This window comes from Photobacterium sp. GB-36 (assembly GCF_003026135.1).
In the GTDB taxonomy this organism is placed as follows: Bacteria; Pseudomonadota; Gammaproteobacteria; order Enterobacterales; family Vibrionaceae; genus Photobacterium.
The window spans coordinates 57,672-115,342 of record NZ_PYNY01000011.1 but is presented as its reverse complement, the minus strand read 5'-3'; the positions used below and the strand labels follow the sequence as shown (position 1 = coordinate 115,342).

Genomic DNA, 57,671 nt, shown 5'->3' with positions numbered 1-57,671 from the left:
CCAATACGATCAGATAACGGCCCATAAACAAACTGCGATAAACCATAAGGAATTAAATACGCGGCCATCACTGCCTGTAAAGAAGCAGCTCTAACACCAAAGAACGTCGCCATTTCTGGAATTGCTGGCACGTACATTGTTTGGGTCATTTGCCCTACAGCAATAAATATAATAAGCAAGAATAGGAACTTGCCCATATTCGAAGACGATTGCTTAACCACAACCATTACCCTCAGACAGAATAATATTTTGCAAAGAACCCGATAAAATAAAAACGAGCCCTTCAAACAGGATAAAACTCTAACCTAACAATAAATATTGAATTCAACATTCAATAAATATTCTTATATTAGAACCTATGACTAAATTTAAGACGAGATGTTAATCTTGATGCTGGATTATGACAAGAAGATATTGCTTGATTTAGCACGAATAAATTTTGAATTTGGATTACATTTTCTAATGTGTAAGTGTGGGGAATCTTGTTCAGAAAAATTGCACAGAAACAAAAAAGCCCTGCGAGCAATACAGGGCTTTTTTTTACAGATAATACAACTTAACTTTCGAAATATAAGCGATGATGACCATGACTTGCTTTGGTTTTAAGATAACTTTCATTACCATCTTTTACATGCGCTTTAGTACCAACAACTTCAACAATATTGATACCATTTTCGCTTAATTCACGAATCTTTTTAGGGTTATTAGTAACAAGTCGAATCTCAGTTAAACCCAGTGCTTTCAACATATATGCCGCTTCACTGAAATCACGTAAATCGTCACCAAAACCTAGATGATTGTTTGCTTCATATGTGTTCATACCTTCACTTTGAAGCTTATAAGCATCAATTTTATTGTACAAACCTATACCACGCCCTTCTTGACGAAGATAAAGAATAATACCGCCTAACTCCCCCATCTTTTCAATAGTTTCATCTAACTGTTCACCACAGTCACATCGAGATGAGTGGAAAACATCACCAGTTAAACATTCAGAATGCATACGCACCAAAGGTGCTGTCGTTTTATCTGCATCTTTAAAAATAACGGCAACGTGTTCTTTACCAGACTCAAGCCCGTTGAACGAAAGCAAATCTGCAGGAATATTGCTTTTTAAACCAACTTTAAAAGGCACTCTCGCCCTAACATTTACCATATTCTTCCTAAGCATTTTCTAATACTCGATCATAAGGAATGCTATTGCTTATGATGACTATCGACTTAATTTCAACTTGTGAATAATAGCGAAAATTACCACATGACAACAGTACTGCGCTTTAAACAAAGATAATACGTGATTAATCGTTTAAAAAGATCACCAACAGGTTAAATTTATCGTACTGTGCAGCAGGAACTCACGTGTACCATAATCAATATGTTATATTATAACACAAATAATACCTAAGCAATTTGCTCAACTATTTTATAGGTTATCGGCTAACGTCATTAATTTAGATAAAATAACTTCTCCAGCAACACCTAACCCATTATGTTCATATTCATTTGTTACCCACACTTTAGCCTGATTTAACCCTGCTAGTGTTTGGCAACTTAAATCATAATCAACATACATATCATCAACATAGACAGCAGCAGCAACGGGAACGGTATTGTTCGCTAATTGCTGAGCATCATATAAGCAAGACCAATCATCTTTCACTGCAAGTAATTCTGCCGCAATCTTTAGTGGTTGTAAGCAATGCAGTTGATCGAACATCCACGGATAGACCATCTCCCCTGTGAAGAAGAAATCCCCTCCCTTTGCGTAATTAAATTGCGGGTATTCACTCCGTACACGTTGCGCTGACCAGCTCGACGCTTCATGTTGGCAATATATAGATTCATGCAAAATAGCGTAGATAGGATTTGTCTGATAGCTTTGCTCTAATAACATTTGGTTTAAAAAGCTGTAGCTCAACTCAGGTTGACCACCAACTTCAACAAAAGCTTCATCAAGCATGTAGTACATCGCTAAATCACCACCACCTCGACCTAAATTAATCCCCCACAGTTGGAATTGTTCAACAGTAAATCGTTGACCATTAGGTAACCGAACATCATTGTCCAATAAGAAATTAGCAATATCGACACATTGCTGTTGTGCATTAGGAAAGCGAGAAAAGAAACTATTATTTTTACCGAGTACACGTTTATAAGTTGCACGGTAAACGTTATCAGCATGCCCTGTTATCGGTGGAATACCACCCGTTAAATAAGCACGTGTTAATGACTCAGGGTAATAAGATAAATAATGCAATGCACAGAACCCACCAAAGCTTTGCCCCAAAATAGCCCATTGTTTAATATTTAATGCTTCACGAATAAATTCAGCATCTTTAACAATATTATTAGCGCGAAAATAACTTAAATAGTTTGTTTGCTGCTCTGGTGTTTTATCAGACAAAGTTTGATGAGAAACCGGAGTACTTTTCCCTGTACCTCGTTGATCAAGCAGTAATACGCGGTATTTTGTTAATGCCTGCTTAAGCCAACCTGAATTGCCCGTCGGGCGTGGCGATGGAAATCCAGGTCCTCCTTGTAAATAAACTAACCACGGTAAATCATCATTTTCATGATCTTGCTTCACCACTTCTCGAGCATAAACAGTAATTTTTTCTTGATATGAATCTCTATAATTCAGCGGAACAGTAAACCAATGTGATTTAAATAGTAAACCATCACTTTTATATATTTTTTGCATTTACTGCAACTCCATTATTGGGTCAATTAATAATACAATATTTAACATAAGGTTATATAACCGTTAAAATATATAACCACAAGTGCTAATTTTCTAGTCATTTATTCAATAATTGTATTTATATTTGAAACAAACAGCTAAAGAATAATAGAATATACCTAGTTAGAATCGATGCTAATTTAAATATCATGAATAACAATTTATTACTTCGTTGGAAGCAACCTTTTATAATTCTTATTATAGGTTTAGGCTCTATCTTTTTAATGCAGTATTTTATAAAAGTTAGTTTATTCCAATATGGACTGTATAATCGTGTCAATTTAAAAAATAAAGCCAATGAGCCGGATACCATGGTATTTGACTCAGGCATAGACGCGTTAGTGCCTACATTTTACCTTTCTGATAATGAGGGGGTTGCTCTATCTACAGGTATAGAAAAGTTAATACCAAAGCTAACTTTTACATGTTCAAAACATGATATTAAAGAAATGCGATTAGCAAATGATTTGTAGAGTAACATTCATTATCTTGGACTGTTCACTCCTCACAGTAGTTGTTCAAATTACGGGATAAATTCACCTATAAGTGATAACTACAATAAAGAAAATGCAATCACGCTTGAAGACTATGTGGTTACTTCATATTTAGGCAGTCGCTTGAAAATAATTCGTAATTTGCCTAATGATACCCATTTAATCACAATTACCGACCCATTAAATCGTCAACTTTATTTTAATAACACAAATGATAATAATGTTGTTATTAATATTATTTATAAGGATAAAAAATTCAAATCCAGTCGAAGATTAAAAAAAATATCTTTTATCATGAATTTAAAAAAAAGCTGACAAAAAACATTTATCTTGAAGTTTTTGTAACTAAAAAAGGATTAACGGATATTGTTCATTCAGAACTTTTAATGGTTAATGTTTTTTTATGCATTCTACTTGTTATTACATGTATATTTTTAAGCCTTCGCCCTCAACAACGAACAGTTAAAATGGCTATTGAACGGGGTATTAAACGCAAAGAGTTTATCCCTTTTTACCAGCCTATTATTAATTCAATGACAGGCTCAATTATCGGTTGTGAGAGCTTAATTAGATGGTGTAAAGCAAATGGTGAAATTATTTCTCCTGCTAACTTTATTGATATTGCCGAACAGAATAAACAAATTTACGAGATAACAGATCTTTTAATATCACAAGTAGCCGAGGATCTTTCAAAACTAAATAACATCCATGACAACTTTTATATCAGTATTAATGTCATACCGCGTCAACTTCAAAATCAAACGTTTGCAACAAAATTACTCAACACATTATCTTCAGCGCAAGTGTCTAATCACCGTGTTGCGATAGAAGTAACCGAGAGAACTCAGTTCACAAACGTAACCTCAGCCAAAGAAGTGATGCAGCGATTAATTGACCATGGTATTTCCATTAAGCTCGATGATGCAGGAACGGGGTTCGGTGGCTTTAGCTACTTTCAAGAGTTACCCATCAGCACCTTAAAAATTGACAAAATGTTTATTGATACAATCGGTACTTGTGACGTTAAAGCCAATATATTAAACGCTATTATCAGCTTTGGAAAAGAAGCAAAATTGACCATGATTGCGGAAGGTGTGGAAACACAAGAACAAGTCAATTATTTAAGAGACCAAGGCGTATTTTTAATTCAAGGTTTTTATTACGCAAAACCAATGCCCTTTTCTGATTTAGAGAAATATATTAATAACAATTTAAAAAAGATAATCATTAGAGACTAACGAGAATATAATGATATTTATTCTCATTCAGTTTTTTCATATATGAAATCTTTATTCTTTTTTTTAAATTACACGGCATTAGAATAAAAGCGTATATTTATCTTATCAGAGAAAGAGATATTTATATCTCTATATCGTATGCCATAAATAATAGGTTTTATGGCGGGAGATGATGTTCCTCCTTTAACCGCCTTTCAATAAAGGATAATGACGTCTAACAACATTCGACTTTAAATCGTCGAGGACCGTGTATTTGTTTAAATGGATATTTATAATTTTAATTAATTATATTAATTTTTGCATTCGTCGCGTTGTTATTTCATTTTTGTCCTCTTCTATTTTCTGCTCGATAAAGAATTATCAATTCAACACGGCTGAGCGTTATACAACTCTTTCCTACTCTGAGTTTTATAATTAGTAACGCGGTGTCTAGTGAGGCAGAGCAATGCAATACTCAACTGAAGTACAAAATATGTGTCCTATCTCTCGTGGTCCACATCACGAGTCTGCACCCATTCCTGTTGAAGGTCGCTGGGTACAACCTAAAGATGTTATTGCAATTTCTGGTGTTAGCCACGGTTGTGGTACTTGTGCACCACAACAAGGTGCTGCAAAACTAACTTTAAACGTGAAAAACGGTATCATTGAAGAAGCATTAATCGAAACTATCGGTTGCTCAGGTATGACTCACTCTGCAGCAATGGCTTCAGAAATCATCACTGGTAAAACTATCCTTGAAGCACTAAATACTGACCTAGTATGTGATGCTATCAACGTTGCAATGCGTGAAATTTTCCTTCAATACGTTTACGGTCGTACACAAACAGCTTTCTCTTTAGACGGTCTACCAATTGGTGCTGGTCTAGAAGACCTTGGTAAAGGTTTACGTAGCCAAGTAGGTACGCATTACGGTACTCGTGAAAAAGGCCCTCGTTACATGGAGATGGCTGAAGGTTACGTTACTAAAATCGCACTTGATGACAACGACGAAATCATCGGCTACCGCTTCGTTAACATCGGTAAGATGATGGAATCTATCGGTAAAGGTGTTCCAGCAGATCAAGCAATGGAACAAGCAACAGGTCAATATGGTCGTTTTGACGAAGCGGTTCGCACAATCGATCCTCGTCACGAATAATCAGCCAAGCTGTTATCCATATATTCAATTACACCTAATTTGCTAAATTTATTGAGGATTTTATCATGGCTGCATTATTTGAAAGCTTTGATCGTCGTATTAACCAAATCACACCCGTTCTAGAACAATATGGTTTTTCTTCACTTGAAGAAGCGCGTCAATACATCGAAGATAAAGGTGTTAACGCTTACGATATCGTAAAAGAAACCCAACCAATTGCGTTTGAAAACGCATCATGGGCATATGTTCTAGGCGCTGCAATCGCACTAAAAGAAGGCGCAAAAACAGCGGCTGAAGCGGCTGAGTTTTTAGGCCAAGGTCTACAAGCATTCTGTATCCCAGGCTCTGTTGCTGACCAACGTAAAGTGGGTTTAGGTCATGGTCGTCTAGGTGCGCGTCTTCTAAGCAATGAAACTCAGTGTTTTGCATTCCTAGCAGGTCACGAATCCTATGCTGCGGCTGAAGGTGCAATCAAAATCGCGCTAAACGCAAACAAGGTACGTACTAACCCATTGCGTGTTATTCTTAACGGTTTGGGTAAAGATGCAGCTTACCTTATTGCGCGTATTAACGGCTTTAACTATGTACAAACTCAGTTCAACTACACGACTGGTGAACTTGAAATCGTTAATGAACGTCGCTTCTCTCAAACACAACGTGGCGAAATTAACTGTTACGGTGCTGATGATGTGCGTGAAGGTGTAGCGATTATGCACCGCGAGAATGTTGATATCTCTATTACAGGTAACTCGACTAACCCTACTCGCTTCCAACACCCAGTGGCTGGTACATACAAAAAAGAACGTCTAGAAGCAGGCCAAGATTACTTCTCAGTTGCATCAGGCGGCGGTACTGGTCGTACTCTTCACCCAGATAACGTAGCGGCAGGTCCTGCATCTTACGGCCTGACTGACACCATGGGTCGTATGCACTCTGACGCTCAATTTGCTGGTTCTTCATCTGTACCTGCTCACGTAGAAATGATGGGCTTAATTGGTATGGGTAATAATCCAATGGTTGGTGCAACAGTGGCTGTTGCAGTAGCAATTGAGCAAGCGCAAACCGCGTAAGCAGAAATTTAAAATCTTTATCTTCAAATAACGATAAAAGGCATGGTTTTAATTAACCATGCCTTTATTTTTTCAGCTAGTTGTTAATTTTGTTGAATATAAGAAAAAAATCTCTAAAATCCTCGGTACTCAATAAACTTGATAACACTTATACCTATAAAAAAGCAGGCTTATAGGTATAATCGGCTGTAATTAAGTTAAATCGTATTACGTCATTCAGTTAAATATTATTGCATGACTTAGTTAAGGAAACATCATGATCCAAGTAGTAGGTCACAAAAACCCTGATAGTGATAGCATTTGCTCAGCACTAGTTTGTACAGCGTTTCTTAAAGCACGTGGTCTTGAAGCGACAGCAATTCGTCAAGGCGAAATGAACCGTGAAACTCAACACATCCTTGAACTTGCTGGCGTTGCAGCTCCTGAGCTACGTACAAGTGTTGCTGGCGAGAAAGTATGGTTAGTTGACTACTCTGATCTTGCTCAAGCACCTGACGACCTAGCAGACGCTGAAGTTGTAGGTATTGTTGACCACCACCGTCTAGGTGATGTAATGACAATCAATCCAATGGAAGCATGGATCTGGCCTGTAGGTTGTACTTGTACTGTTCTATTTAACCTATTTAAGATTGAAGGCCACGAAATCACACGTGAACTTGCTGTTCTTATGATGTCTGCAATCCTATCTGACACTGTTGGCTTCGCATCGCCAACATGTACACAAAAAGATAAAGACGCAGTACACGAGCTTGCTCAAATTGCTGATGTTCAAGATCTTGAAGCATTCATTAAAGCACTACTAATTGCAAAGACTGACATTGAAGGTCTTACTGCTGCGCAATTAGTTGATAAAGATCTTAAAGGCTACCCTTTCAACGACCGTGACGTTGTTGTTGGTCAAATTGAACTTGCAACACTAGAGCAAGTTGACAGCATGATTGAAGAGCTTCAAGCAGATCTACAACGTCGTTGTGACGAAGAAGGTTTAGCGATGGCAGCACTAATGCTAACAGATATTACAACAAGTACGACTCGCCTACTTTACACTGGTGATTGGAACAACATTTTAGACGCGCATGCAAAAGATGGCGTTCTAATGATGGAAAATACGCTAAGCCGTAAGAAACAAGGCTGGCCTTGGCTACAAACAGTACTTGCTTAATTATTAGGTTTTAGTACTAGCCACCAAATATGACGCGATAGGAGCTCTCTCTTATCGCGTTTTTTATTCCAACACATTCTATAGTTATCGATATAAACTATCGTTATTAGCTGTCATTTTTTTCTGAAGCCAATACAGTGACCTTCTTTATTTTTGTCCTTTTTTTAAACAATTTATAATTTACACGACTGACATTAGAGCAAATACTTTAATTTTAAGCTCATTTTATTTGTATAAAAAAACAACGTGAAGAATAAAACACAGCCAAACAAACGCTATTTATGTGACAATTGTCAAATTTACTTAGTATTCTTTTTAGGTATACATATACTTCTCTCTCTAAAAATAATGCCGCCATTTAGCACCCCAATGGAAGAGCAAGAAGCTAATAAAAAGAGAGACAGTTAATGTCCATTAAAAAACGTTATATTACATGTGTTATTGGTCTAGCCATTTCGAGTCAAAGCTATGCTGCTGGCTACCAAGTATCAGAACATTCAGCTGCGGGTTTAGGTCGTGCCTACGCAGGCGATGCTGCCTTTGCTGATTCTGCCGCCGTGTTAGCTCGCAACCCTGCCGCGATGACCTTATTTAAACACGCAGAAGTTTCTACCGTAGCAAGTGTTGTCATACCTTCTGTTGATATTTACGATCATAGCTTTGATCAAGGCGCAAAAAATATCGCCCCCGTTAGCTTTGTTCCTGCGGGCTATTATATTCAACCAATCAATAACAAAGTCGCGGTTGGTCTTGCACTTTTCAGTAATTACGGTGTAACAACAAAGTACCCTAACGATTTCAACGCAGGGTTATTGGCAGGCAAAACGTCCCTTGAAACATTCAACTTTAATCCAAATATTGCCTACCGTTTAAATCCACACTTCAGCATTGGCGGCGGTGTTAGCCTTGTTTATGCTAATGCCGAGTTTGATCGCCGTTTAGGTGTACTTTCATTGGCGGTTCCTAATAGTCAACCAAGTGACAATGCAATCAACTTAAAAGGCACAAGTTGGGGCTGGGGTTGGAATATTGGCGCACTTTATGAATTAGATCAGAATAACCGTTTTGGCCTAAGTTACCGCTCACAAGTTAATCTTAATTTTGATGGTGATTTTACCGATTATTTAGGCTCAATAACCGGTAAACCACATAACACTGTTTCTGCTAACCTTTCGTTACCGCTCCCTGCTATCGCAGAGTTTTCTGGTTTCCATCAACTAAATTCACAATGGGCGATCAGCTATAGCTTACAGTGGACACAATACAACAAGTTTAAAGAAATTCGTGCCACTAGCTCACAATGTAAGCCAGGCTTTAATGGTCAAGTTGGTACCTGTTTACTGAAAAAAGAAAATTACAAAGATACCTATCGTTGGGCTGTCGGTACGACTTACACAATGAATGATGAATGGACACTTCGTTACGGTTTTGCCCTTGACCAAAATGCAGGCCAAGCAACACTAAGTATTCCAGATACTGATCGTTACTGGTATTCAGCAGGTGCGACTTACCACTTCAACCCAGATCTTTCTGTCGATATGGGTCTTTCATACATTCACAGTAAGAAAGCCACCTTCGTTGAAGATAACAGTACGTTTACCTCTCGTGGTAAAGCGTATCTTGTCGCTGCACAGCTTAACTATCGCTTTTAATGCGTTGTAACTAATTAATTATTTGGAATAAATAAAATGAAATTTAATTCAATCGCATTAATCGTCGCGTCTGCATTAAGCATGGTTGGTTGTGGTGGCGGTAGTCAAACGACCGTTAAACCAACCATTGATCCTGATATTGCAGACAGCTTAAAAGCAGAAACAAAAATTGATTTTGATTTACTGTCAGCTAATAAAACCATTGTGATCCCTAGCTATCTAGGTATGGATGCACAAGATGGCACATTAGCGACACGTGAAGGCGCAACTGCACCTGAAATCGCAATGGGACAAACCGATGGTTGGAGTACAACTCAGCCTATTACGATTAATTTTAAAGGTAAGGCACTTGATCCTGCAACAGCAGCGAATAGCTTTTACTTAATTAAATCAGGCGATCCTACCAACCCTGACGATACCACACAGCCTACACAATTATCCCAGCAAAACGGGGACTTTATGGTGACGGTTTCTGGCAATAGCTTAATTGTAATGCTGCTTAAGCCTCTGGATCCATCAAGTAACTATATGTTTGCATTAACAAATGATCTTAAAGATGTAAATGGTAAAGCGGTAGGTATGAGCAACTCTTACGCTTTACTAAAAGCTGATAGCACGCCACCAGCCAAAGCATTAATTCCAGCTCAAAAGATCACCCATGCAACAGAGGAAGCATTCCATAATATCGTTAAAAAACGGGATATCATTTTCTCTTCATGGTTTACCACATTATCTGTTGGCGATGTATTGTATGCTGCAAAAATGGCGACTCTACAGACAATTTCAAAACAAATTGAAACAGATGAGCCTGTGATTGCTAGTGACGACATAGCAAACCAAGATAATCTCTATAAAATAACACGACCGCAACTTGGTGGAGCAGATGGAGCAACAACACCTGCTGGTAATGAGATTTATACTGGAACCATTTTTCTTCCTTATTATTTATCTACAGACAGCCATAAAATATCCTCAGCCCCTAACGCACCAGAGAAATATTTAGTCAGCCCTTGGAAAAGTGATATGCCAAGCCTTGCGAAAATTAAATATATTCTGACTAACGGTAGTGAAGCTGATAAACGCGCGATTGCTTCTCAACTTTCAGATCTACATATCTCTGACATAGATCTTGCAAAAGTAGCAACAGATAAAGCGACACAAATTAAAGTACTAACAGCACTGAAAGGTCAAAAGTTAACGCTAGCTAATGGTAAGCAACTCGATCCAGAAAGATTGATCACTCGTTATAGTCCTGTTCCCCAACTACAATCAGTTGCGGCAGTACAATATAATTTAATCATGCCGAAGTTGGACAAAGAAAACCAAGAAAAATGTAAGCAGTCAGGTTACAGCGTGACGATTTTCCAACACGGTGTAACATCAAATAAAGAGCAATTTGTTTATTCGAATCCAAGCTTACCTGACAAAATTATTGGTAATCAATGTCGAGCTATTTTTGCTATTGATTTACCTCTTCATGGTACTCGAGGTGTCGGTGGTAAGAACGCTTCAGAAGATCCAAAGATGTTTCTAAACTTTATAGATCTTGCTGTAGCTAGAGATAATTTACGTCAAAGTGTTATTGATGTTGTTAACTTGCGTGCAATCATAGGCAAAGTAATAACAGACTCTGATCCTAGTGAATTAGGGGAACAACTGTCAGCATTATCTCTTAATAATGGTGTAAGTTTTGCTGGTCACTCTCTTGGCGCTATTACCGGTGTTGATGTCGCAGACATCGCGAACAGAACTGTATTTAATGACCAGTATAATAAAACGTTATTTAATATTGATACCGTTGCACTCGCAAACCCAGGTGCTGAAATACCATACTTACTACTAAACTCGCCAAGTTTTAGTGATCTCATTAAAGGTGGAATAGTTGACGCGACTAACCCATCATTCTCTAAACAATGTGGTAACACAAATCTTGCATTGTGTTTTAAGAGCTATATTGCACAGCTAAATACAAGTAAAGATTCAGGGAACTCACTGGCCCAAATAACACTCGATACTTTAAATGACAATTTTAATAAGTTTGCCTATGCCGCGCAAACCGTCATGGACCCAGCAGATCCAATAAATCACGCTTCATTTATTCCAAAAACAACCGCTGTTTTATTAGAAGAAATGAAAAATGATATGGTGATTCCAAATAAATCAACACAAGGCACGGATCCAATTTATTCACCATTTACAGGAACTACGCCACTTCTAAAACCACTACAATTGACTCAAACACTCAAGTCTGTAACAGGGTCACCTCTGAAAACAGCGGTGAGATTTGAGGGTGGATATCACAGTTCAGTGCTTACACCTCTGAATCCATCCGAGCTATCACAGCCCGCAACAGAACAAAGTATTGCTGCAACAAATGAAATGCAGAGTGTTATCGCCTCATTTATTAATAGTAAAGGAACATCGCTTACTATTAATAATGGCAGTGTTATTACTTCATTTTATGATTAATAGATAACAAAGAGACAATAGCCGAGTAAGCAATTCTTACTCGGTTTACTCATTTCGCATGTACTGCATTAAACTGCTTTTTTCATTTAAAATATTTGAAAAACAATCTACAAACTTACGTCCAATTATCTTTCCTTCTCGATAATCCATTTCTAAATCATCTTTGCTACTCAATAGGGCTCGGCTCTTCAATGACTTTTCAGGCGCTATTTGGATAACTTGTAACCCATCGGGTGGATTCACTAAAAAATCATTCATATCTTGGTGAGTTTTGTAATATTGAAGTAACATTTCAATTACGTCGGAATTATTACTCTGCCTCGCTAATTTTAATAAACGCTCAATATTCATATGTGATAGCCAACTTTTATTACCAAAAATAGGCAGCTTCAATGCCTCTTTACTTTTACTATCCAAATATGAAAGTTCTTTCTGTATATCATCTTTATCTTTAATATCGATAGTGTCGTTACGGTATTGTTCTCGCCACTGTTCAAAACGGTGACTTAATTCATGATGAACCGTTTTAATTTTATCTACCGATTCATTAAGGCTAAGCTTATTAATATAATAGGGTAAGTAAGTTTCAACACTTTCACGCCAGTCATCAAAGATCCCCTTATCGGCATGATTGTCATGATCAAGAGGCTCAGTTCGAATCACAATAACCAGATCAGCCCCTCGACGCCATGCTTCTTTAGCCGGTATCGCAGCGCTCACACCACCATCAACCCATTCCAGCTCATTCATATTAACAGGTAAATTGTATAAAACAGGAATAGCACAACTCGCACGCAAAACTTCATACCAATCATCTTGGTACATCGGCATATAAATATCTTCAAGGGTATCTTTACGTGTTGCGCAGGCGAATGCCTGTCGATGTTGTAGGGTTCTTTTCGCGGTATGAAAGTCGAGGGCTAATTCGCCAGTAGGAGAAACGACTTGCAGCGCCCAATCAAGGTTCATTGGCTGTTGTTTGCTTAAGTACTTATACAAGCTAAAAAATTTATCTGTTGTCGTATAGTTTTGAATAAACTGATAGCCGAAACGTGGCTGACGGCTAATAAATGAAGATAAATTGAGAGCACCTGCAGATGTGCCTATATACAAAGCAAAAGGATCAAACTCGTGTGCTAAGAAACTGTCTAAAACACCAGCCGAAAAAATACCTCGCTGTCCCCCACCCTGAACAACTAATGCTATTTTCTTATTATGTGCATCAAAAAGCCGTGATGAAAAATGTGATATCGATTCTTCATCAAAAGCACTCAAACTAAACGGCAGATAATTCATTTCTCCCCCAAAGGTTAGAAAACACTCTGACGTAATATACGTATTTAATTTAAGAGTTGGAATCGCTTATAAAAAACAAGTTAAAGAAATTAAAGCTCTATCTTATCTTTTTAACTTGCCATTGTATTACGCTAATAAGGCTACTGCTGCGTAACTAAAGATTGTCGTTAGCGTCATTGTTGCTGTAACTACAGCAAGTTTCAAATTACTATCCATACTTCGCCCCTTAAAATCTTTCAAATGTAACATTTTGTTAATCACAGTATAGTTATGTTACAGCTTTGTTATCAATTAAATTGTACAGAATTTAAGATAATTATCACATTAATATCAATACTGTATATTGCATTAAATTGTCCACTGTCATCACGGACTATCGTTTGATGACATAGTAGAAGTGAGCACATTATTTTCTTGGGTTGGAACGCCATTGAAATCATTACATTTTGCTTTCAACAAATGTTAGCAGGGACATCAAATGAAACTTGCGACAGCACTGCTTATTATGGTTTTAGTGCTAACAGCGGAATTTGCAAAGTGATTAACGCCGCCTATCGATATCAAACAGTCATTAGATAGCTATAATGAAAAAGCAGAAATTAGTTGCAGTAACATGCAAATAGCCCTTTAAAATATTGCTCTTATTTTCACACCTTCCTATAAAATAAGAGCAATTATCAACGTAGTGCGGTGACATTTCATCCCAATTTCCATTGAATAAATAAATCTATTATCAAATAAACAACAAAATACTGTATTTCGATTTAATAACATCCATCGCTATTATAAAATTAATCTATATTTAAACTTTATTTTTATTCCTTACGTTAACCATTATCACAGTAATGAATAATTGAAGAAAAGGATGCTTAAAATGAAACCGATTTATATTGGTTTAGTTACCGTAGTTGCCAGTTTTAATACCGTTGCAAAACCGGTGGATTGGACACCAGGTATCAGTGGTGATATCTCGCTCTTGGCTGCATACACTAAAACAAATTCACAGTTTGATTCTGATAATGCCACCACCTCAAATTTGAATTCATCAGGTGATGATCAAGGTCACACACGTATCGCCCCACTTGGTACACTTTCATATACTTTCAGCAATGCTAAACAGCAATTATTTTTTGGTACTGATCGTTCTGATGTCGCTTTAGGGCGTTTCCATACTGAACTTGGCTTTCGCCAACAACTTCAAGGAAACGGCACTGTTTCGTTAAGTTACATTCCTGGGTTATTAGAATTAAAAACATGGCAAAACCCCTATTTAACAGGGGAGCCACGTGTAAAAACAGGAAGTAATGTGAAAGCGGTACGTGCGCAGTGGGACAATATTGCTGGCTCTATGTACTCATTAGATACTGCATATGGTCGTTATGAAGTAGATCAAGAAAAAAGTGGAGAAGGCTTAGCTATCGATCAAAATCTACTAGATAGAAACGCAAAACTCTTTTTTGTAGAAGGAAGCCACCTACTTCCACTGAGTCGAACACAAATGCTTCGTACCGCATTAAACTACAGTGGTATTGATGCTGACGGTAAAGCAATGTCTGCCGATATTTTTGGGGGTTCAGCCACTTTTATTCAACTCTTCCAGCGTTCAAGCCTAGCTTTTACTTTAAGTTATAAGAAAGCTTTGTTTGATGCAGAAAACCCTATTTTTGATAAGAAACAAGAAGAAGACCGTTTAGGTGCCTTCCTAGCTTATGAATACAAACAACCATTTGGTTGGAAGAATTGGGGCGTTGTTTCATTAGTGGGCTACAACACCACACAATCAAATATCAACTTCTATGATGCAGATACTATGCTTGTTAGCTTAGGTATGAACTACACCTTCTAACAACAATAAATGCCATCCCTTCTTCATTGTAAGCGATGAAAATTATGGCTCTGTTATGATACAGAGCCATAAATTTTACGAGACATAACACTACTTTTCTATTAGATTAACAGCACTTTACCAAAGTTAAAGAAACGTTACTGAGTATTATGGCTGTTAATAATCGCACTGCCGATGCATCACAAGAATCTCTGCATCGAATTTTTACAGTACCGGAAGCCCCAGATTCAACACTGGGTATGATCGAAAAAGAGCTATCAGAAAACTTAAATGAATTTCTGCGTACTCACATTGCTGCAACAGAAAAACCACTACTCGAAATAGAGAAAGACTTCTCCGATCCAGCAATCCCTGAAATACCGAGCTTTGTCTCCGAGCATACCCAATTTCTATTAAATAAGCTGGTTTCGCAATCAGTCCACACCTCAGCGCCAAGCTTTATCGGTCACATGACTTCTGCCCTGCCTTACTTCATGATGCCGCTCTCTAAAATCATGATCGCGCTGAATCAAAATCTCGTAAAAATCGAAACCTCTAAAGCTTTCACTCCACTTGAGCGACAAGTTTTAGGGATGCTTCATAAGCTCATCTTCAATGAAAATGAAAGCTTCTATCAGCAATGGATGCATAGTGCTGACCATTCCTTAGGTGCTTTTTGTTCTGGTGGTACGATTGCTAATATCACAGCCTTATGGGTAGCAAGAAATACAGTCCTAAAACCTGACGGGGATTTTAAAGGTATTGCCCAAGAAGGATTATTTCGTGCTATGAAGCACTACGGCTATGAAGATTTAGCGATCTTAGTGTCTGAACGTGGCCATTACTCGTTAAAGAAATCAGCAGATGTATTAGGCATTGGTCGAGATAGCCTCATTTCAATTAAAACTGATGATGATAACCGTATCAACATCGACCACCTACAGTCGACGTTAGCTGATCTGAAACAGCGTAACATTAAACCCTTCGCCATTATTGGTATTGCAGGCACAACAGAAACAGGCAATGTTGATCCTTTAGATCAATTAGCAGATATTGCCACTGAGCACGATTGTCATTTCCATGTTGATGCAGCTTGGGGTGGCGCGACATTAATGTCTAATAAGTACCGTCATTTATTGAAAGGGATTGAACGCGCCGACTCTATTACAATCGACGCTCATAAGCAGTTGTATATTCCTATGGGTGCGGGCATGGTGATCTTTAAAAACCCAGAGCTCATGACGGCAATTGAACATCATGCTGAATATATTTTGCGTAAAGGATCGAAAGATTTAGGTAGTCACACCTTAGAAGGGTCACGAAGCGGTATGGCTATGTTACTATACGCTAGCATGAATATAATTAGTCGCCCTGGCTATGAATTGTTGATTAACAATAGTATTGAAAATGCACGTTATTTTGCTGATTTAATTAAACAACAAATAGATTTTGAGTTAGTTACTGAGCCTGAGCTTTGCTTGCTGACTTACCGTTATGTTCCGGAAGCGACGCAAGAAGCATTGTTAATCGCTACAGATGAAGAGCGCGAAACATTACTGGAGTTACTTAATGACTTAACCAAGTTCATCCAAAAACGTCAGCGTGAATCCGGTAAATCATTTGTATCTCGTACCCGCATTACACCGGAAAAATGGCAGCATAAGATAACAACTGTGTTCCGTGTCGTATTAGCAAACCCACTCACGACAGAGACCATCTTACAAAACGTGCTAAGCGAACAACGTCAATTAGCAAAAGAAAGTACCATTAGTCTGCCAAAAATAGAAAACTTAACCGCAGAAATAATGAGAAAAAAGACCGCAAATCGATATAAATAAGCTGTTTATCTATATTATTTTTTTTATTATTTAGTGTTAACGCCCAGTTTTACTGGGCTTTTTGCATTTTATAACCATTAACAATCAAAAAATTCTATGTCTATCTTATGAATAATCTGCAAATCAACTATGAACAGCACATTATTGTAGTATGAATAGCTTCAATAATTGGCCAAATATCTACTTTCATCTATCGCATAGTGTTTCTTATTTCTAAGATAAGTATTCATTGCTCTATTTTGAGCACTGTTCAATAAATTGCCTTATTCACATTCTGTCATTATTTTTTTGTGTTGTTAACGATATGATCTCAATGTTGTTCTTTATTCTCATTACTAATGTTAATGAAAAGTTTAAATAAATGTATGCATTTGAGAATGGTTAACAATTACAGTTTTTGGTTAAAAAACAAGCAAAAAGACACCTCTTCATTGATTGATTTATATCAAGAAATTAGCTCATTTTTTTCTAGAAAAAAGGCCATATCACCGAATGATATGGCCTTTTTATTTCAAAATGTTTCACTGCAATATGCAATTTTTGATATCAGTTATATCTAGTATTGAAGGAAATTAATCCCCTGCAAACATATATCCTTCACCGTGAACGGTAACAAAAATCTGTGGGTTCTTTGGATCTAGCTCCATTTTAGAGCGCATACGACGAATTAAAACATCGATGGTTCTGTCGTTTGGCGCTTCTACTCGATGGCTTAACATGTTCAAAATTCGTTCACGGCTTAGCACCACATTTGGGTGTGAAGAGAAAGCAACTAATAGCTCATATTCAGCTTTAGTTAGCTTCACTGGAAGACCATTATGAGTCAGCGCTCGTTTGTTAATATCGAACTGCCATTCGCCAAAACGAATGATGTTATCTTCTTGCATTTCGACCAACGTTTCGTCACGTGCTTTTTCCACTAAGGTTATGCGCCACAACAAGTTTTTTACTCGAACAAGGAGTTCGCGAAGCTCAAAAGGCTTAGTGACATAGTCATCTGCACCCATCTCTAAACCCACAATTCGATCGATACTATCAGTACGTCCTGTGACCAAAATAATACCCACTTCAGAGCGACTACGAAGCTCACGTGTAAGCATCAAACCATCTTCGCCAGGAAGGTTAATATCAAGCATGACGAGGTCGATTTTTTCAGTCGCCATGATCTCTCGCATCTGTGCGCCACTATCCGCTTGGCTAACCTTATATCCTTCATTCTCAAAATACCCGACCAGCTTAGTACGGGTAACAATTTCATCTTCCACAACAAGTACGTGATGAGTCATGTTTGTCTCTTTTAGTTTTTTAGGTGTTCTTACGAAACGTTAGCACAAACCGTAGTTATTCACAATTTGTCATAAACATGAGTTTGCTATTCATTCGTACCGTTAACCTTATTCACATCGTGGACATAAGATTACCCCATAAAATTTATAACGTCACCGTAGCTTACGGTGGGCATTCATTCTTAAATGGAATCATTCAACATGAAAAAACTTTGGCAGATGTTGACAAAACCAAGTAGCAAGTATTCGATTCTTGCTCTTGTATTTGTTGGTATTGTTATCACCCTTGTTGGTATCTTTGCTGCACATAAAGGTTTTGAGCACGCATCAACCAATGAATTCTGTATCGGTTGTCATACCATGCAGCAAAACTTCGATGAGTATAAAGAATCTGTTCACTTTAAAAACGCTTCTGGTGTTCGTGCTGATTGTGTTGACTGTCACCAACCTAAAGATTTAGTTGGTATGGTTCAAACTAAGCTGATGGCATCAAAAGATGTATATAACCAATTTATTACTAAAAAGATTGATACGCCTGAAAAGTTTGAAGAGCACCGTTTAGAATTAGCTCAAATGGTATGGGATCGAATGAAAAAGCAAAATTCGAGTACCTGTAAGAGCTGTCACAATTACTCTGCAATGGATCACGCTAAACAATCACCTGAAGCTGCTGCTGCAATGACAGACGCTGCTGCAAAAGACATGAACTGTATCGAGTGTCACAAAGGTATTGCACACGAACTACCAAACATGGCTGGCGGCTTCCAGAAAGACTTCCAAGGCCTACAAGCAGAAGCAGCTGCACAAGGTGCAACCGCTGACAAGCTTTACTCTCTTGGTGAGAAAGATATGTTCGCCACTGACGATGCTAACGCTAAATCAGAAGGTAAATTACTACCAGCGTCTGAAGTAACGGTACTTGAACGTAAAGGCGACATGCTAAAAGTTGAAGTAAACGGCTGGCTAGAGAAAGCGGGTAAAGGTCGCGTTATGACAGAATACATGGGTAAGCGCGTATTTAAAGCGACTATCCGTGGTGACATTAAAGCTAACGAGAAAATTATTAAGGAAGAAACTGATCCAGCAACTGACATCGTATGGCAGAACGTAACAGTACAAGCATGGATTACTAAAGCTGACATGATCGATAGCATCCAGCCTATCTGGAACTATGCAGAAGAAATGTACGGCTCTACTTGTAACGCTTGTCACGCGGCGCCAGCACCAGGCCATTTTACTGCAAATGGCTGGATCGCAAGTCTGAAAGCCATGAGCTCTTACTACCGTCTGTCTAAGACAGAAGAACGTACGCTACTGAAATATCTTCAGAACCACGGTAGCGATACAGGCGGTGCAGGGGCGCACTAATCCTGCAGCCTAATAACAAATAAATGATAGGCGGGTGATATCACTATCCCCGCCCCATCGATAAAAATTAAAGTTTAAGGATTCTCCAACATATGGCGACTCAAACTCATAAAACTGGCATCTCACGCCGCCGCTTCCTATCTGGCCTTGCAATGGCAAGTGCTGCATCGGTTGTAGGTCCTAGCCTTCTTGCTCCTCGTAAAGCAATGGCTGCAGAAGAAGCAAAAGCAGCGTTTTCTGGCGAAGTGTTATCTGGCTCTCACTGGGGTGCATTCCGCGCTAAAGTTGTTGACGGTGTTTGGACTGAAACAACGCCATTTGAAAAAGACAAGAACCCAACAGATATGATCCAGGCGGTACGTGAAGTGGTTTATAACCCTGCACGTGTTAAATACCCAATGGTACGTATTGATTGGCTAAAGCAAGGCTACAAGTCAGATACAACACAGCGTGGTAATAACCGCTTTGTACGTGTGCCATGGTCTCAAGCGTTAGACTTCTTCTACCATGAGATGGAGCGTGTTCAGAACAACTTCGGTCCAAGTGCACTGTACTCTGGTCACACAGGCTGGCAATCAGTGGGTAAACTGCATAACGCAGGTACCATGATGAAGCGTGGTGTTGGCCTTCACGGTACCAGCCTAGGTAAGATGGGTGACTACTCAACAGGTGCTGCTCAGGTAATTCTTCCTTACGTTGCTGGCGCAATGGAAGTTTACGAGCAACAAACATCATGGCCACTAGTACTTGAGCACACTGACACTATCGTTATTTGGGCATCTGACCCAATTAAAAACCTGCAAGTGGGTTGGTTAGTACCAGACCACAGCCCATACCAGTACTATGATCAACTTGCAGAGAAAGTGAAGAATAAAGAAATCAAAGTGATCTACGTCGATCCTGTGGTTTCTAGCACACAAAAAGTGGTTGGTGGTGAGCAGATCCGTGTTAACCCACAGACTGATGTTCCATTAATGCTTGCTATTGCACATACGCTATACACTGAAAACTTATACAACAAAGACTTCATTGCTGATTACACAACTGGCCTTGATAAGTTCATGCCTTACGTTCTTGGTAAGACTGACGGTGTTGTTAAGAACCCTGAGTGGGCTGAAAAGATCTGTGGTATCAAAGCTGATGATATCCGTGCTCTTGCGCGCACAATGGCAAGTGGCCGTACGCAAATCATCGGTGGCTGGTGTCTACAACGTATGCAGCACGGCGAACAGTACGCGTGGATGCTCGTTGTACTTGCAGCAATGCTAGGTCAAATCGGTTTACCTGGTGGTGGTTTCGGTTTCGGCTGGCACTACAATGATGCAGGTTCAATCACCTCGAATGGTCCACTAATGTCAGGCTTTAGTGGTGTTACAGGTGTTGCTCCAATTCATAACGGTTCATTTAACGGTTACTCTACTTTCATTCCAGTTGCTCGCTTTGTTGATTGTATCGACAACCCAGGCAAGACCATTAACTACAATGGTCAGAAGATTAAGTACCCTATTATGAAGATGGCGATCTTCAGTGGTAACAACCCATTTGGTCACCACCAAGATCGTAATAAGATGATCAAGGCTTGGACTAAGTTAGAAACTGTTGTATCGATTGAGCACCAGTGGACAGCAACTTGTCGTTTTGCAGATATCGTATTACCTGCAACAACAACTTACGAGCGTAACGATATCGAACAGTACGGTAACCACTCTAACGCAGGTATTATTGCCCTTCGTAAGATTGTTGAGCCAATGTACGAATCGAAAGATGACTTTGAGATTTTCCGTGAGCTATGTTCTCGCTTTAACCGCGAAGAAGCATTCACTGGCGGTAAGACGCAAATGGAAATCATTGAAGAGATCTACAACGGTGCGCGTCTACAAGGCCGTGGTCTAGGCGTTCGTATGCCTAACTTCAAGAAGTTCTGGGAAGGTGAAGGTTTCATCGAGTTCCCTGCGGGTAAAGAGTGGGTTCGCCACGAATCATTCCGTAAAGAACCTGACCTTGAGCCACTAGGTACGTCTTCAGGTATGATCGAAATCTACTGTAAGACTATCGCAGATATGGGTTACAAAGACTGTCAAGGTCACCCAATGTGGTTTGAAAAGACTGAACGTAGCCACGGTGGTCCTCGCTCTGATCGCTTCCCGATCAACATGCAGAGTACGCACCCGAAAGATCGTCTACACTCACAGCTATGTTCGTCAACGGATTTCCGTGCGACTTACGCTGTTGCTGAGCGTGAGCCTATCTTCATGAACACTGAAGATGCTGCTGCTCGTGGTATCAAATCTGGCGATATCGTACGTGTATACAACGACCGTGGTCAGGTATTAGCAGGTGCTGTTGTAACAGATGATTACCTACCAGGTGTTTGTCGTCTACAAGAAGGCGCATGGTACAGCCCATTAGAAGGCGGTAAAGTAGGTACTATCTGTACTTACGGTGATCCAAACGTATTAACAGAAGACATCGGTACTTCTAGCCTAGCGCAAGCAACATCTGCAGCTGCTGCCCTAGTTCAGATCGAGAAGTACACAGGTGTTGTTCCTGCAGTAACAGGCTTTAACGGTCCTATCTATGAAGAAGGTATCGACCCACTGTTCCCTGCTATGGATAAGTAATTTTACTTAGCTAGTTGATTAAAATAAGGCGATGAACGAAAATTCATCGCCTTTATTTCACCTTTTTAAAATAGATTCCAATATAATGTCTTAAGTTATATTTGAATGTGTTTTATCTGTCTGGAGTGACAATGCAAGAATTTATTGCTTTCAACGAACAACGTGCAGAGATCTACTGGTGGATGTCATCACTTTTCGCTCGCGAACTCACTGATGCAGATCTACATGAATACCACGGTGGTGAAATGTACACATTCCTTTCAGGCTTAGGCATGACCGAGGAATTAAAAGCCCCCGTTGAAGCTTTTCGCGAAGTAATTAATCAATCAAACACACGTCCTGATGAACAACTTGAGCTAGCGGCAGATTTCTGTGGTTTATTCTTAAGTACACCAAAAACAGGCGCGCTACCTTACGCATCTATGTATGTAGGTACTTCTGGTTTACTTAACGATAAGCCAGCACAAGATATGAATGTACTAATGAATGATTACGCGATTGCACAGCGTAAAGAATTCAATGAGCCAGCCGATCACCTTGCTGTTGAATTGGATTTCATGGGTAACCTTATCATCATGGCAAACCAGCAAGAAACTGAAGAAAAGCGTGAAGAGCTAATGCAAGCACAGCTTTCTTTTATTAACACTATGCTGCTTAACTGGTTACCACTGTTTGTGAAAGAGTGTCAAAGCCGAGATCAATTTGGCTTCTATGCTGCAGCGGCTAATTTATTATTGGCATTCTGTAAACTTGATGCGGCTTTCCTTGCCGGTGAATAATCAAGCAACATGTTAATAATTAAACCTCAGTATCGACTGAGGTTTTTTCTATCTGCATTTCAAATACACAAAAAAAACTAAATACTTCTAATTTTCTATTTTTTCCTCTCTCGGTTAAATATTATTTATTTTTTATCCGAAAATTAAGTTGCATATTCAAGCATATTATTCGCATTTGAAATCAATACCACTTATTACGTTGATATTTTTAATCTTTAAATTTCAAAATCTTAAGCTCACCATTGACACCGCGAATTAATGAAAAGAATTCTCATTAAGAATATCAATGAGTTATTTATGCATCCCGCCATTTTTGATTTTTTATATTGTCATACAAAAATCAAAAATCTGATATAGATCAATCATCTCTCATCATTACAAGCATAAGATCTGTACGCTATTCCCTTAGCGTATAAGTATTCATAATAAACAAGGTTGATAGATGGACTCGCATGCAGCCCTTTTCGAACTAGGCAAGAAGCGTCTTGCAGAGTTACGAGCAATGAAACCTCTTCGTGAGGAATCATTCAAAGATAAATTAGAACAAAATGGCATTACCCGTCGTGACTTCATGATTTGGAGTGCCACTATTACATCCCTACTGGCTTTACCTTTACCGTTTAGCACCATGGTTGCAGAAGCTGCAGAGCTTTCCGATCGCGTGCCTCTTATCTGGTTAAGTCTTGCAGAATGTACTGGCTGTTCTGAATCACTAACACGTACAACCACGCCAGATATTAGTACCCTTTTATTTGAACATGTTTCTCTTGAATACCAAGAAGTATTAATGGCAGCGGCTGGTCAACAAGCTGAAGAAAACCTCGAAAACGCAATGAAAGCGTACAAAGGCAAATACCTATTAGCAGCAGAAGGCGCGGTTCCTACTGCTAATAACGGTATTTATCTTACGCTTGGCAGCAAAGCTGAAACCGGTATGTCACTGATAAAGCGTGTGGCTAACGATGCAGCAGCCGTTATTTGTGTGGGTACTTGTTCTTCTTTCGGTGGTGTACAGGCAGCTCGTCCTAACCCAACGGGTGCGAAAAGCGTAGGTGCCGTGATTGATCGTCCAGTGATTAATGTTGCAGGTTGCCCACCAAACCCAGCCAACATCACGGGTACATTGATGTACTACATTATGTTTGGTCGTCTTCCTGCTCTTGATATGTTTAACCGTCCTAAGTGGGCATATGGCGCACGTGTGCATGATAACTGTGAGCGTCGTGGTCACTTTGATGCCGGTGAATTTGTCACTGAATTTGGTGATGACAACGCAAAGCAAGGGTACTGCTTATTTAAAATGGGTTGTAAAGGTCCATACACGTACAACAACTGCCCTACTGAGCGTTTCAACGCGCACACAAGTTGGCCTGTTCTTGCCGGTCATGGCTGTATTGGATGTTCTGAACCAGATTTTTGGGATGAAATGGCGTATTTCGAAAAACCATTAAGCCGTCAACCTTTACATGGTTTAGATGCCACTGCCGATACCATTGGCGCTGTGACATTAGGCGTTACTGCTATAGGTATTGGTGCTCACGCAGTGAGTAGTATTTTTGCAAAGAAAGTCGAGGAATAATTCATGAGCAAGCGTGTCGTAATCGATCCCATTACTCGTATCGAAGGCCACTTACGCATCGAAGTTGAACTTGATGCTAACAATGTTATTGAAAAAGCTTATGCCTCTTCTACCCTGTTCCGTGGTTTAGAGATCATCATGAAAGGCCGTACACCTTATGATGTAGGCCTATTAATGCAGCGTATTTGTGGTGTATGTACATCATCACACTACCTATGTGGCACATTAGCGGTTGAAAATGCCATTAATGCCCAAGTGCCTATTAACGCGAAATACATTCGTAGCTTGATTTTAACGTCACTTGAAATGCACGACCACATTGTTCATTTCTACCTGCTACACGGCCTTGACTGGGTGGATGTGGTTTCTGCATTAAGTGCCGATCCTGCAAAAGCGGCACAAGAAGCAATGAAGTGGTCAAAAATACCAATGGCCGCGGGTGAAGGTGAACTACGCGCAGTACAAGAAAAAGTACAAGGCTTAGTAAACACAGGTAAGTTAGGCCCATTTGCTAACGCATACTGGGGCAACAAAACATATGCATTTACACCAGAGCAAAACCTAATTGGTTTATCTCACTACCTTAAAGCACTTGAAGTTCAACGTATTGGCGCTGAAATGATGGCAATTTGGGGTGGCAAAAACCCGCACCCACAATCTATTGTTGTTGGTGGTGTAACTTGTGTTCGTGACATGTTAGATCCTGCTCGCCTACAAGAGTTTAAACAAAAGTTTGTTCATGTCGCTGAATTTATTGAACGTGCCTACCAAGCGGACATTTTGATGGCGGCAGCGGCATTTGGCAAAGAGCCAAGTGTATTAGGCGGCTGTAACGTTAGCACTTTCATGTGTAGTGAATCTATTCAACTAAACGAAGAAGATCAGCTATTTACTGGCGGTGTTATTCGTAATAAAGATCTAACCAAAGCAGAAAATGTTGATCTTAGCCTGATTGCTGAAGACGTGACCCACTCATGGTACAACGCTGATAAACCACAGCACCCATTTGATGGTACAACGATTCCTGAGCACACTCCGTTTATTGAACGTGACACCTTAGAAGGTAAACGTCCAACAATTAACGAAGCCGGTAAATATTCTTGGGTTAAATCGCCACGCTATAACGGCGAACCTGTTGAAGTAGGCCCACTAGCGACTATTGCTGTGAACTACGCAAAAGGTAATCCATACGTTGTACCAGTTGTTAACGAGTTCTTAAAAACAACAGGACTTCCAGCAGGTGCCCTATTCACTACATTAGGTCGTACAGCAGCACGTATGCTTCATACCTTGATCATTGCACGTAATGGTTTAACTACCTTTGAATCTATGGTCGCCAACCTAAATTCAGATCAAACTACGTACATTGAACCAACCATTGATCCTAAAAAAGAATACAAAGGTGTAGGTGTGATTGAAGCGCCTCGTGGTTTATTAAGTCACTGGTTACGTATTAAAGACGGTTTAGTTGAAAACTATCAAGCGGTTGTTCCTACCACATGGAACGCAAGCCCAATTGATGGCAACGGCAAAATTGCACCTTATGAAGCTTCTTTAGTCGGCTTAAAGTTAGAAGATCCAACTAAGCCTCTTGAAGTTCTTCGTGTGATCCACTCATTTGACCCATGCATGGCGTGTTCAGTACACGTGATGGATTACAAAGGCCAATCTTTGAGTGAATTCCGTATTCCAGCACAAGCAGTGTAAGGAAGGAATTTATGTCAACAGATACAGTGTTGTACAAACGATCCTATGTTTTCTCTTTTATTATACGTCTATGTCACTGGCTCCGTGCTTTTGCCATATTTGGTTTGGTGATCACAGGCTTTTATATTGCTTGGCCATTTTTGGTTGCGCCAGATAACACCAACGTATTAGAGCAAGGCTGGGTACGTTTTGTCCATGAAGTACTGGGGTTTGTCCTTATCGCTGTCACGTTAATTCGTGCTTATTTGTTCTTCTTTAGCCGCAGTAATGTTGAAAGACGTTCAGTAAAAGATGCTGTAAGTCCGAATAGCTGGGTAAAACAAATCAAAGCCTATTTTTGGGTTGGACAACCACCCCATCATGGTGCTTACGGCCCGTTACAGTTAGTGGTTTATGCGGGTATTTCTATCGCCGCTATTTTCATGTGTGTAACAGGTTTAACCTTGTATGCCAACGTGTATCACCTCGGTATGGGAGGCCTATTCTGGCAGCCAGCTGAGTGGGTAACCTATGCGATGGGCGGATTAGCTAACGTTCGTGAATGGCACCACATTGTAACTTGGGCGTTCATCGTGTTTGTCTTAATTCACGTTTACATGGTGATTTGGACAGGTATTCGATTCCGCAATGGCTCCGCTGACGCCATTATGTCGGGTTTTGATTACCACCCAGTGCACATTAAAGATAAGAACAAGGGTAACGACCCTGTTCAGCATCAAACTCACCAAACAAACACTGACCATAAAGGCCACTAGCACTAATGAAGATATTGCTACTTGGTATTGGCAATGTCTTGTACGCCGACGAAGGAGTCGGCGTACATTTCGTCAATTACCTCACCGAAAACTACCGCTTTTCACACCCAGAACATCAGATTGATCTCGTGGATGGCGGTACCCTTGCGCATAGTTTGATCCCAACCTTAACCCAATACGATCACCTTATTGTGATTGATACTGTTAATGCTGCTGGTGTAGATGCAGGCGAAGTCTACTTTTTCGATTTTGATAAAGCACCACCTGAGATCGACTGGCAAGGCAGTGCCCATGAAGTAGAAATGCTGCAAACATTGATCATGATGGAATTGGTCGGCGATCGCCCTAAAACATTCGTATTAGGTGTTACCCCTACTGTACTCGAGCCGATGCATTTAGGACTAACACCTAAAATTTATGCTGCTATTCCTACCATGGAATCAGCCATTCTGAATCATTTAACGGATCTGGGCATTAGCTGCGAACGTGTGAACAATATTGAGATTAATAGCTTGATCCCAACCGCTTATAAACGAGGAGTAGAGGCATGAAATTAATTCAATTTTCTTTTAAATGCTCACGCCAAGTGCCGTTTTATGCGCAATTATGTAATGACTATTTAGCCAATGAGCCTTATGAAATTACCGTTGGTTTTGTTAAAAATCGTTATCTAATTGAAGCGGTCGGTGAACAAGCACAACTTGAAGCATTAGCTGAAAAAATTGCCAATGATTTCCTGCTTTCCATTTGGTTAGTTGAATCTAAAGTGGAAGAAATCATCCATCGTGAAGGCAGTGTTGTTCCTCTGGTTAATACTCAACACCACTTACCTTTTTGCCAACATTGCGAACCATTGTTAGGCGATAACCAATCGCCACGATTTGGTGAGCTAGCATTACCTTGTGCATGTTGTCATGGTGAGCAGCGTTTACATCAAGCAATTAGCATCAACCAAGTAAAAGTTTGGGCTAATGATATTCTTACCACTGGCAATGTGTTATTTACCTTAACCACAGAGCAAGGTAAACATCAGGTATTCCAACTCAGTACAACACCGGTTTTAACCTCATCGCAGGAACGCCCACAAATTCTGATCTGTAATCCTAATAATGTACCTTCGCATTTCTTTACTCCATCAGAGCACGTACTCGCGTTATCAAGCCTTGAGAAACCGCGCGTGACTGTACAACCCAGAACACAGCATCGACAGTTACAAGCCCCCTTGTATGATTTGTGTTTTAGCTATAATCGCGTGCTCACTGTACTTACTGAAATTTTACGTCAACAAGGCGTTGATTTCGTATTTATTGATACCAACCATTGGCAACCCTTAATTACATGGATTGAAAAAGGTTGGAGCCAAGTCGATAGCGATCCTGAACTTGATCTTCCTGTGTCAATCAAAGCACTTGAACCCTTACACGATCAAGCCTGTATCAATGGCTTAAATGCCTATTGGCATAAACGTCGTATTCATTTCGATTATAAGCCGAATCATCCAAACGATGTCCCCTCTCATGCACTGCCTATTTGTGCGCTGCATGGCGGTAATATTGAATCAGGAAATGGACGAAATACCGCGGTTATTTATTTTGGTCGATACGCCGCAGGTGAGATTGTTTGCCAAGATAAATTTACCCGTACAGATAGCTTTTTAGTTTTACCTAGCTTGCCACAAACAGGTCATGAAATTATTCGCCTAATGGCAGCAGGAGAACAAGCAGCGATTCTTGCCAAATTTAAAGAATCGCTACCTTATAGCTATCAAGCCCTAAGCCAAATTAACCTTGCTGATAGTCATAATCAGCTATCAGGTTTATTTGCTGTTGCTGCCACCATTCTTGGCTTATCAACATCGAGTACTAATAGTATTCAATACTTAAACGATGCACTGATCGCTAAAGCATTACAAAATAGTGGTCAAAAAGGTCATCGTGTTGATTATTCATTAGATATGGTGAATGGCAAACGCACGATTGAATGGGCAAAAACACTGGGCAGCCTAATGAGTTTTTGCTTAGTTGTTGATGATTCAGAGCTTGATAAACTTGCTTTTGGTATCATGGATTCACTGGCTGACTATATTGCTAACTGGCTAGAGCGTATAGATGAAACCACGGGGTTAAATGCTGTTGTTTTAGCTGGCAGTGATTTTGCCAATGAAGTGTTGACTGAACGCCTATCACTCCGTGTGGGTAAAAACTTTGCAATTACTGTTAACCGTCAATTAGAACTCGATGGTAGCAACCTAAGTGCTGGCGCGTTATACCTAAAAATGCGTCGACGTTAATTCAATTAAAGCTCTATTTAGCTTTCGATAAATAGAGCTTTAATGGTCAATTCACATAACAACGTTCTCATTAATACATGAGTTATTAATTCCTGCTTATTCTTGCTATATGAGAACATAACATTGCAAATGATTATCATTAATGCTTGATAGCCAATTTTTTGACACCCTGTAAAGAAAAATGAATATATGCAATAGATATAACATAATATGTTAGGCATATAGCCACTAAGATCTCAATCTGAATATCGTGTTATTCAAATTATCTTCAGAATGTTCTAGATTAACTTCATACCTAGCCGGTAATTAGGCCCCTTGCCTAAAAATAATCTGAATTCATTGATTATTAAGCCTCATTCTCAAATGAGGCTTTTTTTATTCCCTTTCAAACTACACGGTTGTCTTTTATAAAAAATCTTATTCCGCTGCAAACGTGTAACACATAAACAAGCTGTGGGGATCCGGTAAATAATCAGCAAACGGTTCACAATATTCAAAACCAAACTTTTCATATAAACGACAGGCTGACTCAAAAAAATTATGTGAGCCTGTCTCTAAACTAATGGTCTTAAACCCCCTGTTATTGGCTTCAATTAAAACATGTTCTAAGAGCCTTGCTCCCACTCCTTGGTTTCGCGCATCAATCTTCGTCCGCATTGATTTCAGCTCAGCACTTTCAGCATTTAGACGTTTAATTGCAACACAACCAAGCAACATATCTTGCTTCCAACAGGTATAAAACGTCACATCCTCAGCCTGAAGTGCATCTAAATCTAACGCATGAACACTATCAGCAGGCGATGTTGCATACATATCTTCTAAATGCTCCATCAACAACTGAATGACTTGTGGGTGTGTTAAGTCACCAATTTTAATATCCATTTAAAATTCCTTTTACCATAATCTGAGCTGCTAACTACATACCTTGAAAACACGAGTTATAACATGATCGTACTAGGTAAACATTGACTTACCTATTATTTATAAAATGGCACCATAACGAAGTGTAAAATCCTTCCTCAATTTCTCACTCGATTTCTTTTCTAAGAATGTAAGCACTCTCTAGATTTGTAACTATTCTCAATAAAGTATGTATCAAAACTGAAACAATCGGCATTCTAAATGAATTGCACTAGAGATAAAACGTTTCAACATTTTTTTCACCTTTTAGCGTTTATAACTTACGGCGAATAACGACGTGGAGAAAGAAGGGTTATTCCGCTTATTTGCATCAATTTGGTTTGTAATCCTTCGAAATAAACAATGAATATGATTAAGCAAAAACGTGTTGGTGGCGTATCTTATGCTACCTTTACTTTCCTACTCGCACTGTATTTTACAGCCATAGTTAACTTACCTGTATATAAGGCACTGATTGGAATATTTAGTCAACTTGAAACCGTTAAACTTGGTTTTGTACTCACAATCCCACTTTTCTTTCTCGTCTGCTTAAACTTTCTTTTTTCATTATTTAGTTGGCCTAAGATAAGTAAGCCGTTCTTTATTATCTTACTGATTTTATCAAGTATGGTGAGTTATGCTGGGTTCAACTATGGCATCATGTTTGACTACGGCATGATTGCCAACATCATAGAAACAGACAGCAGTGAAGCCAGCTCTTATCTCAGCTTATACTCTGCAATGTGGACACTTCTAATGGGTGTCATACCCGCGCTGCTCATCTATAAACTGCCAATCAAGCCAATAACAAGCCCTATGACTTTTATTACAGCCAAGCTTGTATCAAAGCTAATTTCATTAGTGGTGGTTGGGTTAATTGCAGCAGTGTATTACCAAGACTATGCCTCGGTTGGACGTAATAATAGCTATCTGAAAAAAGTGATTATTCCCACTCAGTTTGTCTACAGCACTATTAAATACGTAAAACACACCTATTTCACCACTCCACAACCTTATAAGCACATAGGTTTGGATGCTAAACAAAGTGACGCAGCCTTAGCGCAGGCAAAAACAAAACCCACACTGATGATCATGGTAGTTGGTGAAACAGCTCGTGCGCAGAATTACGAACTAAATGGCTATCACCGTAACACCAACCGTTATACTCGTGAGCTTAATATGATCTCGTTTCAAGACGTAACAGCATGTGGTACAGCAACAGCAGTCTCGGTGCCTTGCATGTTTGCCAATTTGAACCGAGACAACTTCGAACGCTCGCAAGCGGATAACCAAGATAACCTCCTTGATATTCTGCAACGCGCTAACGTTTCTCAGCTATGGAAAGAAAACGATGGAGGTGATAAATCTGTCGCGAAGAATATTACTAAGATCGAGATAGATCGTTCCCGTAAAGATGAGATGTGTAATGGCTCAACTTGTTACGACATGGCGCTACTTGAAAATATCGAACAAGATATCGAAGATCTAAGTGGTAATCGCATGATCACGCTTCATTTAATTGGTAGTCATGGCCCCACGTACTATCAACGTTACCCATCAAATAAAGCGATATTCCAGCCTGATTGCCCACGAGCTGATATTGAAAACTGCAGCCAAGAGCAAATCATCAACAGCTACGATAATACGATTTTATATACTGACTATGTGATCAGCCAAATGATCGAGAAACTACAACAACTGAATGAGCAATATAATACTGCGCTGGTTTATATCTCAGATCATGGCGAGTCTCTCGGTGAAAACGGCACTTATTTGCACGGTATTCCTTATCGGTTTGCCCCCGAATACCAAACCAAAGTACCGTTAATAGTATGGATGTCGCCAAGTTTTCAACAAACGAAAAATATTGACTATACCTGTTTAAAACAAGCAGCTAGCAAAACGGGCACCTACTCTCACGATAATATCTTTCATTCCATGCTGGGCGTGATGGATGTCAGTACCGAAGAGTATCAAGCAGAATTAGATATTTTCAGTCAATGCCGTGATAAATTTGCAACTGAAGTTGCGAAATATAACAATTAACTATCATCAATCTAACGAATAAAAGAAAAGAGAATAACTAACCTAACAACCTATTCTCTTTTCTCGTTACTTAGCGTGCAGATCAACCATCGAACTTAAATATAATGAAATTATTACTCATTGAAGATCACCAAGATATAGCCAATATCATCTTCGACTTTTTTGAAATTAAAAGTTATACGCTTGATTACGCTAACAATGGCATCCAAGGATACAAACTGGCAAAGCAACATCATTATGATTTGATCATACTTGATGTCATGCTGCCACGTATGGACGGCTACATGGTATGTCAACAATTACGTAAAGATGGCATCGATACTCCTATACTCATGCTTACAGCCCGAGATACTCGTGAAGATACATTAGAAGGTTTTGCAACGGGTGCTGATGATTACTTAATTAAGCCTTTTGATTTAGAGATCCTTGAAGCAAGGATTACCGCTTTAACCCGTCGCCGTAAAGGAAACACAGCGGCACAAATACTGCAATTTGGTGATTTGTTCCTTGATCTCAAAACTCACATTGCCACCCGTGAAAACAGACAGATACCACTTAACCCTACTCTATTTACTATTTTGAAATTAATGCTGTTACGAGCACCAGATACCCTCACAAAACAAGAATTAATTAATACCTTATGGGGCGATGATGAACCTGAAAACAATGTACTACGTAGCCACATCTATCAATTAAGAACTCAAATAGACAAAGGCTTTAATCATAGCTATATCAAAACTATCCCTAAAGTGGGCTACCAGCTCATCAAACAGATTAAAGAAGATAAGCAACAATGAAAAAACTACGCTCTGCACGCGAAATAACGTTTTTCTATTTTGCTGTTGTCGCTATAGCCATGATCACCATCCACTTCGCTTTAGTTGAGTCAACAGTGGATGAGCTCGAATTATTAAATGCACAAAATGCCCTAGAACACAAAACTGAAGATATTATAAATAAGCTACAAAACTCACCTTCAGAATTACAGTACATAACTCGCACCAGCCAAAGTTATGTGGGTTTAGCCAATGTTCCTAAACACTTTGATATTGATAAAGATCTCCCCTATAACGAGGCGATCGAAGTATACCAACCTAATGGATACTCAACAGACTATTTTGTAATGAAAAGTTTAATGACCAATAGTAACGGTCATCATGCTGATCTCTACACTTTTTACTTTGATGAAATCTATGAGCTTAGTGAAGATCAGATCTTTAAAGAGAATATCGAGCAAGCCGTAATTTCAGTCATACTTTTAATTATCACCTTGACGATTATGCTGCTAATTTCACGCCGCCTAAACCATCCTTTATCGGTTCTCACCCATCAGTTGCAACGTCGTTCAGCCAATGATTTAAGCCCAATAGTCATCCCCAAAGGTGTTAAAACACAAGAGTTAACCATGCTTGTTGATAGTTTAAACCAATACCAAGATCGTATTAAGCAATCCATCGAACGGGAGAGAGCATTTAATCGATATGCAAGTCATGAACTTCGTACACCACTCATGGTGATAAAGGGAGCAACCTATTTATTAGCACATTCTTCAGCACCCGAGTTTATTGACAAGCAACGGGATCGTTTATCTAGAGCCTGTGATGAAATGAATGACTTCGTTACAACGTTACTTTCTCTTACTCGTGAGGAAAATCTAGATGAGCTACAAAGCCGTGAGTTAACCAAAGACGAATTAGAAGAAATAGTACAAAGTCACTTACATTTGTTAAAGAATAAGCCCGTCGAATACCGTATTGAATTAAGCCACTCTATTGACATTAAAATTCCTAAAACCAGTTTAAAAATCCTAGTAGGAAATTTACTCAAAAACGCATTTTCTTGCACCGAGAAAGGTTCAGTCGTGATTAGTGTTACCCCATTACGTATATCGATTATTGATACTGGAATCGGATTAGAGAAAAAGCCAAGAGGTGTGGAAGGATATGGCTTAGGATTACTCATATCCCGTGATATATGCCATAAATACGGTTATGAATTCGAGCTTCTGAATAACCCACACGGTGGTTGTCGTGCACAAATAAGCATTCAGCCTACTCAGTAGTTTCACAGTATCAACAATAAAAAAGGCAGCCACTGTATTCGACAGCGCTGCCTTTATCTTATTCATAGGATTGTTGCTTTATTCCAACTCAAGTTGCATCAGTAACAAATCTTCGCCATCAATAACCTGTGTGCGATTACTCTGGCAATGGCTGCAAATAATACTGCGCTCGTTATGCGTGGTTTCTTGCCCACACTCAAAACACGATAATACTAAGGGTTGGATCTGCATTTCAAATATTGCGTCATGACAAACCCCTTCTAACTTAAAGGTTTGAAAGGCTGTTTCTAATAACGCTGGTTCAACACCGCTTAAAATACCGACTTTTATTGCAACACGAGTCACTTTGGTCGCGTCATTATCTTCGGCATGTTGTTCGCATTGTTCAATTAAAGCGCCAACAATGGAATATTCATGCATTAACAAATCCTCGGAAGTAACTCACCTTGTGGTAAATCAAGGTAACGACGGCTACCCCATCCGCTAGTTAAGATTACGCGACCTGCATAATCATCACTGACTTCACCAATAATGGCAGCATCACCACATGCAGCAAATGCGCTTAATACTTCTAATGCTTTTTCTGCTTGTTCTTGTGGTAGTGCGATAATAAATGTTCCTTCGTTTGCAAGATCAAACGGTTCAAAACCGTATAACTCACAAAGCCCACGTACTTCTTCACTTACAGGCACATCATCTTCAACCACATTGATACCAATGTCAGATGCTTGCGCCCATTCGTTAAGTACTGCAGATAAACCACCACGTGTAGCATCACGCATTGCATGAATATCAAGATCTGCGGCAATTAACGCCTCAACTGCTGGCCACAAGGTATTGCAATCACTGATAAGTTCAGATTCTAGCGTTAGCCCTTCACGTGCCATTAAAATAGCGGCGCCATGACGACCAATATCACGAGAAACAATGATTGCATCACCTTGTTTTAGGTTACGTACCGAAATGCCAGATTTAGTAATAGTGCCAACACCTGTGGTATTGATAAACAAACCATCCGCACACCCTTTAGGCACAACTTTAGTATCGCCGCACACGATTTTAGCGCCAGAAATACTGAGCTCATTTGCCATGCTATCAACAATGGTCTTTAGATTAGCAACATCAAAGCCTTCTTCGATGATCACACTGCAACTCAAATACTGAGGTTTTGCGCCCATCATCGCAAGGTCGTTCACCGTACCTGCAATGGCTAATTTACCGATATTGCCACCAGCAAAAAACAATGGCGAAACCGTAAAGGAATCGGTAGTAAAAGCCGTGTTACCTTCCAGTGTTAAAACCGCAGCATCTTCTTCATTACGAAGGATATCGTTATCAAACGCTTTAAAGAATAAGCCTTTGATCAGCTTATTCATTTCCTGACCACCGCCACCATGACTTAATTGAATCGACTTGGTTGTAGATAAGGTTGTTAAATCAATATCAGTCATTATTAAACGCCTCGGTAACGGAAATAAGCATTACATGCACCTTCAGAGCTCACCATACAGCTACCTAATGGTGTTTGCGGTGTACAACCACGTCCAAAGACTTTGCAATCTTGAGGTTTCGCTAAGCCGCGAAGAATATCACCACATTGACATGCTTTATGATCATCAATCGGTGTCATGGGTAAGCAATCCGCAAAACGTATTTCAGCATCACGGTGTTGATAAGCAGCATTTAATTTCAACGCAGAATTAGCAATAGGTCCTAAACCACGCCAGCGAAAACTATCGCGCACATCAAAACAACGTTTTACGGCTTGTTGAGCAACCGTATTACCCTCTTCTGTTACTGCACGCGTATATTGCACGTCGAGTTCAGGTTCACCCGCGATTTTTTGTTTAGTGATACGTAGAATAGATTCCATCACATCAACAGGTTCAAAACCTGCAACGACTACGGGAGTATTGTATTTCTCAACCAACGGACGATAAATCTTCGCCCCTTCAATCACACTCACATGTGACGGGCCAATAAACGCATTCACTTTTACCGCTGGATCAGCCATTACCGCATCAACAGCAGGCGGCACTAAAACATGGTTAATGTGAAAGTAGAGATTATTGATTTGGCGTTGCTCTGCAAGCTCAACTAAAACGGCGGTCATAGGCGTTGAGGTTTCAAAACCAATGGCAAAGAAAACCACCTCTTTATCCGGGTTTTCTGTCGCAATGGTTAAGCAATCAAGCGGATCGTAAATAGGTCGAATATCACAACCCTTAGCACGATATTGCGCCAAACTACCTTTTGAACCCGGAACGCGGATCATATCGCCAAGGGTAACTAAAATAACATTGGGTTGGCATGCCAGTGCAGCGGCATGATCAATACGTTCTTTGGGCATAACGCAAACAGGACAACCAGGGCCATGAATAAAATCAATATTCTCAGGTAGTAACTGCTTTAAACCATACTTCATGATGGTATGTGTATGGCCGCCACACACTTCCATCACTTTTAAAGGCTCAGGTAATTGTGGCGCTATGGCTTTTATCTGCTCGGCTAAACTCAGTACAGTATCAGCATCACGAAAGCCTTGATATAACTGTTTTAAGTCAAAACTCATAATGCTAATGGCCCTGCTTCAGCCAACAGTAAACGGTACATTTCTAAACTTTCTTGGGCATCTTTATCATCAATTTTGCTCATCACAAAACCAATATGGATTAATACATAATCCCCTAACGCCAAGGGCTCAGTTAATAAATGACAGCTTACTGTTCGCTTAACTCCCATGGTATCAACCGTGACACTATTTTCTTCAGGATGTAACTCAACCACCTGTGAAGGAATAGATAAACACATGATAATTATCCTTCAATCAGATTGTTGTTAATCCATGATACAAGTGGTTGGAAGCTTTCAGGATCTTTGGTTGATAATGAAATAACTTCAACATTAGGATTAAGTTTTTGTAGTTGCGCTTTTGCTTCTTCAATACTGAAATCAAAATACGGCAATAAATCACACTTAGTAATAAGAACGACATCAGCGCGGCGGAACATCACTGGGTATTTTTCAATTTTATCATCGCCTTCTGGTACTGAGACCAATACGATATTTTTATGCGTGCCCACATCGTAACTCGCAGGGCAAACAAGATTACCGACGTTTTCAACGAAACAAATATCAAGATCATCTAATTCAATATGATGAAGCGCGGAATGCACCATGAACGCATCAAGATGGCAGGCCGAACCCGTTTGAATTTGGTAGGCATTAATCCCTTGCGCTTTTAATCGATCAGCATCGCGTGATGTTTCTAAGTCACCTTCAACAACGGCATATTTCAGCGGCGTATACTGATGTAGATGTTCTAATAAGGTCGTTTTACCGCTGCCAGGGCTACTCATTAAATTAAATGCAGTCACATTCTTAGCATTAAAATGCGCACGATTATGTGCCGCTTCTACATCATTTTTATCCAGTATTTTGTGAATTACCGATAAGGTTTTTTTATCATTAAGCTGAGGGTTTGCTTGTAATTGGTGATGATGGTGATGATCACCACCAGCGAGTGAACAACCGCAATCTTGACACATAGGAGCTCCAACCGACATCAGTTTACCGACTCAACGAGATAAAGAGGTAAACCTTAAAAGACTAAAAGGTATAAAGTGGTCATTTAATATGCAATAACCAAAAATTTAGCCTCAATTATCTATGCTACAAAAGAATATTGCAATTGTATGACGATTTATTTGCGTAGAACTATGATTTACGATATTAGTAATAAAAGTTAATACGCAGGCAATGCGAACAATTGTCAGACTATATTCAGGCTTACTGACTATCATCTGACAATACAAATTGAAACGCATCGTATATTAGCGATATCAACATAATTAAAGAGAAAGTCATATGCATACTAAAGCATCAAGCTTAAAATCAAAGCTACTAAAAGCAGCTGTTCCTCTAGCACTTGCATGCGTATTTACCGCAGCTCCTGCTATGGCTAAAGAGGCTACCGTTGTTCCAGCTGCTGCTCCTCAGATTACAGCTCAACAGCAAAATATCGCTAACCGTATTGGTGTGATTCAACAAGAGCTTGCGGGTATCCGTCATCAGACTCTTCAATCTCACCCTGAATTGGTGAAAGAGCTAAAAGCTTACGAAACAGCTTTTAATAACAAAGTAAAAGAAAAAGGTTACAACCCAGAGAAGCTAATCAAACGCGCTCAAGAAATTCAACTTGAAGCACGTAAAGACGATTTATCTAATGCGAAGCGTACTGAGCTTATCAAAGAGTTTACTAACATTCGTATGGAATTAGCGAAACAGCAGCAATCTATCCTGTCTGATCCTGCAATTAGCAAGCAAGACAAACAAGTACAAAAAGATGTACTTACAGCTATGAAAAAGCAAGATCCTAAAGCAGAGAAACTGCTTACTGAACTAGATAGCTTAGTGAAACAATTCAAAAAAAGTTAATTCCTTTTATTAACTTTTAAAAAAAAGGATAGCACTATCGCTATCCTTTTTTATAAACAAAATTTGCTATCAGCACTACTCGGCGTCAATCACCTCAAAAAAAGAGCAACCATGTTAGCTACTCTTTCTTCTTAACTTAATGTTTCACCAAATGGCTAAGCTTATAAACACATTGGCTTATTTTCGCTTAGCATTCTCATGCCTTTAATAATTTTAAATAGCCAATAAAGTACAGCAACGATAGCAATGGCAGCGCCAACAAATGGTAGAACATTTAACACACTATTCATTACATCGTGAAGCATTGAACCTTGCACCCAATAATCAGCACCGGCAACCATACCCGTTGTTGTTGCCGCTGTTACACCCAATACCACAAAAAATGTAAAGAATAAAAAGAAACTACGGATAATGGAGTAATAGTGGCTATATGTAAGCTCGTCAGTACCTTTGTTTAATTGGTACCCTGCATAAATTATTGCCACAATACCAGAGGTAAGCAGTGTAAACGGAGTAAGAAAGCTTGCTATATACGCAAACCAAACGCCTTTTTTATTATCCTGTGTCATAACGTTAATCCATATCTGCAATAAAGGTAATGATTTAGCTCTAATTATCACAGGTATTTCAGCGACTTCAAGTTTCGCTGCAAATTAGAATGATCAGGATCAAAACAGGCTGTTTACACTTCGCTAAAGTCTGCTATAACACCCTAAACAAACAAATGCCTGTACATTTCAGCACAGGCATTTATAAGAGAATAGTTTGAAATACTATAGCTTTTCTTCGGCTGACTCGATCTCACTCCCGTCTTTAACACGACGGTGACCTTCTTGTAGATGAACAAAATCTACTAAATCATCGCCACTGACTTGGAATGCCTGGCCAAACCCTTTAACAAATAAACCTTGAGTCGGTGCTAAGCGGAACAATGAAAAATCTTCTAACCCACTTAAGCCTTCTACAATTTCACCAAAACGCGTTTGCAGTGCAGCAATTCCTTGATGCCAACGATCTGATTTTCGTTCAATCACACTCACATCAGCTTCAAACGTTAGACGCTTGCGGGCGTAAAGCACTTTAGATGCAGATTCGTCTTCAATCATCATTAAAGAGACTTGCGGGTTTTCAAGTAGATTTCTGGCATGTTTAGCAATTTGGCTAATTAATACGTAATAACCATCATCAAGCAAAGCGAACGGTGCATAGCTCACATTGGGTTTACCGTTCGCATCTACCGTTGCTAATTGTAGCGTTTGGCATGCTTCGCGGAATTCTTTAATCTCAGGACCAAGGCGATTTTGCAAACGTTCCTGTTTTACTTCACTCATGATATTTCTTCCTCAATTTGACTAGCTTTTCTTTGGCCTAGTTCTTCGACTAGATTTATTTAATTTGTTTTAACAACTTAAATTTCTCAATTTGCTCTGGGAACAAGTTACGATGTTTATCTCTACCTAAATAGACTTTAAATACACACTCGCCTGTTACGGCAAAAAAACCGATGAAGTAACTTTCCTTCCCCATAAAAGGTTTACTGACGAGCGCAACGTCCGAAACATGATCTAAACGTAAGTGACCATGTAACTCGCCCTCTTTACCCATTAGATTATAATATCCACGCGCTTCTTTGCCTTTTGGGAACGCCGCTTTTACTTCAAAGATAGAGCCCATTGAATGCACAATCGTAGTAACAGGTCCCCATTCAGGTAACGACTCTACGATTGTTTTCGCTAAGTGGCCGGGCAATAAACACACCATTTCATCAGGGTAAGACATGACAACCTCACCTTCTGTTACGGCTAATTGCTCTGCGATTGAAACAGCATGAAGTTTTGGGTTATCAGTTAATAAATCAGCGACTTTCAATTTCAATTCTTCACGAGTGTATTGCTCAAACACCTTGGTTTTCCTTCTCTTTAGATATTTTTCTATACAACCAGCTTCCATAGAAAAAAAACTATTTATTGCGTCCATAAATTCTATGCATTTTTACTTTAGCCTTTGTTACTTAAACGTTCTCAATTGAGCAAGTCTAAGTCTTACATCATCGGCTAACTGTGCTCATGATATTAACGATCAAATAATATTGCAAATGATAATTGATATTATTCGTATTTCATGGATAATGATGTATATACTGGTTATAAACATTAGTGTTACATCTGAAAAACAACTCTAATCTATTGAATAAACGGAATTATATTAAGAAATACACCATGCAAAAAACCGCAATTAAACATTTAGTTCACATTCCTTCATCTGTTCAATAAGGCGTACATTGTGAATATAAAACGTTATCTCATTGCTGGCTGTGCCTCTATTCTCTTCCACAGTCTTATTGTGTCAGCAATGCCAGAGAAGAAGATCATTACAGTCCCTCTTGAAAAGTCGACGAGTGTGGCTGTCAACTTAGTATCACTACCTAATATAAAACCAGAAACCATCGTTGCACCTGCTACGGCTCAGCCTTCAGCAATCGTGACTCCTCAACCGGTTGTTAAAAACACACCTGCACCAAAAACAACAATGAAAAAGTTGGTCAAAAAATCACAACCTGAAAAGAAAAAGAAAACAGTTAAAGCTCCGGTTCAACCCACGAAGAAAGCCCCAAAAAAAATAGAAAAGAAGCCAGTAGTAACGAAAAATATTCAGAAAAAAGTTGAGAAAAAAACAGCGACTAAAAACGTAACAAATGCCCAACGAAAAACTGAGAAATTTGAACTTAAACCAACAAATTCTAGCCAGCCTGTGTCATCACAACTGGCATTAAATAAGACAACTAAAGCTAAAAAAACAACCGTTGGAGCACATTCACCTCAATTGGTCTCAAAACCCACGTTTGCCACGAAACCTTCCGCTGTGAAGTATCCACAATTAGCAAAACGTCGTGGTATTGAAGGCACAGTCTTAGTTGAAGTACTGATTGCAAAAGATGGTCATCAAGTTAAACAAAAACTGGTTAAATCATCTGGTGCCAATGTGCTTGATGATGCGGCACTTAAAGCGATTAAAAAGTGGCGCTTCTCACCCCATATTGTTGACGGCATTGCTATTGCACACCGTGTTCAAATTCCCGTTCGTTTCAAATTGGATTAAATCATGCCTTTTATTGATAACCTCAACCAGCAACTTGGCCTAATGGCGTGGCCTCTTATTATTTGTTCTGTGCTCACTGTTATGATTTTAACTGAGCGTCTTATTCAAGTTTTGTTATGTACCGGTGTAGGCAAAACAAAAGTTACAGCACTCCTTGCTCAACAAAACCGTCACGACGAACACGCACTAGATAATTTAACCGAGGAGCTAAAACAGCAACGCCCTTTGCTTTATAAAGGAATTGCGATGTTAATTGCGCATCGCCATTTCACTAAACCATTACGTGAAGATGCTGCCGCTATTTGGTTAATACAAAAACGCACTGAATTACGTTCAGGTTTACGCTTATTAAGTCTGATTGGTGTTATTAGTCCGTTACTTGGTTTACTCGGTACAGTGCTTGGCTTAATTGATATGTTTACCGGTATTTCCCATTCAACAGGCTCTGTGACTCCCAGCGATCTTGCTGACGGTCTTGGTCTTGCTATGCGAACAACAGCTGCTGGTTTGATCATCGCACTTCCTGCCATTACTGGTGCACAACTACTTGGGCTATGGGCTGATAATGTTACGGCTAAACTAGAACACAGTTTAAACCGTTGTAATCTTTGGCTTGAAGGAATGAATGTTGACGCTGAAAACGGGAAAACATCAGCCTGTGATACCTGCGAACAAAACCCTGCCGTTAATGGGACTGCATCATGATCAAAGCCAACAGTAGCGTTTTCCAAACTGAGGAAATGAATCCAGACCTGACTCCATTACTGGATATTATTTTTATTGTCATGGTGTTTTTACTGTTAACAGCCACAGTGAAAATTAAAGCCCTCGATGTCGATTTACCACAAACAGCAACCAAAACATTACAGACAACCCAAGCCGATCCTATTGCTATTAATTTAGTATCAGAAGCACCTTATTGGGCACTGCAAGGTAAAAAAATCAATCAATGGGATGACTTCAAAACAGCCTTGTTACAAGAAGTGAAAACTAACCCAACGAAACCTGTTGTGATTGGTGCAGATAAAGCAGCCTCTGTTGAACAAATGCTCAAATTACTCGCCTTCTTGCAAGAAAATAATATCAAAGCGACTCAGCTACTTATGGAAGAATCAAACAATGCATAAACTCTCTCTATTAAAAACCTCTTTATTGACGCTGGTGTTAGGACTTAGTAGCTACGCGCAAGCAAGTACGGACTCAGCAACTGAGAAAAATAAAATCATCAGTGCTGGTGCTTCAGTTACTCAAATCATTAACGCCTTAGATGCTAATGATCAAGTCGTCGCCGTTGATCTAACAAGTAAAGGATTAGTGGATAAATCAACCCCTAAAGTGGGTTATCACCGCCAGCTTTCAGCTGAGAACTTAATGTCTTTATCCCCGACTCACCTTGTTGGTTCTAATGAAATGGGGCCACAAAGTACACTTAACCTACTTGAGCAATCAGGTGTTGAAGTTGATATTGTTAACTCAGGGGAAACCGTCAAAGATTTGCTTACACGTATTGATCAGATTGCTAAACTCACTGATCATCAAGATCGTGCTGAAAAGCTAAAACAAAAGCTTAATGTTCAGCTAGATAAAATTAATACTGCAACAGCCAATATTAAGACTCCTAAAAAAGTCTTGTTCTTAATGATCCATGATGGTCGCCCAATTAACATTGCAGGAAGTAATACTACTGCAGATAGCATCATTACACTTGCTGGTGCTAAAAACCCTGCTGCAACATCAATCAGTAACTACAAGCCTATTTCTGGTGAAGCGCTGGTTACCATGCAACCAGATATTATTTTGTTGAGCACACGTACAGCTAGCAAGATCAAAAACATGCAAGATCTTATTGCCCAAATGCCATTAATTGCCGCAACACCGGCTGCAACAAATAATGCATTACTCACAATAAAAAGTACTGCGCTCATTGGTGGTTTAGGACTCGAGAGTGTTAATGAAGCTTTAAAGCTTAATCAGGCTATTTATCCTTAAATTACGCCTCTATCATCCCTATTTATTCGTGCGTAAGGTTGTTGTTACATGTATGCAAAACGCTTCTCAGCCCATCATATTTATATAATAAGTATCGCCTTACTTATTTTTACAGGGCTTTCTTCTATTGTTATAGGTCCTATGGCGATCAGTTATAAACAAAGTTTGTTAGCACTATTACCCGGTGATCATGAACTTGCTAAACATGTCAGCCTAGTGATCCATCAAATTCGTTTACCACGTACGCTTCTCTGTTTTGCTATCGGTGCAATTTTAGCTGTATGTGGCGCTGTACTACAGGGACTGTTTCGCAACCCGCTTGCAGATCCTGGGATCATCGGAATCACTGGCGGTGCAGGCTTAGGTGCTGCATTGGCCATTGTCTTATTTGCCCCTCTCACCGCATCATTCCCTCAGCTTTTAAACTTCGCTATTGTGCCTATTTTTGCCTTTATTGGCGGCGCAATCAGCACCGTTTTAGTTTATCGCTTAGGCACAGATAAAAACGGCACATCGGTGATGATCATGCTACTCGCTGGTGTCGCGATAACCGCAATTTCAGGCGCAGGGCTTGGGTTACTCAATTATGTTGCCGACGATCAAGCCTTACGTGATTTATCATTGTGGTCAATGGGTTCACTGGCTGGTGCAACATGGACAGGCATTATTCTCGCCTATTGCACATTCGGGTTACTCTTTACCTATTTTTATCGTCATACCAGTAATTTAAACGCGTTGTTATTAGGCGAAGCTGAAGCTCGACATATGGGGGTTAACACCCAAAAACTAAAACGTAATTTAATTATTACATGTGCTGCGGGAGTGGGTATGACTGTTGCCGTTTGTGGCCCGATTGGCTTTATTGGCTTGGTTATTCCTCATGTGGGGAGAATGCTAACTGGTCCAAATCATAGAACCTTATTGCCAATTTCGGCTTTACTTGGCGGATTAATCCTCTTGGTTGCCGATATGATTGCTCGAAGCGCATTCTCGCCTCAAGAACTGCCGGTTGGGATCATCACCGCCATGTTAGGCGCGCCTTTCTTTATCTATTTATTAGTTAATCAAAAGAGTCAGATGTCATGACGTTAAATCATTCAGCAAAGGTCGATTTTACAGCAAGTAGCGACAAAGTCTGTGTTATTCAGGCTCGCGACTTATCATTACAATTCGGTGATAAAGTCCTGCTAAATCATCTTGATATTGATATTCACGCAGGAGAAGTCACCGCATTACTTGGGCCAAACGGTGCAGGTAAAAGTACCCTGTTAAAAGTATTATGTGGTGAGATTACGCCAAAATCAGGCACGGTTTCTTTCTTTGATCAACCGCTTAATAATTGGGCTCGGGAAGAATTGGCATGTCACTTAGGTGTCCTTCCACAACATAGCGCATTATCGTTTGCCTTTACCGCGAAAGAAGTTGTCGAGCTAGGCGCAATTCCATTGCAGCTCACTTCGCCTGAACTGAAAGATGCAACAGCATCAAGCATGCAATATGTTGATATTAACAATTTAGCTAAACGTCTCTACCCCACCTTATCGGGGGGTGAAAAACAGCGTGTACACCTTGCCCGGGTTTTAACACAACTCAGTAAAGCCGGTGATAAATGTATCTTGATGTTAGATGAACCCACCTCAGCACTCGATCTCGCCCACCAGCACCACACCTTACAAATTGCCCAAAATATGGCTATACAAGGCGCCGCTGTAATTGTGGTATTGCACGATTTAAACCTTGCAGCCCAATACACTGATCGGATGATTTTCCTTAATGAAGGAGAAATAAAAGCCGACGGCACGCCAACACAAGTTCTTACTCCTGAAGTAATAGATACCTTATATGGTTGGCCTGTCAGTGTTCATACTCATCCAAGTGGTGATTTTCCTTATCTTTTATCAGCCAATCATTCTGTTTTTTAACGTTTTATCTATTAATGACTAGATATACACAATAAATTGAAGCTATTAGCATGACAAACATCGAGTTTTTACGGTTAATGATCAATTAATTCAATCAAGTTGAATAGAAAGATTGCACAACGCAAAACACACAGTAAAATGTGATCGCAAGCGATTACATGTGTAATTAGTGTAAAAATAGTTTCTATCTTCTAATGCCGCATTTTACTGCGGCTTTAGTTGTTTATGATCCATGATAATTGCAACACCCTATAATTCGGTATCAAATTGAATAATTAAGTAGCTAATAACTAAAGGATCTTCATCTCTGCGAGTGAACTCGTAAGCCATAGACTACGTAATTAATCAATTTGGTATCAAAAACCTTTGTCAGATCCTAATCTGACCATGATAAGAAGAATAAATATGGCAACCATTAAAGACGTTGCACGTATGGCAGGTGTATCAACTACTACAGTGTCGCACGTGATTAATAAAACACGCTTTGTTGCAGAAGCAACGCAACAAAAAGTTTTGGCTGCAGTAGATGAACTTAACTACGCCCCAAGTGCAGTAGCGCGAAGCTTAAAATGTAATACAACACGTACTATCGGCATGTTAGTCACTAAATCGACTAACCCATTTTTTGCCGAAGTTGTGCATGGTGTTGAAGAATATTGTTATGGTGCAGGCTACACACTGATCTTATGTAACACCGAAGGTAACTTAGAAAAACAACGTGATTACTTACGTATGCTTTCTGAAAAGCGTGTTGATGGCCTATTGGTTATGTGCAGCGATCTGGATCAAATGCTGCTCGATTTACTTGAGCGTAAAAATGATCTTCCTATGGTTATCATGGACTGGGGCCCAGAAAGCCCACATACTGATAATATTCTAGATAACGCTGAAAACGGCGGTTATATTGCGACTAAGCACCTTATTGAAAATGGTCATAAGAAAATTGGCTGTTTATCTGGGCAAGTTGATAAGTCTACTTGTCAAGAGCGCCTAAAGGGCTTCCGTAAAGCGATGAAAGAAGCAGATCTCACTGTTAATGCTAATTGGCTACTTGACGGTGACTTTGAGTGTGAGTCAGCCGTTGAAGCTGCTCATAAGTTTATCGCAATGGAAGATCGCCCTACTGCTATCTTCTGCTTTAACGACATTATGGCCATGGCTCTGATCAGTACCTTTGAACAGGCAGGTCTGCGTGTTCCTGATGATATCTCAATCATTGGCTACGATAACATTGACCTTGCGCCCTACTTTGCGCCACCGCTAACAACTATCCACCAGCCTAAACGTCGTTTAGGTAAAAAGGCCATCGAAATCTTGCTAGAGCGTGTGAAAGACAAGAATCATGAGCGTCAAACCTTTGAAATGACGCCTAAACTTGTTGAGAGAAAATCGGTTAAAGATCTCAACTAATAAAATTTATCTTTCTATGTTAAGGAAAAGCCGATAAGTTAACCTTGTTGGCTTTTTTTTTACTTATAAAAAACAATCATGAGTATTTATAATTATAAAGCTTATTAAAATAAGCTAAGAACAAATACCTGAACCAATATCACATTTTTGAGAGCTTAGATTTAATATTAAAAGTATTATTTAATATAACTTTATATAGTCACGAACTGGCAAATTAATTGAAAGATTAAGACGCAAAACCACCGGCCTAAAAATTATGTTAATAATTCAAGGTAGCGGGGTTACCGAAGGATTATTATTGAACCGACAATATTATGACACAAACTTAACAATATATTGACAGTATCAATGTGTAGATTAATTAATCTATTTCCTCGCTCTTAATGTTTAGGTGACACTCATATTTTTTCACCGAGTAGAAGCATGGATAAACCAATATTAAAAGATTCATTAAAATTATTTGACCATTTTGGTTCAATAAAATCACGGTCGATGTTTGGCGGTTTTGGCATTTTTTCTGGTGATACAATGTTTGCATTAGTTGTGAACGATAAACTTCACTTACGTGCAAATGCTGAAACTGAAAAGGAATTCAAACAAGCTGGCTTGGAACCCTATGTTTATAAAAAACGTGGCTTCCCTGTTGTAACCAAGCACTATGCAATACCCGACCAATGGTGGGATGAACCCACAAAGATTGTAGCTCAAGGTAGGTATTCACTGGATGCAGCAGAAAAAGACAAGCAAGAAAAGGAGAGTTGCGTACCTGACCGAATTAAAGATTTACCTAATCTACGATTATCAAATGAAAGAATGCTTAAAAAAGCAGGCATAAACACTATTGAACAACTTCTAGCAGTGGGCTCTCTTGGCGCATATAAAGCACTTCAAGAATCACAAACAAGTCCATTGAGTATTGAATTGCTTTGGGCATTGGAAGGTGCAATTAGCGGTCAACATTGGTCAGTTATTCCTGAGCAACGTCGAAATGAACTATTATCTGCCTTATCTTAAAAATATAAGTTGTCTTAAATATAAAATACTTAGGAATAAAAGAGCCCCCATTCTTTTATTTCTAAGTATACCTTTCAAAAATAATTTCCGTATTATCCTTATCTTCCTTTATAAAATTCAATATTTATTTGGTTTAATTGCATAATAACAAACTTTTGCCATTAAATTAATTCCCTCCGTTTTGCACTCCTTGATTTATATAAATGATAATTATCTTTATTTATATTCCATGCCTAATTATTTGCTAATACGACCAATAACCCATCTTCTCACTAATAAATAACGCGGCGCTTTAAACTGTCTTATCTCCTGCTGATTTTTTCACCAACCAATTGAAGAAAAAGAAATATTTATCATTAAATGAAATACAATGTCTGATCTTAAGGTCTACATGTTTACAACTGCTACTGAGTAAGATCGTATAAAACCCTACTTTTAGGGTATTTTTTAAGGAATCACATGCGCATTTCGATCAAAAAAATTGACTCTTTATGGGTAAAGCCTTTGCTATGGCTTCAAGCTCGCCACTATGGTCAAGTATTAAACCCTGCAAAGCTATGGGGACGTAAACCTGTCTTATTTTGGTTAGTCGCAGGTTTTTTTGGTTTTCTCGACCGTAAAAAGTCACCGATTCAAGATGTCATGCGATCTTTGGTCTGTGTGCGTGTTTCACAATTAAACGATTGTGCCTTTTGTGTTGATGCCAATGGTATGAAGCTCGCCGAACGTTGTGATTCAGAAGATAAAATTAAAGCACTCGCCAACTGGCAACACTCTACGCTGTTTACAGATCAAGAACGCGCTGTGTTGGCCTACACTGAAGCGATGACAATAACAGGCAAACGAGTGACAGATGAAATGCTTGTCGCGCTACAAGAATGGTATAGCAGTGATGATATTATTGAACTCACTGCTTTAGTTAGCTTTCAGAACTTGTCGGCGAAATTTAACACTGCGCTCGATGTGCCAGCACAAGGCTTTTGTTCTCTTCCTATTACGCCTAACGATATTGCTCAAGATAACGTGCAAGCATCAGATAAAAACATAACGAAAAAGGATCAGGCAAATGAATAAGAAAAAAACGCTATTGCTGCTGGTCATTGTCAGCCTTATTGCGTTATGGCTACATTTTGATCTAGGCCAATACCTTACCCTTGAGTTCATCAAGCAAGAGCAATTAGCCCTACAAGCAAAGATTGAAAGTCAACTTTTCACTGCTTACTTGTTTTTCTTTGTACTCTATATTGCCGTGACAGCCCTTTCCTTACCCGGCGCTGCAATTTTAACGTTGCTTGGAGCGGCATTATTTGGTTTTTGGCCTAGCCTTATTATTATTTCTTTTGCCAGCACAATAGGTGCAACATTGGCTTTTCTATCAAGCCGCTATATTTTGCAAGACTGGGTACAACAGCGGTTTGGACAACGCCTCGCGACCATTAATCAAGGGATTGAAAACGAAGGCGCATTTTATCTATTAACGCTGCGTTTAATCCCTGTAGTGCCGTTTTTTCTGATCAACTTACTAATGGGTTTAACCCCGATTAAAACTCGTACCTTCTTCTTTGTCAGTCAGCTTGGCATGCTGGCTGGAACTGCTATTTATGTGAATGCCGGTACTCAACTGAGTAACATTAATAGTTTGAGCGAAATCATCTCATTTCCTGTATTGATATCTCTTGTATTACTCGGGATCTTCCCACTGCTCGCAAAAACAATTATTAATTACATCAAAAGCCAAAAGGTTTATAGCGATTGGCAAAAACCTACAGTGTTTGATCAAAACCTAGTGGTAATTGGTGCTGGTGCTGGCGGTTTAGTCAGCTCCTATATCGCGGCAGCCGTAAAAGCGGAAGTCACATTAATTGAGCGTCATAAAATGGGCGGCGATTGCTTAAACACAGGTTGTGTGCCATCTAAAGCCTTAATCCGTGTCGCTCATAGCGCTTATGAGCTGCAACAAGCAAAACAATTTGGTATTGAAGCTAAAATTGAAAAAATCGACTTTAAAGCCGTTATGACTCGTGTTCACAACGTTATCAAAGATATCGAACCGCATGATTCGGTTGAACGTTACAGCAAGCTTGGTGTGAATTGTGTCCAAGGTGACGCGACGATTTTGTCGCCTTGGGAAGTAGAAGTTAACGACAAAGTGATCACCACACGTAACATTATTATCGCAACAGGGGCTTCCCCACTATTGCCCAATATTTCAGGCTTAAACACAGTTAATCCATTAACGTCCGATAACTTATGGCAACTAGATACTTTACCTAAAAAGTTATTGATTTTGGGTGGTGGTCCTATTGGTTGTGAATTGGCTCAAGCGTTTAATCGTCTTGGCGCATCTGTCACCTTAGTTGAAATGGCAGATCAGTTACTTAACCGTGAAGATAAAGATGCGGCCGATTTCATCTATCACACACTAACACATGAAGGTATTAGAGTACTTCTAAAACACAAAGCCGTTAGTTTTGTAGAGAAAGGATCTGCGCAATATCGCCACGTTAAGCTTGATGATCTTTCGGCAGAACAAACGATCGACGTTGAATTTGATCAGGTTATTGTGGCGTTAGGTCGCGTTGCTAATACCAAAGGTTTTGGTTTAGAGCGCCTAAAATTAGCAACAAATCCACAAGGGACTATCAAAGTTAACCACTACCTACAAACGCAATATCCTAATATATACGCTGTGGGTGATGTGGCAGGTCCTTTCCAATTAACTCATGCTGCAGCGCATCAAGCATGGTATGCCTCAGTAAATAGTTTGTTTGGTACATTCAAAAAGTTTAAAGCTGATTACTCGGTATTACCTGCCGTTACCTATACTGCGCCGGAGTTAGCTCGAGTTGGTCTCAATGAAAAAGAGGCTATTTCACAAAATATCGATTATCGAACATATACTTACCCTATATCCGATTTAGATCGAGCGATTGCCGACAATGCTGCCGAAGGTTTCGTTAAAGTTCTAACCCCGTCCAATAGCGATAAGATTTTAGGGGTCACAATTGTCGGCCATCATGGCGGTGAACTACTGGCAGAATTTACCTTAGCAATGCGCTACAAACTGGGACTGAATAAGATTTTATCGACGATTCACCCTTACCCCACCATGAGTGAAGCCACTAAATATACGGCTGGTGTATGGAAACAGGCCAATGCCCCACAAAAGTTATTGGCAATGGTTAAACGTTATCATCAATGGATGCGTAAATAGGTCATTCGATACAAGGAATTAAAAAGGACGAAACTCTGATGATGAAAAAAAATGTACTAAAAGCCTTGTCGAAAGGCATCGCGTTATCGTTAACAATTTCTAGCTTCGCTTACGCTGAAGAAACGAAAGCACCTGCAAATGAAAGTCAAAGCTGGCAACAAATTGAACAAAAAGCCAAAGGTCAAACGGTCTACTTCAATGCGTGGGGTGGCAGTCAAGAAATCAACGACTATTTAAAATGGGCCGATAAACAATTACAAAAAAGTTACGGTGTAACTCTAAAGCAAGTCAAAGTCACCGATATCGCTGAAACGACCCAGCGTCTACTGGCAGAAAAAACAGCGGGAAAAAATACCAACGGTGGGGTTGATTTAGTTTGGATTAATGGCGAAAACTTCCGTTCAATGAAGCAACATCACCTTTTGTATGGTCCTTTTACTCAACAGCTGCCCAATTGGAAATATGTTGATACTAAGCTACCGATTGATCAAGATTTTAGTGTACCGACAGAAGGCTATGAAGCACCTTGGGGGGTTGGACAATTGGTATTCATTTACGATACCAGTGTGCTTAAACAACCACCTCAAAGCTTTAAAGAGCTATTAGCATTAGCGCAAAAGAATCCTGGTAAGATCAGCTACCCTCGCCCACCAGAGTTTCATGGTAGCAGCTTTTTAAAAGCAGCATTGCTAGAGCTCACTGACGATAAAAAAGCACTCTATCAGCCGTTATCATTACCCGCAGAAAAAACGCTATTTGATAACGTGACAGCACCGCTTTGGCACTATTTAGATCAGCTCCATAAAGTGGCATGGCGTGGTGGTAAACAGTTCCCAGCGGGCACTGCAGAAACCGTACAACTGCTTGACGATCAGCAATTATTATTAGCTATCACTTTTAATCCTAACGCTGCCTCAGCTGCAATTGAGAACGGTAATTTAACTGAAAATGCGAAAACCTATGCCTTTAAGCAAGGGGCATTAACCAATATTCACTTTTTAGCGATACCATGGAATGCATCAGCAAAAGAAGGGGCACTGGTTGCGATAAACTTTTTAATGAGCCCAGAAGCACAAGCGCGTAAATCAGACACCAAGATTTGGGGCGATCCAACAGTGCTAAAAGCCCAAGCCTTTAGCCAATTAGCTGAACCTTATAAGAGCCAGTCTTTTGAGCTTTATCCATCTATTGCCGAACCCAACCCTACATGGCTAATGGCTATTGAGCATGAATGGCAAAAGCGTTACGGACACTAAACTTTGTTATGTTGCTCTAACTGTTATTAAAACAGCCAGCCCATCACTGTGCTCTGCTCTTTCATCAGCAAGTTCAATGGCACGCTGGCTGTTTTTATTAAGCTTCTTCTAATTCGATTTGCACGTTAGGCTCAAACTCTTTACTGATCATCCAACATGCTATCCATGCCGTAATAGGTGCAACAATAATCAACGATAAACTACCAATTAATGTTCGTGCAATTTCGGCTGCCACGACTTTCATGTTGATAATTTGCATCACATCGTTACCACGACTCGCAAACAACATAATCATTGTTAAAAAACTGCCTGAATAGGCTAACAATAAAGTGGTTGTCATCGTCCCGATCACCGCATTGCCAACTCGAAAACCTGATCTCAACAAATCCATTTGATTCATGTCTGGCGCATTGATTTTTAGCTCTTCCATCGTTGCTGCCATTTCCATCGCAACATCCATTGCCGCCCCACTCGCCCCAATTAAAATCGCTGCATACAGAATATCTAGCATGTTTAAATACATGCCTGTTTCAAACAATAAGGGCTGAGCTAAAGGTTGTGTCATTCCATCTAAATGAAGTAACTTGCCGACCAACACACACAGAATCATGGTGACAATTAATCCAATAATCGTGCCTGCCAATGCCGCCTTTCCTTTTGCTGTCCAACCGGCAACGGACAAAATGATCAAACTACACAGCATTAATAAACACACGGCGGTGACTAACAAAGGAGAATAACCCGCCATAAGCCCAGGGATCAGAAGCTCTACGATGATCACAATAGATCCAATGAACGACATTAACGCTTTGGCACCGACTTTTCGTGCATACAGTAACAAGCCTAAACTAAAGGCGATTGCTAAGCCGATTAATGCAGGAAGACGATAACGAGATATCACCCTTGTACGTGTGTGATCATTCTTCGCTATCGCCACTAAGACGCGATCGCCAACCTGATAATATTCATCATATTCCATCGCACCATTCATCAAATTGTAGGCAACGACTTTTTTATTATTACTCAGCGTTAAATCTAACGCCTGCTCTCCCAGACGATTACTACCAATAATGGTGACCTTGCTGTTATTAACCGCAGTTACTTCACCGACTTTATAGTCAGATCCTGTTACACCTTGACTAAACATTTCACAACACGTCACTAGAAGAACGATAAAGGCTAAAATCACACCGCGCATGTTTGTTTCCAACTGCTTTAAAAACCACGAAAAAAGGCTGTCCAAGACAGCCTTTACCTAAAAATTAATCCCTAACTACCAATTTTTACGTTCATTAATGTCGCTAATGTTTTCGCCACTTGGGTGTTATCTTCAAAATTGCCAAATTTCTCAGCACCGACACCAACTGCAGAAAGCGGTAACTGTGTCGCGGTATGCGCATAGCTTGTCCAGTAAACACCTGCTCGTTGTGAAGTGATGTGCGCTACAGCAATGGCTACTGGATCATACCCACCATAAGTCGCATCATTATGCGTGCTGTAACCATCAAAATCGGTGATATTTTTAGCACGAAGTTCGTCATCGATATCCATCGCATGATTTAGCGTTTGCTGCTCTTCCTTCGTCAGCAACTTCAAACCAAAATGTTCATCTATATGCTTCATGAAGGCTTTACGATCGCCGTTATAAACACCTTGAAGCTTATCTTCGATAGACTCATCAACATCTTTTAGCTTATCTAACTGTACAAAATAGTTCTCACCTAAGCCTAAGCCCATACCACCAGTTTCATGATCGCCCGCTACAATAATTAGTGTTTCATCTTTATGGTGCTCATAAAAATCAATAGCCGCTTTTACTGCTTGATCAAATGCGATGGTATCTTGAATCACCGTTGATACATCATTAGCATGTGCCGCGTGATCAATTCGACCACCTTCTACCAACATGAAGAAACCGTCAGGATCGTACTTCAATGTTTCGATGGCTTTTGACGTCATTTGTGCTAGAGATGGCGTACTAAGATCTTTCTTACGATCAATTTCATAAGGAAGGTGCGATGAGGCAAAAGAGGCGAAAACCTTTTGCGAGTTCGTTGGATGGAAGGCTAAAAAATCCGCCGAAGAATCAGCACCAATAAAAGTGTGGTAGCCTTTTTGTTTGAACCCATCAACAAGGTTCTTACCGTCTTTACGTTTACTGCCTTCACCATTAATAAAGTGACGAGAGCCACCACCAGCAAAGAAATCGACATTCGATGCTAGGTAATCATTGGCAATTTCGTTTTCGTTATCGCGACTAATGTTTTTAGCAACAAAAGTGGCTGGTGTCGCATGGGTCAAACGTGTAGTGGTAACAATACCTGTTGCCATCCCCTTATCTTTCGCAGCATCCAATGTTGAGCGTAACTTATGCCCTTTTGGATCCATTGCAATAACGCCATTATCCGTTTTTACTCCGGTCGCTAATGCTGTACCTGCTGCTGCAGAATCGGTTACTAAAGTATTGGCTGAATGGGTGGTAATAATGCCTGCTACAGGCATTGCATTAATGGCTAAACGTTGTGTCTGATCCCCATTTTGTTGCTGCAAGTAGTATTCACTGATCTGACGTTGGGCTGTCCCCATACCGTCACCAATCATAAAGAATACATATTTCGGCGCATCTGCTGCATGAGCACTTAAAGAAAGAAGTAAAGATGATGCAATTAAAGTGGGTTTTAAAATAGACATTGTTAACTCGCTGTTTTTATTGAATGCGAGCAAGCTACATTGCATTTATTAAACAATTCTTACAAAACACACTATATGCCTTATGAGCATCCTCAATGGAATCAATATCACCTTATTAACGCATCCATTCATGATGAAGCTGCTCACTGTCGCCTAAATAATCGAGTAACCAACTGACAGCTGGGCTCAACGTTTCTGTATTCCATGCTAAACAACAAGGACTCATTGAAGGCTTCACCGCGAGCTCTTTTTCCACCAGCTCTCCTGATTCAATTTTACTGATCGCCATATGGCTAGGAACAACAGAAATACCCAGCCCTGCTTGTAAACATTGAAATGCACTGTGCCAACTTGGCACCATGATCCGACGTTGGTTATCCATTAGCCAAGTTGTTCGTTTAGGTAACGTTCGAGAGGTATCTTCTAAACAAATCGCAGGATATTGCGCTAATTCAGAAGGCTCTAACGGATGCGATGCCATTGCTAAAGGATGATCTGGCGATACCACAAACTTCCACGTTAAAACGCCCATATCACGATAATCAAAGCTGCCACCAATTGGCACTGCAGCAGTTGCGCCAATGGCAATATCAGCCCGCCCATCAGCTAAGGCATCCCATACCCCATTAAACACTTCCATTGTTAGGTGCAACTCTACATCTGGAAAATGTAAATAGAAATCTCGAACAAGGGTATTTACTCGACTTTGGCGTACCACGGTATCGAGCGCAACAGAGACATTTTCTGACCAACCATTCGCTACCCGTTGGGTTTGATATTTAATGGTATCCATCTGTTTAATAAGTTTGCGCGCTTCTTCGACGAAATACTCACCAGCAGGTGTCAATTTCACCTGCCTGTGCAATCGAACAAATAATTCGACAGCTAATCGCTCTTCTATTAATCGAACAGTATAACTAATCGCACTAGGGACCTTATGTAATTCTTCAGCCGCAGCAGAGAAGCTGCCACGACGGGCAACTACGTCAATAACTTGGAGATCGTTGTATGAAAACATATCAAATCAAATTTTTTGAAAGCAATGTTGAAATATTAGCGTTTCACAGCGATTTAAACCAGTATTACACTACACATATGTCATATAGATATAGTTATAATAAAAATGAATAAACAACACGCTAAACCATCAAAAATCACCCTATTTTGGTTCGCTTGCTTAAGCATGCTGGGCTTTTTAGCCACAGATATGTATTTACCTGCGTTTGAAACGATTCGTGCCGACTTTGCTACAACCCAATCTCTAATCGGCCTTTCGCTAAGTATCTTCTTACTTGGTATGGCATTAGGCCAACTGGTTTACGGCCCACTGTCTGATCGTATTGGACGTATTAAAGTACTACTTGGCGGTATTGCGCTATTTAGCCTTGGCTCTTTAGCCTCTGCTTTTGCGTCAAACATTGAAGTGTTCTTATTAGCACGTTTCGCTCAAGCATTGGGTGCATGTAGCGCAACGGTTATTTGGCAGGCAGTGGTTGTTGACCGTTACGAGGGTAAAACTTCTGAGCGTGTATTCGCAACCATTATGCCGCTTGTCGCGTTATCTCCAGCATTAGCACCATTATTAGGCGCACTGCTTGAACATCACGTAGGCTGGCGCAGCATCTTTATTGCATTAGTCGGTTTTGGTGCTGTTTTAGCAATGCTAACGCTTAAAGAAAAAGAAAGTGCTGCATTAGATAAAGAGCAAGAAAGCGTAACGGTTCAACTACGTAAAGACTATAGCCAAATCCTACGCTCTAAAAAGTTCTGGGGTAACATGGTTATTTTCGCAGCATGTTCTGCGGCATTCTTTGCTTACTTAACAGGTTCGCCATTTGTTATGTCTGCAATGGGTTACTCAGGTGCAGATATTGGCCTAAGCTACGCACCACAAACTGTGGCATTTATTGTCGGTGGTTACGGTTGTCGTACTTTATTAAACCGTTACTCAGGTAAGCAACTTCTACCGTGGATTTTAGCGCTATTCTTTGCAAGCGTAGCAGTAATGTTCGTTATCTCTACGACAACAACAGTAACAACAATCTGGCCTATCTTAATCCCATTCTGCTTCCTAGCTGTTGCGAATGGTGCGATTTACCCGATTGTTATTAGCTCTGCACTGTCTGACTTTAAAAACTGTAGCGCAACCGCTGCTGGCCTGCTTAACTTTATGCAGACTATGGTGTGTTTTGCAGCAAGTGGTTTAGTTTCAGCGTTTGCTGCACACGGTCTGTTAACAGTAACAACTGGCATGTTCATTACTGGCTTTATTGCAATCGTTGGTTTTGTCCTAGTCGTTCAAGCTCGTAAAGATGAGCAAGATG

The 57,671-nt window shown here is 39.7% G+C and carries 51 protein-coding genes and 2 riboswitches (2 of these 53 cut by a window edge); of the genes, 33 read left to right on the top strand and 18 right to left on the bottom strand.

Annotated features, from left to right (window positions below):
• The 3 genes from emrD to C9J46_RS12035 all read right to left on the bottom strand — a co-directional run.
• Positions 1-227, bottom strand: the 5' end (the start) of a protein-coding gene (gene emrD / locus C9J46_RS12045; RefSeq protein ID WP_107206436.1) for a multidrug efflux MFS transporter EmrD. 988 nt of this gene lie to the left of the window's left edge; the window shows 227 of its 1,215 coding nt (coding positions 1-227); the start codon lies at positions 225-227; the stop codon falls past the left edge of the window.
• A 329-nt stretch (positions 228-556) separates the two neighbouring features.
• Positions 557-1,156: a GTP cyclohydrolase II gene (gene ribA, locus C9J46_RS12040; RefSeq protein ID WP_199188082.1), complete on the bottom strand. Its 600-nt coding sequence runs from the start codon at positions 1,154-1,156 to the stop codon at positions 557-559.
• Positions 1,157-1,423: 267 nt separating this feature from the next.
• A complete protein-coding gene (locus C9J46_RS12035; protein ID WP_107290947.1) occupies positions 1,424-2,701 on the bottom strand; it encodes an alpha/beta fold hydrolase in 1,278 nt (425 codons plus the stop codon).
• Between the two features lie 188 nt (positions 2,702-2,889).
• On the opposite strand from C9J46_RS12035, the gene C9J46_RS21800 reads away from it, so the two are divergent.
• The 7 genes from C9J46_RS21800 to C9J46_RS12005 all read left to right on the top strand — a co-directional run bounded on the left by C9J46_RS21800 (position 2,890) and on the right by C9J46_RS12005 (position 11,963).
• Complete coding sequence (locus C9J46_RS21800) at positions 2,890-3,213, top strand: hypothetical protein (protein ID WP_233217746.1); 324 nt, start codon at positions 2,890-2,892, stop codon at positions 3,211-3,213.
• A gap of 488 nt (positions 3,214-3,701) precedes the next feature.
• The gene (locus C9J46_RS21795; protein ID WP_233217745.1) at positions 3,702-4,472 is read left to right on the top strand and encodes an EAL domain-containing protein; all 771 of its coding nucleotides are present in this window, start codon (positions 3,702-3,704) and stop codon (positions 4,470-4,472) included.
• 156 nt (positions 4,473-4,628) lie between these two features.
• A riboswitch (Fluoride riboswitch) is annotated at positions 4,629-4,696 on the top strand.
• Between the two features lie 221 nt (positions 4,697-4,917).
• Complete coding sequence (locus C9J46_RS12025; RefSeq protein WP_005368217.1) at positions 4,918-5,610, top strand: iron-sulfur cluster assembly scaffold protein; 693 nt, start codon at positions 4,918-4,920, stop codon at positions 5,608-5,610.
• Positions 5,611-5,675: 65 nt separating this feature from the next.
• Positions 5,676-6,680: a GGGtGRT protein gene (locus C9J46_RS12020; RefSeq protein WP_107206433.1), complete on the top strand. Its 1,005-nt coding sequence runs from the start codon at positions 5,676-5,678 to the stop codon at positions 6,678-6,680.
• A 256-nt stretch (positions 6,681-6,936) separates the two neighbouring features.
• Positions 6,937-7,842: a manganese-dependent inorganic pyrophosphatase gene (locus C9J46_RS12015; RefSeq protein WP_107206432.1), complete on the top strand. Its 906-nt coding sequence runs from the start codon at positions 6,937-6,939 to the stop codon at positions 7,840-7,842.
• Positions 7,843-8,249: 407 nt separating this feature from the next.
• Positions 8,250-9,494 carry an outer membrane protein transport protein gene (locus C9J46_RS12010; RefSeq protein WP_107246979.1) on the top strand — a complete coding sequence of 415 codons (1,245 nt, stop codon included), beginning with the start codon at positions 8,250-8,252 and terminating at the stop codon, positions 9,492-9,494.
• Positions 9,495-9,530: 36 nt separating this feature from the next.
• Complete coding sequence (locus C9J46_RS12005) at positions 9,531-11,963, top strand: VolA/Pla-1 family phospholipase (RefSeq protein WP_107290946.1); 2,433 nt, start codon at positions 9,531-9,533, stop codon at positions 11,961-11,963.
• Between the two features lie 45 nt (positions 11,964-12,008).
• On the opposite strand, the gene C9J46_RS12000 is transcribed toward C9J46_RS12005, so the two are convergent.
• Complete coding sequence (locus C9J46_RS12000) at positions 12,009-13,259, bottom strand: patatin family protein (protein WP_107206429.1); 1,251 nt, start codon at positions 13,257-13,259, stop codon at positions 12,009-12,011.
• A gap of 126 nt (positions 13,260-13,385) precedes the next feature.
• Positions 13,386-13,475 carry a YnhF family membrane protein gene (locus C9J46_RS11995; protein WP_107206428.1) on the bottom strand — a complete coding sequence of 30 codons (90 nt, stop codon included), beginning with the start codon at positions 13,473-13,475 and terminating at the stop codon, positions 13,386-13,388.
• Between the two features lie 658 nt (positions 13,476-14,133).
• Between C9J46_RS11995 and C9J46_RS11990 the strand changes: the two genes are divergently transcribed.
• Complete coding sequence (locus tag C9J46_RS11990; RefSeq protein ID WP_107206427.1) at positions 14,134-15,105, top strand: DUF2860 domain-containing protein; 972 nt, start codon at positions 14,134-14,136, stop codon at positions 15,103-15,105.
• A gap of 149 nt (positions 15,106-15,254) precedes the next feature.
• A complete protein-coding gene (panP, locus tag C9J46_RS11985) occupies positions 15,255-16,922 on the top strand; it encodes a pyridoxal-dependent aspartate 1-decarboxylase PanP (RefSeq protein WP_107290945.1) in 1,668 nt (555 codons plus the stop codon).
• A 572-nt stretch (positions 16,923-17,494) separates the two neighbouring features.
• Here panP and torR read toward each other — a convergent pair.
• A complete protein-coding gene (gene torR / locus C9J46_RS11975) occupies positions 17,495-18,208 on the bottom strand; it encodes a two-component system response regulator TorR (RefSeq protein ID WP_107206424.1) in 714 nt (237 codons plus the stop codon).
• Between the two features lie 201 nt (positions 18,209-18,409).
• Between torR and torC the strand changes: the two genes are divergently transcribed.
• From torC to C9J46_RS11935, 8 genes are all read left to right on the top strand, one after another.
• Positions 18,410-19,576: a pentaheme c-type cytochrome TorC gene (gene torC / locus C9J46_RS11970; protein WP_107206423.1), complete on the top strand. Its 1,167-nt coding sequence runs from the start codon at positions 18,410-18,412 to the stop codon at positions 19,574-19,576.
• A gap of 92 nt (positions 19,577-19,668) precedes the next feature.
• Entirely contained in the window at positions 19,669-22,197 is a 2,529-nt protein-coding gene (gene torA, locus C9J46_RS11965) for a trimethylamine-N-oxide reductase TorA (RefSeq protein WP_107206422.1), read from the top strand.
• 131 nt (positions 22,198-22,328) lie between these two features.
• A complete protein-coding gene (torD, locus tag C9J46_RS11960; RefSeq protein ID WP_107290944.1) occupies positions 22,329-22,976 on the top strand; it encodes a molecular chaperone TorD in 648 nt (215 codons plus the stop codon).
• 442 nt (positions 22,977-23,418) lie between these two features.
• Positions 23,419-24,555 carry a hydrogenase small subunit gene (locus tag C9J46_RS11955; RefSeq protein ID WP_107206420.1) on the top strand — a complete coding sequence of 379 codons (1,137 nt, stop codon included), beginning with the start codon at positions 23,419-23,421 and terminating at the stop codon, positions 24,553-24,555.
• A gap of 3 nt (positions 24,556-24,558) precedes the next feature.
• A complete protein-coding gene (locus C9J46_RS11950; protein WP_107206419.1) occupies positions 24,559-26,262 on the top strand; it encodes a nickel-dependent hydrogenase large subunit in 1,704 nt (567 codons plus the stop codon).
• Between the two features lie 11 nt (positions 26,263-26,273).
• Positions 26,274-27,017: a Ni/Fe-hydrogenase, b-type cytochrome subunit gene (cybH, locus tag C9J46_RS11945; protein WP_107206418.1), complete on the top strand. Its 744-nt coding sequence runs from the start codon at positions 26,274-26,276 to the stop codon at positions 27,015-27,017.
• Between the two features lie 5 nt (positions 27,018-27,022).
• The gene (locus C9J46_RS11940; RefSeq protein WP_107206417.1) at positions 27,023-27,568 is read left to right on the top strand and encodes a HyaD/HybD family hydrogenase maturation endopeptidase; all 546 of its coding nucleotides are present in this window, start codon (positions 27,023-27,025) and stop codon (positions 27,566-27,568) included.
• Positions 27,565-29,307, top strand: coding sequence for a hypothetical protein (locus tag C9J46_RS11935; RefSeq protein ID WP_107246967.1), 1,743 nt, complete (start codon positions 27,565-27,567; stop codon positions 29,305-29,307). Before C9J46_RS11940 ends, C9J46_RS11935 begins: the two co-directional genes overlap by 4 nt.
• A 417-nt stretch (positions 29,308-29,724) precedes the next feature.
• On the opposite strand, the gene C9J46_RS11930 is transcribed toward C9J46_RS11935, so the two are convergent.
• Positions 29,725-30,189 (bottom strand): GNAT family N-acetyltransferase, encoded by a 465-nt coding sequence (locus tag C9J46_RS11930; RefSeq protein WP_107206415.1) that lies wholly within the window; start codon positions 30,187-30,189, stop codon positions 29,725-29,727.
• A gap of 381 nt (positions 30,190-30,570) precedes the next feature.
• On the opposite strand from C9J46_RS11930, the gene C9J46_RS11925 reads away from it, so the two are divergent.
• The 3 genes from C9J46_RS11925 to C9J46_RS11915 all read left to right on the top strand — a co-directional run bounded on the left by C9J46_RS11925 (position 30,571) and on the right by C9J46_RS11915 (position 34,315).
• On the top strand, positions 30,571-32,253 hold the full coding sequence (locus C9J46_RS11925) for a phosphoethanolamine transferase (RefSeq protein ID WP_107290943.1): 1,683 nt from the start codon (positions 30,571-30,573) through the stop codon (positions 32,251-32,253).
• Between the two features lie 104 nt (positions 32,254-32,357).
• A complete protein-coding gene (locus C9J46_RS11920; RefSeq protein ID WP_107206413.1) occupies positions 32,358-33,050 on the top strand; it encodes a response regulator transcription factor in 693 nt (230 codons plus the stop codon).
• Entirely contained in the window at positions 33,047-34,315 is a 1,269-nt protein-coding gene (locus C9J46_RS11915; RefSeq protein ID WP_107290942.1) for a HAMP domain-containing sensor histidine kinase, read from the top strand. Before C9J46_RS11920 ends, C9J46_RS11915 begins: the two co-directional genes overlap by 4 nt.
• Positions 34,316-34,393: 78 nt before the next feature.
• Here C9J46_RS11915 and C9J46_RS11910 read toward each other — a convergent pair whose 3' ends face one another.
• From C9J46_RS11910 to hypB, 5 genes are read right to left on the bottom strand one after another with little or no spacing between them, the layout of a single operon-like run.
• Positions 34,394-34,735 carry a hydrogenase maturation nickel metallochaperone HypA gene (locus tag C9J46_RS11910; RefSeq protein WP_107206411.1) on the bottom strand — a complete coding sequence of 114 codons (342 nt, stop codon included), beginning with the start codon at positions 34,733-34,735 and terminating at the stop codon, positions 34,394-34,396.
• Positions 34,735-35,766, bottom strand: a complete 1,032-nt coding sequence (hypE, locus tag C9J46_RS11905; protein WP_107206410.1) for a hydrogenase expression/formation protein HypE — start codon at positions 35,764-35,766, stop codon at positions 34,735-34,737. Before hypE ends, C9J46_RS11910 begins: the two co-directional genes overlap by 1 nt.
• A gap of 2 nt (positions 35,767-35,768) precedes the next feature.
• Positions 35,769-36,887 (bottom strand): hydrogenase formation protein HypD, encoded by a 1,119-nt coding sequence (hypD, locus tag C9J46_RS11900; RefSeq protein WP_105060057.1) that lies wholly within the window; start codon positions 36,885-36,887, stop codon positions 35,769-35,771.
• Positions 36,884-37,126, bottom strand: a complete 243-nt coding sequence (locus C9J46_RS11895) for a HypC/HybG/HupF family hydrogenase formation chaperone (RefSeq protein ID WP_005368247.1) — start codon at positions 37,124-37,126, stop codon at positions 36,884-36,886. Before C9J46_RS11895 ends, hypD begins: the two co-directional genes overlap by 4 nt.
• 5 nt (positions 37,127-37,131) lie before the next feature.
• Positions 37,132-37,863: a hydrogenase nickel incorporation protein HypB gene (hypB, locus tag C9J46_RS11890; protein WP_005368248.1), complete on the bottom strand. Its 732-nt coding sequence runs from the start codon at positions 37,861-37,863 to the stop codon at positions 37,132-37,134.
• 319 nt (positions 37,864-38,182) lie between these two features.
• On the opposite strand from hypB, the gene C9J46_RS11885 reads away from it, so the two are divergent.
• A complete protein-coding gene (locus tag C9J46_RS11885; protein WP_107206408.1) occupies positions 38,183-38,752 on the top strand; it encodes a hypothetical protein in 570 nt (189 codons plus the stop codon).
• Between the two features lie 161 nt (positions 38,753-38,913).
• Here C9J46_RS11885 and C9J46_RS11880 read toward each other — a convergent pair whose 3' ends face one another.
• From C9J46_RS11880 to hutX, 3 genes are all read right to left on the bottom strand, one after another.
• Positions 38,914-39,321, bottom strand: a complete 408-nt coding sequence (locus tag C9J46_RS11880; RefSeq protein ID WP_107206407.1) for a hypothetical protein — start codon at positions 39,319-39,321, stop codon at positions 38,914-38,916.
• A gap of 204 nt (positions 39,322-39,525) precedes the next feature.
• Entirely contained in the window at positions 39,526-40,083 is a 558-nt protein-coding gene (hutZ, locus tag C9J46_RS11875) for a heme utilization protein HutZ (protein WP_045130810.1), read from the bottom strand.
• A gap of 55 nt (positions 40,084-40,138) precedes the next feature.
• Positions 40,139-40,654, bottom strand: coding sequence for a heme utilization cystosolic carrier protein HutX (gene hutX / locus C9J46_RS11870; RefSeq protein WP_107206406.1), 516 nt, complete (start codon positions 40,652-40,654; stop codon positions 40,139-40,141).
• Positions 40,655-41,035: 381 nt separating this feature from the next.
• On the opposite strand from hutX, the gene C9J46_RS11865 reads away from it, so the two are divergent.
• From C9J46_RS11865 to C9J46_RS11815, 11 genes are all read left to right on the top strand, one after another.
• Positions 41,036-41,851 carry an energy transducer TonB gene (locus tag C9J46_RS11865; RefSeq protein ID WP_107206405.1) on the top strand — a complete coding sequence of 272 codons (816 nt, stop codon included), beginning with the start codon at positions 41,036-41,038 and terminating at the stop codon, positions 41,849-41,851.
• Positions 41,852-41,854: 3 nt separating this feature from the next.
• A complete protein-coding gene (locus C9J46_RS11860) occupies positions 41,855-42,556 on the top strand; it encodes a MotA/TolQ/ExbB proton channel family protein (RefSeq protein WP_005368267.1) in 702 nt (233 codons plus the stop codon).
• Positions 42,553-42,978: a biopolymer transporter ExbD gene (locus tag C9J46_RS11855; RefSeq protein ID WP_107206404.1), complete on the top strand. Its 426-nt coding sequence runs from the start codon at positions 42,553-42,555 to the stop codon at positions 42,976-42,978. The genes C9J46_RS11860 and C9J46_RS11855 overlap by 4 nt, the downstream gene beginning before the upstream one ends.
• Complete coding sequence (locus tag C9J46_RS11850) at positions 42,971-43,840, top strand: hemin ABC transporter substrate-binding protein (RefSeq protein WP_107290941.1); 870 nt, start codon at positions 42,971-42,973, stop codon at positions 43,838-43,840. Before C9J46_RS11855 ends, C9J46_RS11850 begins: the two co-directional genes overlap by 8 nt.
• 48 nt (positions 43,841-43,888) lie before the next feature.
• On the top strand, positions 43,889-44,926 hold the full coding sequence (locus tag C9J46_RS11845; RefSeq protein ID WP_107206402.1) for an iron ABC transporter permease: 1,038 nt from the start codon (positions 43,889-43,891) through the stop codon (positions 44,924-44,926).
• The gene (locus C9J46_RS11840; RefSeq protein WP_107206401.1) at positions 44,923-45,762 is read left to right on the top strand and encodes a heme ABC transporter ATP-binding protein; all 840 of its coding nucleotides are present in this window, start codon (positions 44,923-44,925) and stop codon (positions 45,760-45,762) included. Before C9J46_RS11845 ends, C9J46_RS11840 begins: the two co-directional genes overlap by 4 nt.
• 405 nt (positions 45,763-46,167) lie before the next feature.
• Positions 46,168-47,172, top strand: a complete 1,005-nt coding sequence (purR, locus tag C9J46_RS11835; protein WP_107261511.1) for an HTH-type transcriptional repressor PurR — start codon at positions 46,168-46,170, stop codon at positions 47,170-47,172.
• A 198-nt stretch (positions 47,173-47,370) separates the two neighbouring features.
• Positions 47,371-47,461: riboswitch (cyclic di-GMP riboswitch) on the top strand.
• 134 nt (positions 47,462-47,595) lie between these two features.
• Positions 47,596-48,186 (top strand): TfoX/Sxy family DNA transformation protein, encoded by a 591-nt coding sequence (locus C9J46_RS11830; protein WP_105060044.1) that lies wholly within the window; start codon positions 47,596-47,598, stop codon positions 48,184-48,186.
• 459 nt (positions 48,187-48,645) lie between these two features.
• On the top strand, positions 48,646-49,260 hold the full coding sequence (locus tag C9J46_RS11825; RefSeq protein WP_107206399.1) for a carboxymuconolactone decarboxylase family protein: 615 nt from the start codon (positions 48,646-48,648) through the stop codon (positions 49,258-49,260).
• Positions 49,253-51,400, top strand: a complete 2,148-nt coding sequence (locus C9J46_RS11820; RefSeq protein ID WP_107290940.1) for an FAD-dependent oxidoreductase — start codon at positions 49,253-49,255, stop codon at positions 51,398-51,400. Before C9J46_RS11825 ends, C9J46_RS11820 begins: the two co-directional genes overlap by 8 nt.
• 38 nt (positions 51,401-51,438) lie before the next feature.
• Positions 51,439-52,656: an ABC transporter substrate-binding protein gene (locus tag C9J46_RS11815; RefSeq protein WP_107290939.1), complete on the top strand. Its 1,218-nt coding sequence runs from the start codon at positions 51,439-51,441 to the stop codon at positions 52,654-52,656.
• 97 nt (positions 52,657-52,753) lie between these two features.
• Here the strand turns inward: C9J46_RS11815 and C9J46_RS11810 are convergent, their stop codons facing one another.
• The 3 genes from C9J46_RS11810 to punR form a co-directional block, all read right to left on the bottom strand.
• Positions 52,754-53,854 (bottom strand): YibE/F family protein, encoded by a 1,101-nt coding sequence (locus C9J46_RS11810; RefSeq protein WP_107206396.1) that lies wholly within the window; start codon positions 53,852-53,854, stop codon positions 52,754-52,756.
• A gap of 71 nt (positions 53,855-53,925) precedes the next feature.
• Positions 53,926-55,347: an alkaline phosphatase gene (locus tag C9J46_RS11805; RefSeq protein WP_107290954.1), complete on the bottom strand. Its 1,422-nt coding sequence runs from the start codon at positions 55,345-55,347 to the stop codon at positions 53,926-53,928.
• Between the two features lie 115 nt (positions 55,348-55,462).
• Positions 55,463-56,365, bottom strand: coding sequence for a DNA-binding transcriptional activator PunR (gene punR / locus C9J46_RS11800; protein WP_105060039.1), 903 nt, complete (start codon positions 56,363-56,365; stop codon positions 55,463-55,465).
• A gap of 105 nt (positions 56,366-56,470) precedes the next feature.
• Between punR and punC the strand changes: the two genes are divergently transcribed.
• Positions 56,471-57,671, top strand: the 5' portion of a protein-coding gene (punC, locus tag C9J46_RS11795) for a purine nucleoside transporter PunC (RefSeq protein WP_107287632.1). The gene runs 20 nt beyond the window's last position; the window shows 1,201 of its 1,221 coding nt (coding positions 1-1,201); the start codon lies at positions 56,471-56,473; the stop codon falls past the right edge of the window.

Bases quoted from the DNA above. Each gene is read 5' to 3' on its own strand.
- ribA (WP_199188082.1), bottom strand. From the start codon at position 1,156: ATGGTAAATGTTAGGGCGAGAGTGCCTTTTAAAGTTGGTTTAAAAAGC.
- C9J46_RS12035 (WP_107290947.1), bottom strand. From the start codon at position 2,701: ATGCAAAAAATATATAAAAGTGATGGTTTACTATTTAAATCACATTGG.
- C9J46_RS21800 (WP_233217746.1), top strand. From the start codon at position 2,890: ATGAATAACAATTTATTACTTCGTTGGAAGCAACCTTTTATAATTCTT.
- C9J46_RS21795 (WP_233217745.1), top strand. From the start codon at position 3,702: ATGGCTATTGAACGGGGTATTAAACGCAAAGAGTTTATCCCTTTTTAC.
- C9J46_RS12025 (WP_005368217.1), top strand. From the start codon at position 4,918: ATGCAATACTCAACTGAAGTACAAAATATGTGTCCTATCTCTCGTGGT.
- C9J46_RS12020 (WP_107206433.1), top strand. From the start codon at position 5,676: ATGGCTGCATTATTTGAAAGCTTTGATCGTCGTATTAACCAAATCACA.
- C9J46_RS12015 (WP_107206432.1), top strand. From the start codon at position 6,937: ATGATCCAAGTAGTAGGTCACAAAAACCCTGATAGTGATAGCATTTGC.
- C9J46_RS12010 (WP_107246979.1), top strand. From the start codon at position 8,250: ATGTCCATTAAAAAACGTTATATTACATGTGTTATTGGTCTAGCCATT.
- C9J46_RS12005 (WP_107290946.1), top strand. From the start codon at position 9,531: ATGAAATTTAATTCAATCGCATTAATCGTCGCGTCTGCATTAAGCATG.
- C9J46_RS12000 (WP_107206429.1), bottom strand. From the start codon at position 13,259: ATGAATTATCTGCCGTTTAGTTTGAGTGCTTTTGATGAAGAATCGATA.
- C9J46_RS11995 (WP_107206428.1), bottom strand. From the start codon at position 13,475: ATGGATAGTAATTTGAAACTTGCTGTAGTTACAGCAACAATGACGCTA.
- C9J46_RS11990 (WP_107206427.1), top strand. From the start codon at position 14,134: ATGAAACCGATTTATATTGGTTTAGTTACCGTAGTTGCCAGTTTTAAT.
- panP (WP_107290945.1), top strand. From the start codon at position 15,255: ATGGCTGTTAATAATCGCACTGCCGATGCATCACAAGAATCTCTGCAT.
- torR (WP_107206424.1), bottom strand. From the start codon at position 18,208: ATGACTCATCACGTACTTGTTGTGGAAGATGAAATTGTTACCCGTACT.
- torC (WP_107206423.1), top strand. From the start codon at position 18,410: ATGAAAAAACTTTGGCAGATGTTGACAAAACCAAGTAGCAAGTATTCG.
- torA (WP_107206422.1), top strand. From the start codon at position 19,669: ATGGCGACTCAAACTCATAAAACTGGCATCTCACGCCGCCGCTTCCTA.
- torD (WP_107290944.1), top strand. From the start codon at position 22,329: ATGCAAGAATTTATTGCTTTCAACGAACAACGTGCAGAGATCTACTGG.
- C9J46_RS11955 (WP_107206420.1), top strand. From the start codon at position 23,419: ATGGACTCGCATGCAGCCCTTTTCGAACTAGGCAAGAAGCGTCTTGCA.
- C9J46_RS11950 (WP_107206419.1), top strand. From the start codon at position 24,559: ATGAGCAAGCGTGTCGTAATCGATCCCATTACTCGTATCGAAGGCCAC.
- cybH (WP_107206418.1), top strand. From the start codon at position 26,274: ATGTCAACAGATACAGTGTTGTACAAACGATCCTATGTTTTCTCTTTT.
- C9J46_RS11940 (WP_107206417.1), top strand. From the start codon at position 27,023: ATGAAGATATTGCTACTTGGTATTGGCAATGTCTTGTACGCCGACGAA.
- C9J46_RS11935 (WP_107246967.1), top strand. From the start codon at position 27,565: ATGAAATTAATTCAATTTTCTTTTAAATGCTCACGCCAAGTGCCGTTT.
- C9J46_RS11930 (WP_107206415.1), bottom strand. From the start codon at position 30,189: ATGGATATTAAAATTGGTGACTTAACACACCCACAAGTCATTCAGTTG.
- C9J46_RS11925 (WP_107290943.1), top strand. From the start codon at position 30,571: ATGAATATGATTAAGCAAAAACGTGTTGGTGGCGTATCTTATGCTACC.
- C9J46_RS11920 (WP_107206413.1), top strand. From the start codon at position 32,358: ATGAAATTATTACTCATTGAAGATCACCAAGATATAGCCAATATCATC.
- C9J46_RS11915 (WP_107290942.1), top strand. From the start codon at position 33,047: ATGAAAAAACTACGCTCTGCACGCGAAATAACGTTTTTCTATTTTGCT.
- C9J46_RS11910 (WP_107206411.1), bottom strand. From the start codon at position 34,735: ATGCATGAATATTCCATTGTTGGCGCTTTAATTGAACAATGCGAACAA.
- hypE (WP_107206410.1), bottom strand. From the start codon at position 35,766: ATGACTGATATTGATTTAACAACCTTATCTACAACCAAGTCGATTCAA.
- hypD (WP_105060057.1), bottom strand. From the start codon at position 36,887: ATGAGTTTTGACTTAAAACAGTTATATCAAGGCTTTCGTGATGCTGAT.
- C9J46_RS11895 (WP_005368247.1), bottom strand. From the start codon at position 37,126: ATGTGTTTATCTATTCCTTCACAGGTGGTTGAGTTACATCCTGAAGAA.
- hypB (WP_005368248.1), bottom strand. From the start codon at position 37,863: ATGTGTCAAGATTGCGGTTGTTCACTCGCTGGTGGTGATCATCACCAT.
- C9J46_RS11885 (WP_107206408.1), top strand. From the start codon at position 38,183: ATGCATACTAAAGCATCAAGCTTAAAATCAAAGCTACTAAAAGCAGCT.
- C9J46_RS11880 (WP_107206407.1), bottom strand. From the start codon at position 39,321: ATGACACAGGATAATAAAAAAGGCGTTTGGTTTGCGTATATAGCAAGC.
- hutZ (WP_045130810.1), bottom strand. From the start codon at position 40,083: ATGAGTGAAGTAAAACAGGAACGTTTGCAAAATCGCCTTGGTCCTGAG.
- C9J46_RS11860 (WP_005368267.1), top strand. From the start codon at position 41,855: ATGCCTTTTATTGATAACCTCAACCAGCAACTTGGCCTAATGGCGTGG.
- C9J46_RS11855 (WP_107206404.1), top strand. From the start codon at position 42,553: ATGATCAAAGCCAACAGTAGCGTTTTCCAAACTGAGGAAATGAATCCA.
- C9J46_RS11850 (WP_107290941.1), top strand. From the start codon at position 42,971: ATGCATAAACTCTCTCTATTAAAAACCTCTTTATTGACGCTGGTGTTA.
- C9J46_RS11845 (WP_107206402.1), top strand. From the start codon at position 43,889: ATGTATGCAAAACGCTTCTCAGCCCATCATATTTATATAATAAGTATC.
- C9J46_RS11840 (WP_107206401.1), top strand. From the start codon at position 44,923: ATGACGTTAAATCATTCAGCAAAGGTCGATTTTACAGCAAGTAGCGAC.
- purR (WP_107261511.1), top strand. From the start codon at position 46,168: ATGGCAACCATTAAAGACGTTGCACGTATGGCAGGTGTATCAACTACT.
- C9J46_RS11830 (WP_105060044.1), top strand. From the start codon at position 47,596: ATGGATAAACCAATATTAAAAGATTCATTAAAATTATTTGACCATTTT.
- C9J46_RS11825 (WP_107206399.1), top strand. From the start codon at position 48,646: ATGCGCATTTCGATCAAAAAAATTGACTCTTTATGGGTAAAGCCTTTG.
- C9J46_RS11820 (WP_107290940.1), top strand. From the start codon at position 49,253: ATGAATAAGAAAAAAACGCTATTGCTGCTGGTCATTGTCAGCCTTATT.
- C9J46_RS11815 (WP_107290939.1), top strand. From the start codon at position 51,439: ATGATGAAAAAAAATGTACTAAAAGCCTTGTCGAAAGGCATCGCGTTA.
- C9J46_RS11810 (WP_107206396.1), bottom strand. From the start codon at position 53,854: ATGCGCGGTGTGATTTTAGCCTTTATCGTTCTTCTAGTGACGTGTTGT.
- C9J46_RS11805 (WP_107290954.1), bottom strand. From the start codon at position 55,347: ATGTCTATTTTAAAACCCACTTTAATTGCATCATCTTTACTTCTTTCT.
- punR (WP_105060039.1), bottom strand. From the start codon at position 56,365: ATGTTTTCATACAACGATCTCCAAGTTATTGACGTAGTTGCCCGTCGT.